Origin of the sequence: Shewanella oncorhynchi (assembly GCF_012584455.1) — a bacterium.
GTDB lineage: Bacteria > Pseudomonadota > Gammaproteobacteria > Enterobacterales > Shewanellaceae > Shewanella > Shewanella oncorhynchi.
On record NZ_JABAEB010000010.1, the window covers coordinates 57,672 to 115,143 of the forward strand.

Here is a 57,472-nt window from a genome sequence, read left to right on the forward strand (position 1 = left end):
CTTGGAATTGCATACAGGCGCAATAGGTCCATCGACTTCTAACTGATTGTCTCATAAGATACAAACTTAGCTGATTTATATGGAGGGGCCATGAGACTATGGTTGCTAGGATTCATGTTGGTATCTGGTGTCGCAACGGCGGCTCAGAGCATGTATTCGATGTTTGCGGGTGGAGACTATGTACCGCCGTTGAGCGTTATGCAGCAGATTGAAAAAGGGTTCTCCGGTGTGATTGCCGAATTTCATATGGAAGAGCAAGAGGGTGAATTAGTCTATCAATTTGAGTTGATTAATCCTTTAGCAAACTCTATAACGCGGTTTGAATATCGTGCCCGTGATGGTAAGTTACTGAAACAAAAGGCGAGTAAAGTAAGCGCCGATGATCTGGGTGAGGTTGAGGCAACGCGTATGATCGCGGCAAAAGATCAAACCTTTTCAGGTCTAATCATTAAGGCCACTAAAGATCATAAAGCCTTCTTAACCGAAGCAAAGTTAGACCACGACTTAGGTATCAGTTACTTAGAACTTAAGCTGCTAGACGATACGGGTAAGTTTAAGTTGGCCTTTGATGTCGAAAATTTACGACCGTTACCTTTACTCAAGTGGGATTGAAATATCTAAGTCAATCGAGTGCTCACACGAGTGCTTAAGATTGAGGAGCGCAACATACAGATGAAAATACTTTTAGTTGAAGATGATGCGACGACGATTGATTACATCGTCAAAGGATTTCTTGAGCAGGGCCACAATATCGAAACGGCGAGCGATGGCCATCAAGGTCTGTCACTCGCGACGAGTAGTCAGTACGATCTCGTGATCCTCGACCGCATGTTACCTCAGCTCGATGGCTTAAAATTGCTGGCCGCCTTAAGGGCAACGGGTAATCAAACACCAGTGCTGATTTTATCCGCTTTAGCGCATGTCGATGAGCGAGTAAAAGGCTTGCGGGCAGGTGGCGACGACTATATGACTAAGCCGTTTGCTTTCTCCGAGTTATTAGTCCGCGCTGAAAAACTGATGCACCGTGGCCAATCTGTGCCTGTGACAACTGATCTCGTTGTTGGTGGTTTGAAGATGGAGCTACTGACCCGTAATGTCACTTTAGACGGGCAGGAGTTGATGCTACAGCCGAAAGAGTTTCAGTTACTTAAGTATTTGATGGAACATGCTAATCAAGTTATTAGCCGCACCTTATTGTTCGAAGCAGTGTGGGATTATCACTTTGACCCGCGCACGAACGTCATCGATGTGCATATCGCAAAATTACGCCGTAAATTTGAAGAGTTAGGCCATGGCGAGCTTATCGAAACCGTGAGGGGAGCGGGTTATCGCTTACGACAAAGGCATTAAGCCTTACCAAAGCAGCGCCTGGCGCATCACAATCGTTTTTTCGACCTTAGTGATAGTGATCATCGGGGCGTTGCTATTTGCCCTCTATCGGCAGTTGATTATTGAGCAGCAGTATCAAGTGACTCAATATTTAGAGTCAGAGACCCAACGTTATCAGCAACTTGCCCTAACGGTTGATCGCCGTAGTTTTGCCGCTCAAATCCGCGCCGCCGATCCACAAACGGCCCTGATCGCTTGGCGTAACAGCTACGATATGGTCGGTGCCTTGAGCTTTATGCCCGAAGGCATGCCCATGCTGCCGCAAACGCGGGATTTTCCTATCTTAACCGGTGGCCCGGATAAGCTGCATATTCTTACTGGCGGTCTGGTGATGACCCGCTACGGCCCAGTATTGATTGCGACCCGTACCGATAACTTAGCGACGTTAATTGATAAGTTTATCAGTGCCGCTGCAACGGCTGTCATGCTTACCGTAGTGTTGACTTTAGCGCTCGGCTATCTGTTTTCTAAGGCGATTTTACGTCGATTAGTGCAATACAACCGCTTGAGTGAACAGATTGAACGCGGTCACTACGACACCCGCTTACCCTTGAGTTGGCGTCAGGATGAGTTCGATATGTTGGCGCTGCAGTTTAATAATGTGCTGGATATTCTCGAAAATAACCTGATGGCAGTGCGTGGTGCGACCGATAATATCGCCCATGATTTACGTACTCCACTGTCACATATCCGTATTGGTATTGAAGAGTTAGCGAGTAAGCCGAGCAACGAGATTAGCGAAGGTTGCGCCATTTTGACCGAGGAGCTCGATCATTGTTTAGCGACGTTTGATGCCATGTTGTCGCTCACGCGTATCGAAGAAGGTCAGCAGACACTCGATTTGCAGGAGTTAAGCCTAGCGCAACTGTGTACTGACTTATTGGATATGGCCGATGCTGTGGCTGAATCTAACGAGCAAACCTTGAGTTTATCGTTACTGACAGATCATAAGGTTTTTGGTGATAAATACTTATTATTCCAAGCTTTATATAATCTTGTCGATAATGCGATGAAGTATTCTGGCCAAGGTGCGCGGATTGAGATTATTCAGTCAGGCCCACAAATTCAGATCCGTGATAATGGCCCTGGTATTCCAGATGAGAGTAAAGAAAGAGTGTTCGAACGTTTAGTGCGCCTCGACCCTAGCCGGCATTTACAGGGCACTGGTTTAGGATTATCTATGGTCAAAGCGATTCTCTCACGGCACAATGCCAAAATTAATCTCACGGATAATCATCCAGGCTTAGTCGTCACTATTCAGTTTTAAGTCGATGATCCGCATTACAACGTCGAGTACTCCATGTATCGAATCATAGCCGATGAGGCTGATTTTATTGTTATTTCCAAATCAGCCAAAGTGCATTTCCACAGCCAGGATGGGACTGCAGGCGTGGTGGCGCAGGCTGAGCAAGATTTAGGGATTAAGCTTTTTGCTGTTCATCGACTCGATACACCCACGTCCGGTCTGTTGATTCTGGCTAAGAGCGCGGTCGCCGCCAAGCAATTTACTGAGCTGTTTACCACCCATAAAGTGCAGAAATTTTACCTCGCCCTCGCGAAAGGCAAGCCGAAGAAGAAGCAAGGCTGGGTGATTGGTGACATGGCAAAGTCGCGTCGTAGCATGTTTAAGTTACTGCGGACTAAAGAGAATCCAGCGATTACGCAGTTTTTCTCCTTGAGTGTTGGTGAGGGGTTGCGTTTATATTTGCTTAAACCCCACTCAGGTAAAACCCATCAATTAAGAGTTGCCTTGGCGAGCTTAGGTGTACCCATTTTAGGGGATGATTTATACGGCGGTGAGGCAGCTGATCGGTGTTATCTGCATGCCTATTGTCTGCATTTTCGCTATGGTGATGACGTGACAGGTTGGCATGATTACGCTTATCGGGATTTGCCGACTCAAGGTGAGCATTTTGGTGCAGAAGGTGTCACTGAGGCGCTAGTTTCATGGCGTGAGCCCGATACTTTGGCTTGGCCTGCGAAAGGAGATTAATCTTTGCAGCGTTATGTTGCGAAAGCCTAGCAAGCTTGGCAAATACGGTCTCGGCCTTCGGATTTGGCGCGGTACATGGCTTGGTCCGCTTGAATGAGTAGCTTGTCGGGCTGGCATCCTTGATAGATAGTGGCGTAACCTAAACTGGCATGGATTTTTATCGTAACACCTTGCCAGATAAATGAATTGTCCTTAAGTACTTGATGCAATTTCTCGGCAACGGCTCTGGCGGCGGGTGCATCGGTCGCGGGTAAAATCACCAGAAACTCCTCTCCACCGTGACGACATAGGGCGTCATTTTCTCGCAATACCGATCCAAACAGTCTCGCCGCCGTCAGCAGAGCGAGATCGCCCGCATCGTGCCCGTATTGATCGTTTATGTCTTTAAAATGATCAAGATCCAATAAAATCATACTGTAAGGTACTTTATCCCGCAGCCAGCGTTGATGGATATTGTTTAAAAACTTATGCATAGCACGGCGATTCCACAGGCCTGTGAGTTGGTCTCGCTCCGCTAACAGGCGGATTTTACTGACAAGCCGCGTCATGGCATTACCTATCATCACGATATTGATCAATAGGGCCAGAAAGACATAGAACCAAAGCACAGGTATGGCTTCTTGCGTGTGCATGGCGATAAACATCGGACTTTCTTCGGGAGAAAGCAGGGCGATAAAGATACGAATGATAAAAATACCCACCATGGCGACTAAAGGCATGACCATAGCGATGGCAACTCGATTTCCCGTATCGCGTTTGATGGCAAGATAGTTATCTCGAGTTAACATGGCGAAAATGAGCGCGGCGCAGGCTGAGAATGCGATGGCCAAAATGCGTTCGGAGCTGAAATTAGGTGGAACCAAGAGCATCACACCAGCGGTGAGTGCTAAAAGAATAAGATCCGATTTTACGCTGGGCTTGAGTCTAAAAAGCGCCTTCGTTCCCCAACGCGCTAGAATGAAGCCAAATAAAATCGCCATATCCGAGCAGAACCAAAAAAAGTAACTGGAGGCTTCGGTGCGTTGGCTGTTGAGTATGATGCCAAGGAGGACGAACAAGTTCGCCAGAGAAAAGCGCATACTGGCTTGAGTGGCAATTTTTAACGGTTGTGCAATGAGTCCCCATGCGATGGCAGCCGTGCTAGTAAGCAGGCAAATAAACTTGATGAGTAATAAGGCTTGGGGATCAAATATCATTCTTTTACTTCATATTTTTCTTTAACTATAGATGCTTTTAGGGATTTTCGGTTGGAGTTTAGTGGATATCTTAGTCTACTCTGGACAGATAATGGGTTGAATATCCTTTTTCATTTTAGGGAATGGTAAGGGCCTTCATTTAGGCTGCGGCTGGGATTATTTACGCCCTGCAAACTAAAAGGTTTGCAAATTCTGAGTCTTCCTGCGAAGTTAGATCTTGTTGATTTGCCTACAATCTCCGTTTTGAGGATGTTCTGTTATGGATACAAATAAACTACTTTTAGTCATTATTGCGATTTTATTGCCCCCAGTTGCTGTATTTTTGAAGGCGGGAGCGGGTAAAGATCTGCTAATAAACATCGTGTTATGTTTACTGTTCTGGTTCCCTGGTTTATTACACGCACTCTGGGTCGTGACCAAGGCATAATTTGCTTTCTTCCACACAATAAAAAAGCGCAATTTAATTGCGCTTTTTTATGTTTCAAAATGGGCCTTTCACTTAGAAAGGTAAGGTGTAGCCTATTGTTGCAGTACGTCCCATCCCTTTGAAATAACGATCATTCGTACCCATGGTTTGTGAGTAATAATTGAAATAATCCTTATTAAATAGATTTTGCAAACCTAGGCTCAGGGTGCCAGTGTAAAGCGGCATTGAGAAGGAAGCATCGACTGTCGTGTAACCATCAAACTCTGCATACTTATTGCCCGCCGCGTTTTTAAAATCGCGGTCCATGTAGTAATTGGCTTGAACGCGGGTCGACATTTCATTATCGAAGCTATGGGTCCAGAACAGGTTGATACGGTTTGGTGAAATATTTGCACCATCGAGATCGGTATCGACTTGGCTATCACCATTTGAATCGTATTCGCCCTGCTGGAAGGCGATATTCATGCCGAGATCATCATTGCTGGTAATGTAGGCGGTGACATTGGCTTCAATACCATCGATCACACTCTTTTCGCGCTTCACGTCGTAGAAACCATCACTATTTAAGGCCAAACGTGAACCAAAATCAGTGGCGGAACGATAGTAAGCTAGCTTAGCGCTTAAGTATTTACCTTGGTAATCGGCGCCGACTTCAACGTTATCTGTGACTATCGGCGTGAGTGCCAGTGAGCCATCTATGCTGGGATTGTCGCCGGGGAAGCTTTTACCATCACGCAGAATTCGGCCGATATCCGGCATGCCAAAACCTTGGTTATAGCTGGTATAAACACGAATGTCAGGAGTGATTTTATAAGAGATACCGACGTTAAATAAGGTTTCATCGAAGGTGGCTGAACCGCCCGCAATTTGCTTATTGCCTGCACCCCATAGGGTTTTGTAGTCATCTACACTTAACTCGGCATGTTCGTAACGAACACCAGTCGATAAGGTTAAATTTTCAATTAAGTCATAATCTAACTGCAAGTATGGCGCAACGTTGTCATAGGTACTTTCGGGAACCCATGAAAAGCCTGTTTTTACTAAATCTTGCTCAGTGGTGTCGCGGAAAAGGTCGACACCGTAGGCCGCATCAATTCCTGAACCTGCAATATCCTTAGCGATTAAGGCGCTTTTTAAACCCCATTTAACCGAAGAGTTACGCGATTGCTCGTAGTACAAGCTTTCACCTTTACTGCCGACACCGCATTGGATGACTTGGTCGCTGCCTTCGAAGGATGGATCGTAGAAGCTATCGAAACAGCCGCCACCATAAACCGCTTTAAAATCTTGATTAAAGAGTTGCAGGCTAAGTTGCTGGCCACCAATGTTGGCGTGGGTGTAAGTCAAACTTGTGGTGGTCACTTGGTTGTTGGCGGCTTCCCATGGCTGAGTTTCTTTAACTGCACCTGTGGGTACACCATTGGGCTTGTCACCTGCAACGGGCATCCAATCGCCATTGTTGTCTGCATTGTAATGGTTAACCATTAATTCAAGGCGTGACTCATCGAAGTTATGGCCAAGCTTGATGAAGAAGTCTTTGCTTTGACTGTCCATCGACTCGCCTTGAGTCGTGTCGACACCCACTACGTTATGATTGGCATCGTAATAGACGCCATTATTGCGGTAGCTAACCGAACCTATCATGTCGATAAATTCTGACTCGCCAGAAAACGCATAGCTAGCACCAAAGCTTAAGCCATTGGATTTCATTGAATCAGGCACTGTGACATCGAAACTAGCAACCTGTTCGCTGTCGCCTGTAGGCTTTTTAGTGATGTAGTTGATGATACCGCCCTGGGCACCGAGACCGTGCATGGCATTGGCGCCGTGAATGATTTCGATGCGCTCAATCATGGCAGGATCTATAGTTTGTCCCTCTCTACCACCACTGCGAAGTGGGTTCGATTGAGGCACGCCGTCGATCATAATCAATGGCGGACGACCACGCAGGGTTTCACCTGTGTTACTCATCTTCTGGCGGCTCGGTGAAAAGCTAGGCGCTAAGTTACCGATAATAGTCGATAAATCTTTAGTGGTGCGGAACTGTTCTTCTAATTGGGCGCGGTCGATGATAGTGACAGTATTGGGGATCGAGCTGGGGGATTTATCCATTCGACTCGCGGTGACAGTGATTTTTTCTATGTCTTTATTTTTGTTGTTTGGACTGTTGTCGGTGGCATCTTGGGCCGCAGCGGATTGGGTTAACGCTGCCAATACGGCTAAAGCAACAAACGAGGTTTTGAATGTCATATAACTTCCTGCTAAGGGCGAATGAGTTTGTTACACCGGCTCCCTTGGCATAGGTTAATATTCCATTAAATTGTATTACAAATGATAACGATTTTTATTATTCGCGATTTTAGGGGAGGAATTACAGCTTGTCTAGTCACGCCATACAGGAAATTGCATGATTTGACGACAGTATGAATAAATTGCGACACAGCACTCGGTATCGAGAGGTTTTACTGTAAAGGCCATGCATATAGTGCGAGTTCATGTCGGTAAGGCATTACCTTGTTTGGCATTTGTCTTTGATTTAGGAGACCTATGCTTTAGTCGCAGGTTTGATTATTTGATTGGATCACGCGTTTGCCTTAGTGCTTTCGATTGTCTGGCGTGTTGATGGAAGGCTATAATCGCGCCCCCTTTATACCGTATCTCGCATTGGTACTCTGATGAACCGTAAAAAGAAGATTAATCAAACCTTGAAGAGCAAGGCAAAAAAGGCCAATGCCAAACTGCAATCTAGCAATAAACCTAAATATATTGCGAAGGCAGAGAGAGAAGCATTAGCTGCGGCAGTTGAGCATGAAACCCCATCAAAAACCGCAGAACCTCAGCTTGATATTGCACTGCCAATAAGCTGATTAAAGTAAGTAGTTAAGCCTATAGTGCAGTTAAATACTCGATAGGGTTTTGATAAAAGGCCTTTTTATAACCTTGGGTTGAAGTATCCATCAGCCAAGGTTTAGGCAATAAGCTCAAAATGGAATAGTGCAAATGGGGCGGTTTACCTTGTGCATTACCCGTATCGCCGACAGTGCCCAAAGTGTCACCTTGGTAGGCAATCAATCCTGTGGCTGATTCAATTTGGGCTAAATGGGCAAAGTAATGAATTTGCCATTTAGGACCTAAACCAACCACCACATTTCCTCCTTTGAAGAAGTCACCTCGATACAAGATCAGCATAGGCGTAGGCGCAATCACTGCGGTGTTTTTGGCGGCGAAAATATCTATCCCCTTGTGAACGCCCGATGGACCCCAAGGTTCATACCAAAAGGTTTGGCTGTTCCAATCTTTACTGCTGGCACCTTTTACTGGGATCGCGGGTGACTCAGGGATCAGATAACCACCAAGTAGCAGTAACGTCAGTGCTAATCCAACATATTTCAATTTCATTTTTTATCCTGCATTAAGTGTTTGCGTACCTTAAGTTTTAATGAAACTCGCTAAATTCCCGCCAATTTTCAGGATATTGCAAGCGCTCAGTTTCTGAGAGTGATAGCCAATAGGGGCGCCAAAAATAGCTGCACCAAAAGTCGATATTACCTTGAAGACTGCCGAGGGTATCGGGATCGATATTAGGAAAGCTTTCCCATGGATTGGGCGGGGTGGATTTGAATCTGATTAATGCTTCTAGCAAGGGTTTGTCATTGGTCACTAAGGTTATGCACACACCCGCAAAATCGTCATATTGGTTCAGTAATACGCAGGTCGCTTGGGTTGGATGTTCGATAAAACCGTTAAAGTTGACCGTTTGCTCGGGCAATGTGTTAAAGCCTGCCTGGCTAAGTAAAGTGTTTAAGGCCTCTTTCCCTTGGTAAGTCAGCAAGCAATGCAATTGATAAGCAAAAATATCTGCTCTGTCCATAGGTACAACGAGTGGATAGGTTTGTATGATTGGCAAGCTGATATTGGGCATCTGGGCTTGATGAAAAACAGTGTGTAACTCAGTTTGTGGCCTAGATTGCTTGAGGCTATTACTGTTGCGCGCAAAGCGTTGTTTAATCCAAGTTAATACTGACATTATTGTTATTTCTCAGTGAACTTTACTGGTGAATGGCGTATTTGCGGATTCTGCAATCGGGGATGCCGTGATTTCCGGGGCCTGCCATCTTAACCAACCTTTTACTCGAGGCGCATCAATATACCAGAGGCCGTTTTGTTGAATTAATGCCAACCGTTCGCGTGATGGGCCAAAGGGGCCGGGATTTTGTTGGGCAATTTCAATACTGCTATCGGTAACTGAGGCAATGATTGCAACGTGACCGTAGGGGTTAAATATCCATGGAGAAAACACGAGTAGATCATCCTGCATAGGTTTGGTCTGACTCGCATTAGTGTATTGCCGCATAGCGCGTTTTTCATTCCACATGCCATCGCTTAACTTGTTATCAAAAAAGTCTCTAGCATGGCCTAAAGCGTCAGGCATTTTATGCTGGTAGCGTTGGTAAAAGTAGCGCTTAACAAATTCAACACATTGATATTGAATACCTAAGTTATAACCATCTATAGATAGGTTGCGTCCTGAATGGGTATTAACTCCTCCGTTATAATAGATATTAACCCCGTTTAGAGTGTCGATGACCTCTCCTACTTGATGGTGGGAATTAAAGTTAATCCGAGTTATCAGACTGTAGGCACAGTATACGAGCCCCATCAGTATCGCGAAAAAAGCTAATAGAATGGATAAGCGTCTAATCATCTTTAGTACGACAAGCTAAAAAGAGTTGTTGAGTAAGATACTTATCTCACTTTCGGGCTGTGTATTTTATGTTCTGAAGAATATGGGCGTCTAGGGTATGGGTTTTATATTGGCACAGGTTAATACTTTTGTGTGATCTAAGGTTATCTAAAACAAAGGCCGCATCAGCGGCCTTTGTTATTTTGGCGGTTAGAGTAAAGCGGTTGCGAGTAGATAACCGACAGCCGATGCTGTCGCTACACCGATAAAGCCTGGAATGATAAAGCTGTGGTTAATAATGAACTTACCTATTTTAGTCGTACCTGAACGGTCAAAGCCGATACAGGCCAGATCACTTGGATAGGTTGGTAGCACGAAATAACCGTAGCTTGCAGGGAGGAAGGCGATTAAGAGTTTTGGATCGACCCCTAAGGCGAGTCCCATAGGTGCGATTGCAGTGAGTGCTGCCGCTTGGCTATTTACAAGCTTAGAGATGAGAAACAGCACTAAGGCATAGGTCCAAGGCTGGCTTTGTACTACATGGGACAGGTTTTCCTGCAGTACATCCATATGGCTGATGAAGAAAGTATCACTCATCCAAGCCACACCAAATACTGAGAAAATTGCTACCATGCCCGCTTTAAAAACGGGACCGTTAGAGATGTTGGTCGGTTTGACTTTACAGGTCATCAGGATAAAAGCACCTGCAATTAACATCATCATCTGGATCACTAAGTTCATCGAGAGCAAGGTCGACTTACCTTTAACGTCAAAGGCGGGACGCAATTCACTAAATGAACCTAACAGTACCACTGCAGCGATAGCGGTGAAGAAAATCCCCGTTGCCCAGTAAGCTTCCTTCGGATATTTTTGATTTAACAGGGTTTCGCTTTTGTCATAGATAAAGGCTCTTTGGACTGGATCTTTTATGCGTTCTTGAAATTCTTCATCTTTATCTAAATCTTTACCACGACGCAGACTCCAAAGTGCAGCGGCCATGACACCGCAAAGCGATGCTGGCACTGACACCATTAAAATTTCGAGCAGATTGTAAGCGCGGCCTACACCCTGTTGTGATGCCAGAATCGACACCATAGACACCACTGCTACCGACACAGGCGAAGCGCAAATCGCCATTTGTGAGGCGACAGAGGCCACCGCCATTGGGCGCTCTGGGCGAATATTTTTCTTCAGCGCGATATCGGAAATAATCGGGAACATGGTGTAAACCACATGGCCAGTACCGCAAAGGAAGGTCAGCGTCCACGTGGTCAGTGGCGCCAGAATCGTGATGTATTGTGGATGACGGCGCAGTAAGCGCTCGGCATACTGCATCATCACATCTAATCCACCCGCGGTTTGCAATACGGCTGCACAGCCAATGACTGCAAGTATGGTTAGCATAACTTGCACTGGCGGTTGTCCCGGCGCTAAACCGAAAACAAAAATCAGTAAAAATAAGCCAATACCGCTGATGAGGCCGAGTCCCATGCCGCCGTAGCGGGTACCTAGCAGTAGGCAGCTAAGCACTACTATAAATTCCATTAAAATCATCCGATTTACCTCTGCGGAACTACCGCTTAGCTATTAGTTGAGTGATGAGTGTCTTCAGGAACATTCTGCGGAGTAAAAGTGTTTGAAAAATTGCGCTGGCGCATGGTGTAAATAAAAAATGGCATTAGTTTTTTCGGAAATTTGACCTAACGCTAGAAACACGTGGCGATAAGTTGCATTCTGGTTACGAGTTTTACGGATTGGGCTAACGCTTTGAGCTCACTCCGTTTAAAAGAACGATAACAATACTCAAGGATAAGCCCGTGAAACCTGCCACCTTTAATACCGAAGCCTTTGATGATTGGATCCGCAGCCGCTTTGTGGAACTCAATTCCGAGCTAGAACAGCTTTACTACCAACAAACAGATCGGGCCAATGTGCTCGATATCGGCGCAGAAGCTAAGTTGGCGCTGGAGAGCGAAGGGCGAGAGTTGATTAAGACCTTGCTCGATGAGGGGAATACAGATGAAGGTTTCGACAGTGCCTTCGATTTACTCGGCAATGTGGGCTTGTATATGGCGGCCTGTCGGCGCCATGAAATTACCGAGCCCTCGCGGGAAACGACATCGCCATTAGCTGAGGCTTCTGCGCTCGCCATGCATATTGGCGCTTCAATAGGCGTCACGCCGCGCTTTGCCACCGCACATTTAACCACGCACAATCGTGCCCACAATGGCATTTATAAGCGCTTTACCGATCTGAGCGCCGAAAAGCTGTTTGTGGATTACAACACTAAAGGCATTTTGGCCTATAAACGCGCCGCCGATGCGCTATTGAAGATCCAGCCTTTGGGCATTTCCCATCCCATCAGTCACGATTTACTGCGAGTCGCGAAACAAGCATTACAGGATGTGATTGAGTCGAATACCCAATTATTTAATCGATTAGATACGGACCGTTTCTTTTACTGTGTTCGCCCTTACTACAAACCTTATCGGGTGGGCTCAGTCATTTATCGCGGCGCCAATGCAGGGGATTTTGCTGGGATTAATGTGATTGATTTAACGCTAGGTCTCTGTTTTGCAAACGAAGCTTCTTATTCGCAAATGCTGGTGGACAAGTTTTTATACATGATGCCAGAGGATCAGCAGATATTGCGCGAGTGCATGCGTCGGCCGAATTTGATGGATGACTTCCTGCAGGCAAAAGACTGCTCAACCCAAGATTGGTATCAAGAAAACTTGCGACTCTTCATCGAAGTCTGCGAATTACATGGCGAGACTGCGATTCAGCACCATAATGAGTTAGTGACTAAATATATTGCTGAGCCTTCGACAAGTATGGAGCAGCAGCATTTAGCTAAAGTTACCGCCAGTGGTCCGCCACTGCATGTGCTACTCGGCTCATTGGAGCGACTCAGAGACAGACGCGCCGCCGCTCAACGCAGCGATATTCGGACTCGTTATTGTGATATTAAAAAGCTAAAAGAGAGTTTGAGATAACACTATGTTTGAAGATTTTAAAAAGGACTTTTACCTAGCAGGTCCAGGATATCTATTAAACCATTCCGTTGGCCGGCCATTAAAATCGACCGAGCAGGTCTTTAAAGAAGCCTTTTTTGCGCCTTGGCAGGAGTCGGGGCGTGAACCTTGGGGCCAGTGGTTGGGTGTGATTGATGATTTTACCTTTGCTTTATCTAAACTATTTAACGGCCACCAAAAGGATTTTTGCCCTCAGGTCAATCTTTCCAGTGCGCTGACTAAAATTGTCATGTCCCTCGACAGATTGAACCGCGAACACGCCGTTGTGTTAATGAGTGAGATTGATTTTCCCAGCATGGGTTTTGCCCTTAAAAAAGCGTTGCCTGCCAGTTGCGAAGTACGCTTTATTCCTAAAGGGCTCGATATCACCGACCCTAATGTGTGGGATGCGCATATCAGCCGCAATGTGGATCTGGTGTTTGTCAGCCATGCTTACTCGAATACGGGGCAGCAGGCGCCATTAGCCAATATTTTCACCATAGCCCGTGAGCGAGGCTGTTTGAGCTTAGTGGATGTAGCGCAATCGGCGGGGATTATTCCGCTGGATCTCGCGCGCCTACAACCCGATTTTTTAATCGGTTCGAGTGTGAAATGGCTCTGCGGTGGCCCTGGTGCTGCCTATCTTTGGGTTAATCCCGCCATATTGGATAGTTGTCAGCCTAAAGATGTGGGTTGGTTTAGCCACGAGAATCCGTTCGAATTTGATATCCATGATTTTCGTTACCAGCATTCCGCGCTGCGCTTTTGGGGAGGGACACCATCAATCGCGCCTTATGCCATTGCCACCCATAGCATTCATTATCTTGCTGGTTTAGGTACTCCGTTGCTGCGTAAATACAATCAGCAATTGATTGATGCTGTGGCGCAAGAGCTCGACCATGAGTTTGTGTCGCCGCGGGATACTGAAAAGCGCAGCGGTACGCTTATTCTGCAGTTTGGTAAACAGCAGCATCAAATGATGACGGCATTAGCGAACGCGAATATTAGTGTCGACGCCCGCAGTATGGGGATCCGGATTTCTCCGCATATTTATAACAATATGTCTGATATCAAGTTGTTACTTGATGTGATTAAAGCCAATCGCTAACTTAAATGATTTAAAATGGCTTACTAGGCTAGGTTGTACTACGTAATTACAACTAACAAGGCACAACACTCTGGGAGGAAAACCGCGACATGGTCGTTCCCGTATGCCGGCGTTAATTCACCGCCACACGGGCAACTTGAGGTTATTTATTGGGTGCGATCATGCTTAAATCTTATAGTCATAGCGGCAGACCATGGGTCGCGGGGTGTGGAGCTTGGGATCGCTGGGCGTGATCGCTAAATCTGCAGGTAGCATAACAGTATCGATGATCAACGCACTGCTCATATCAACGAGTGTCAGCGGGATGGTAAAGAGCAGCAAGGGCGGGGCCGCCAACGCGGAGATAATCATACACTCCTCGCCATTATCAACAGCCGTTTGCACACTTGAGAAAGAATGACCCCAAGTTGAACCTTCTCCCATTCTCGATGTTATCGTTGCACATCCCGTGAGAGAACAGCACATGACCAACCAAGTCAACCAACGCATAACCACTCCATTGTTTATATGTGAAAAACTGCATTGCTTCGGTATGATCTACTCACTTGATCAACTGAGAGCGTTAGTGATGTGGAACCAGATCTGGTTTCATTTGACGCCAACCTGTTCTGTTTCAACAGCTTGGCATTCTAACTATATGATTATATCTGTCAATTATTCATCAACAGAAACGAGATACAACCAAGCTCAATAACCTAGTTGTTAACGGCGACTCTTGTTTTGGATAAGTATTAAATATTGAGGTTTGTATGCCGTGCTCTTGCAGAACTCAGATAAGTTTTGAACATACTCTTTAAAATCAGTCTCCACTTCCCTCGCTGGCCATCTAGCTACTTTTATTACTTTCCTTAAAACTGCTTAAGTAAATATTCGCTTGAGGGTAGGCCGAGAGCATATTATGTTGCTGATTTAAAATGGATGACTGGATTTACTGCTTGGCGATGGCCACGCTACAAGTAGAGTCTACCGAGAGGTAACAGGATGAACAATAAAGCAGCGCCGCCGCAGTTGGCGTCGACAGAGCAAGAGACACAACCGTTGGACGACAGTCGGTATGAAGACCTGCCGCGCAGTGAGTTCCTGCAATTACCCCAAGAGGAGCAAGACTGGCTCAATAAGCTACGTCAGCAGCGGGTGCGTGAGGCGCCCACCCTTTATGAGTGGGATATTAAGGTAGCGACCGTGTATGGCACGGGGTGGCTCGTTGTCATTATTCCCTGCGGTATAATGGTGCTGATTGGCTTGGTGGCGCACTGGTATGAGTCTGACCAATGGTATGGTTTTTTTTTCATGGCACTGATTTTTGCGCCATTTATCCGCTACCTCTGGTTGGCCGACAAACAGTACCACTATCGACTCACCACCGAGGGTTTAGTGACCACCTATCATGATGCTATTCCGGATGCAGCCTACGCGGTAGTGCGGGGGCTGGCTTGGTTTGGGGTAGTGGTTTGCATCGTCGGTGTGGCCTTTTTAGGCCCAGCAGCGCTGATTGGTGCAGGCGGAATGGCTCTGGGGGGCATTTTTTTTTACTGGTTTTAAAAATGTAGAAACCACCTCAATAAGTGCTATCAAGCGTGGACATCCCCACATGATAAAAGTGACCCACAAGAGGCCATATATATCGTGTGATACAGACAGGTTTTATTTCGGATATTATTCAAATCTCGACTGTTATTGCCATCCCGAAGATATGCATAAAGTGTTGTCGCTGCTGATGAAGCAATTACCGGGGTCGAAACTCTTTTTATTGAAAAATGAACGAATAGTTGGTCTCTCTAAAGTTGGCACCCGTGACGGCGAACCAGTCCAATTGTCAGATTTTGCCCCTGAGAATACTCAGCCCAGTTAGCGTTTTTTCTCGCGCCTGTTATTGGCGCTAATTACGACCATTATCTGGATACAGGCTAACAGACCTTTAGCGGCGAGGTCGTCAAGGGTGAGAAGACATTAAGTACGAGCTGTGTGGGTAGGTTAACGATGACCATGCAGTACCGTGGGCACAGCAAAGGAATAGCTATATGAATAAGAGGGCAGCGCCGCAGTCGGCGTCGACAGAGCAAGAGACACGACCGTTGGACGACAGTCGGTATGAAGACCTGCCGCGCAGTGAGTTCCTGCAATTACCCAAAGAGGAGCAAGACCGGCTCAATAAGCTACGTCAGCAGCGGGTGCGTGAGGCGCCCACGCTTTATGAGTGGGATATTCGGGTGGCGACTGTCTATGGTCTATTTTGGTTAACCTTCCTGATCCCGTGTGGTTGCTTAGCACTTATAGGGTGCTATTTGCTATCTGGCGATACTAGCTTGGGTATAGGGTTAATTATCATGGCTTTAATTATGTGCTTATCTGCTCGTTACCTCTGGTTTGCAGACAAACAGTACCATTATCGGCTCACCACCGAGGGGTTAGTTACCACCTATCATGACGTTATTCCGGATGCAGCTTACGCGGTAGTGCGTGGGCTGGCTTGGTTTGGGGTGGTGGTTTGTATTGTCGGGGTGGCCTTTTTAGGCCCAGCAGCGATGGTTGGTGTAGGTGGAATGGCTCTGGGGGCATTTTTCTTTACTGGTTTTAAAAATGTAGAGACAACTTACGAGAGTCCTATAAAAAATGGGCATCGCCATTTGATTAAGATAACGCGGAATCGTCCATTTATTGCCTGCCAATCGGATGTACGAACAATGGGCTTACGTGCAAGTATTCGTCTTCATTGCCCATTGGATAAGATGCACATTATCTTGTCATTACTGATGACGCAGTTACCTGATTCTGAAATCCGTGTATTTAAAAATGAGCGCGTGTTAGATGGCGTACCATTTGCGTCATTTGAGTTAGGCGAACCTGCCCAACTGTCAGATTTCGCCCCTGACAATCCCCAGCCTAGTTGAATAAAGCGTGGACACTTAACAATAATGGCGCGGTAGTTAACTTCCGACTATATAGGTGGTTTTTCTGCTGCATCCATGTTTAGTTTAGATCGGTTTTTAACCATCTATCTCTATTGTTGCTGTTGCCGCGGTGTCTGGCGTGCCTTCTCTGAATGATAAAAGAGTGATTGGCGATGATGCCTATTTAGAGAACAATGCGATGATTGAATCAGAATAAAAGTTGTATATACCTTCAAAATACAAAAAGCCCCGATAGCGTTGCTATCGAGGTTTTTATATTTTCTGTATCAATTAGATAAAGCGAGCCGGTTGTATAGCGCTAGCCATTACAGGCTGTAGTACATTTCAAACTCAAGTGGGTGAGTTGTACGTGCTACGCGCTCAGCTTCTGCTGTTTTCAGTACGATATAAGATTGGATGAAATCTTCACTGAACACGCCGCCTTTAGTCAGGAACTCATGGTCAGCTTGCAGATTTTCAAGGGCGTTTTCTAATGACGTTGCCACTTGTGGGATTTCAGCCGCTTCTTCTGGAGGCAGATCGTACAGATCTTTGTCCATCGCTTCGCCTGGGTGGATCTTGTTTTGGATACCGTCAAGACCCGCCATCAGCAGCGCTGCGAAACCTAAGTATGGGTTTGCATGTGGATCTGGGAAACGTGCTTCGATACGACGGCCTTTAGGGCTTGGTACCACTGGAATACGGATTGATGCAGAGCGGTTACGGGCAGAGTAGGCCAACATAACAGGTGCTTCAAAGTGTGGCACTAAACGCTTGTAAGAGTTAGTGCTTGGGTTAGTGAAAGCGTTCAGCGCGCGAGCGTGCTTGATGATACCACCTATGTAGTACAGAGCCGTTTCACTTAAACCTGCGTATTTGTCGCCAGCGAACAAGTTAACACCGTCTTTCGCCAGAGATTGGTGAACGTGCATGCCGCTACCGTTGTCACCAACGATGGGTTTAGGCATGAAAGTCGCAGTCTTACCGTAAGCGTGAGCCATGTTGTGCACTACGTACTTCAGAATTTGGATTTCATCCGCTTTCTTAGTCAAGGTGTTGAAGCGAGTGGCGATTTCGTTTTGACCTGCAGTCGCCACTTCGTGGTGATGCGCTTCAACCACTTGGCCCATTTCTTCAAGCACTAAACACATAGCGCTACGTAGGTCTTGTGATGAGTCAACCGGTGCAACTGGGAAGTAACCGCCTTTAACAAATGGACGGTGACCTGTGTTGCCGCCTTCGTAGCTAGTGCCTGAGTTCCAAGCCGCTTCTTTAGCGTCGATCTTAACGAAACAACCTGACATGTCAGTACCGAAACGGACATCGTCAAATAAAAAGAATTCTGGTTCTGGTCCAATCAATACAGTATCAGCGATACCAGTAGAGATCAGGTAAGCTTCTGCTTTTTTAGCAATTGAGCGTGGGTCACGGTCGTAACCTGTCATGGTACCTGGTTCAAGAATGTCACAACGGATCAGCGCTGTGGTTTCTTCGGTGAAAGGATCCAGTACGAATGTCGTTGGATCTGGCATCAGTACCATGTCTGATTCGTTAATGCCCTTCCAACCTGCGATAGAAGAACCGTCAAACATTTTGCCGTCTTCGAAGAAATCAGCATCTACCTGATGAGAAGGAATAGATACGTGCTGCTCTTTACCTTTAGTGTCGGTAAAACGTAAATCAACGAACTTAACTTCTAATTCTTCAAGTTGCTTTAAAACTGATTCAACTGACATTCTCAAGCCTCCGGTAGGGTAAAGGGATGCCCCTTCTATAATCTTTTAACTCAAGTGATTTATCTTGAGCCAAACTTACGAGCTATAAAGCGATATCCATGCCAATAATTTAACTTACTGATTAACATGATTTAAAATCTTTGTTGCACTTAATTGGATTCGCGTGTGCACCATAGTGGTGCTTTTGTCTGTGGCATTTTGGTGCATTACTCCATTTTGGTGCGCACTGAATTGATTCATGCAAACCTTAAGCTGGGATGCACTGCGATAACATGCACCGCTTATATGGCACTGAGATGGCAATAACGCTTTGGCTTTCACTATCTCAGTAAGTACCGCCTCTGTGAAGCTCACACATACTTGCAGCACTGCACGAGACTATTTATCACCACCATAACCGCCGCATAATTGTCATAAAACCACGCTAGTCTGTCCAACTATGCCACGCATTATCAATCCAATAGTGGTTTATTATCATATTATTAGGAAAGAGTTCGTTCTCATGTGCGAAATGTCTTTGCTGTTCACAGGCCAAGTGAAATCAGTGATGCGTAATAAAGGTATCCCGTGACAATGAAGTGAGTCTTAATGTCATCGGATGTAAACGCCAACATGAACGTTAGATTAAGTGTGCCGCAGAATTTATTGGAGTGTGTTCACGTGGTAATTTCTCTGTATCTAAGTCGATTTTGCTGATGCTTAAATCGACATTAGCAGTGCTAACATTGAATACGAAAAATAGCAAATTCAGCTGCTTAACTCGGATTTTTCCTATGAATATGGCAATTAAACAGAGCGTTAACTCTGGCTACAGAGGATTTCATTCAGTGGATGATTGGCGGAAATTACCCAAGGATTGGCGGATTGTTTTATAAGTGTTCAAAAATAATCCTGTGCGCCAAGGCCGCTCTGGAGTAGAATGGCACGCTTTTTATTGTGGCGGATCGAGCTAGATCGCCATAACGAATTACTGAAATATCCCTATTTTTGTTTGATGGTAAGAGGTTTATCCGTGCTAGAGAATTTACGTAACATCGCCATTATTGCACACGTTGACCATGGCAAAACGACCCTGGTAGACAAGTTGCTGTCACAGTCTGGCACCCTTGCAACCCGAGGAGAAGCCACTGAGCGGGTGATGGACTCCAACGATCTTGAAAAGGAACGTGGGATCACGATTCTGGCAAAGAATACTGCCATCAAGTGGAACGACTACCGTATTAACATCGTTGATACCCCTGGCCACGCCGACTTCGGTGGTGAGGTTGAGCGTGTTCTGTCTATGGTTGACTCAGTATTATTGCTGGTTGATGCCGTTGACGGTCCAATGCCACAAACTCGCTTCGTAACGAAGAAAGCGTTTGCTCAAGGCTTAAAGCCAATCGTTGTTATCAACAAAATTGACCGTCCAGGTGCACGCCCAGATTGGGTTATTGACCAAGTATTCGACCTGTTCGATAACTTAGGTGCAACTGACGAGCAGCTAGATTTTCCAATCGTTTACGCTTCTGCGTTAAACGGTTTTGCAACTTTAGATCCGGATGTAGCGAGCGATGATATGACGCCGCTGTTCCAAACTATCGTTGAAAAAGTATCTTTCCCAGATGCTGACGCCGAAGGCGCGTTCCAGATGCAAATTTCGCAAATCGACTACAACTCATACGTGGGTGTTATCGGTATCGGCCGCATCAAGCGTGGTAGCGTTAAAACGAACCAACAAGTGACTATTATTGGCGCTGATGGCAAAACTCGTAACGGTAAAATGGGCCAAGTATTAGGTTACATGGGTCTAGACCGTACTGAAGTTGAAATTGCTAACGCTGGCGACATCGTTGCTATCACTGGTTTAGGCGAGCTGAAAATTTCTGACACTATCTGTGCCGTTGGTGCAGTAGAAGCTATGCCACCTTTGACTGTTGATGAACCTACTCTGACCATGACTTTCCAAGTTAATACTTCACCTTTTGCAGGTAAAGAAGGTAAGTATGTGACTTCACGTAACATTCTGGAGCGTCTGCAAACAGAATTAGTCCACAACGTGGCACTGCGTGTTGAAGAAACAGAAAGTCCAGATCGCTTCCGTGTATCTGGTCGTGGTGAATTGCATTTATCAATCTTGATTGAAAACATGCGTCGTGAAGGTTACGAGTTAGCCGTATCACGTCCAGAAGTTATTCTGAAAACTATCGACGGTGAACTGTGTGAACCATTTGAAACGTTGACTGTTGACGTTGAAGAAGAAGATCAAGGCACAGTAATCGAGAAATTAGGTACCCGTAAAGCTGAAATGAAAGACATGCAGCTTGATGGTAAAGGTCGTGTACGTATCGACTTCATCATCCCAAGCCGTGGTTTAATCGGTTTCCAAACTGAGTTTATGACAGCGACTTCTGGTACTGGTCTAATTTATCACTCATTCGACCATTATGGTCCGCACAAAGGTGGCGATATCGGTCAACGCGCTAACGGCGTATTGATCTCTAACGCAACGGGTAAGGCATTGACCTTCGCACTGTTCGGTCTGCAAGATCGTGGTCGTCTCTTTATCGGCCATGCCGCTGAAGTATACGAAGGCCAAGTGGTTGGTATTCACGCTCGCTCAAACGATCTGACAGTTAACTGTTTGAAAGGTAAGCAGCTGACCAACATGCGTGCTTCTGGTACTGACGAAGCCCAAGTGCTGACGACGCCAATCACAATGACACTTGAGCAAGCGCTTGAGTTCATCGATGATGATGAATTAGTTGAAGTAACGCCTAAGAACATTCGTGTTCGTAAGAGACACTTGACTGAAAACGATCGTAAGCGCTTTAACCGCGGTTAATGCCAGCCTATTAATTCAGGTGATTCGCCCTTAAGGTGAGTCAATCGGTTTAAAAAGCCCTGCATAGGAAACTGTGCAGGGCTTTTTGTTGGGATAAATTGAGTAATGGGTATTATACCAATCACATTAAATATCTAATCAGTTCAGAGCCTCACAGGCATCTCAATCCAAGGCGCATTGACGCAGAAATGGTTATTCCCTTTTAAGTCAATGCAACACGGGAGTGGGATGCCTGTGTGACTCCCGAAGGGCGGCTGATGTTCACTACATGGCAACGCGCTTTATACTGCGTTTAAGGCTTTCGACAGAGCACCACTATGCCTTCAGCCTTCGCCTTGTCTAAATCCCGCGGAATGAACAGATATTTAATACGATTGGTATTAGTAGTCCTCATCTATCACCCGTATGCAATTGCGGCCAGCGGATTTTGCGCGGTAGAGGGCGGCGTCCGCTTGGCGAACGAGTTCTAAAGCATTTTGTTTGTTAGAGGGTTGCAGATAGGCGACGCCTGCGCTCACTGTCACAATCCCAAGGTCGGTATTTGCATGCGGAATGGCAATGGCTTGGATCAGCTGATGTATATGCTGCGCTGTATCGAGTACCGTTTGTTTGTCGACATTCGGTAATAGAATGACAAATTCTTCGCCCCCGTAGCGAGCGACTAATTCGCCCGCTCTGCGACCGGACTGGGACAGTGTACTCGCTAATTGTTTAAGGCAATCGTCTCCGGCGAGGTGGCCATAGTGATCGTTAAATTGTTTAAAGTGGTCAATATCGAGCATGATGAGGGCCAGTGAGGAATTACTCCTTTGTCCTCGACTCCACTCTGTTTGTAACATCATGTCAAATAGGCGGCGATTGCCTATATTGGTTAAACCGTCGGTATTGCTGAGTATTTCAAGTTGCCTATTGGCTTCTGCCAGTTCACTGGTTCGAGCTGTGATCATGGATTCAAGTTCGACGTTACGTTCCTCTAATCGCGCGATCGGGTAAATTTCCCCTTTGTGGGCTAAGCCGTAGGGGATGGATATGCCACTGTGGACAATCATCCAGTCGTTGTTTTCTCGGTGAAATATCAACACTAGCCGTGCTGTCTCGCGGGAAAGCATAGGATTAGGGATAGGTAAGTGGATATGGAAAAAGGCAGTCACAACCACGAGGTTGTCGGCAAGATCTTGTAAAGAAAGATCTAACATTTCGATGTGGATTCGCTCAGGCACTTGTGCAAAGTCCTGACGAGTGATTCGCACCCATTCTTCCCTGCTGGTGACAAGCTGGTCACTGCTCCCTGCATAGCCGCTAAAGTTATCACTAAAGCGACGAGTTAGCCTGTCATCACGGGAGGCATACATCTCAATATATTCGTCAAATAACGAATGGATCAATTGCTGTCGGTCGGGTCGCATAGGTTAGCTCCGTTGGGGAACATAAAACTATTTTCCTAATATCCGTATAGGAATATTATCTGCGATAAAGTCTAGCTGTTGCCTGATTGTAATCAATTTTATGACGTATATATTAAAAATACTGCAGAGAGTGATGTAAGCCATTATCTGCAGTATGGTCTGTGAGACAAAATTGTTTTGCATTCACTTAATGTATCATTTAGCCCAAGTATTATTTAACACAGCCTGTTGGGATAGTTGGAATTCAAGTTTTAGTTGTTCTGCATACTTAGGAGCATCATTTTGAGTAAAATCTGCACTATCACTCTCTGATATGATTTTATCTCCCGCAATTAAAAACGAACCTGAGTTAGTAAATGCGCCTAGTAAGTCCCCTTTTACTACTATGCTGTAGGGTTTTCGGTCTCTATAAAGTGATCGTCCAACAGATGCGAACTCGTTATTAAAACCGAGTAAATCAAAAGCTGTAGGTAAAATATCTAGTTGGCTTGCAAGTATTTTATGCCGTTTAGGGGCTATGTTTTGCCCTGGACGGTAAATCCATAACGGAATATGGAATGCACTTTTTAAGCCCGGCGTTTTCGTATTGAACAAGGTATGATCTGCTAAAATCATGAAAGTCGTATTTTCGTACCAGTCCTGCTTTGAAGCTTCTGTAAAAAATGCTTTAAGAGCTTCATCTGTATATCTAACAGTGTTCAAAAAATCTGTAAATGTATCTTGGCCATACGGATAAACCTGTAAGTGCTTCGGTGTTTCTACGTATGGCATGTGGGTGGTGCCTGTAAATGAAAAACTGATAAAAGGTTTGTCACTTTTATTGGCCAGTTCGAGTGTTTTCATTAGCATTTCATAGTCCCAACCAAATTGAGCACCATCGGGATCGGGATAATCTGTGCGGGTAATGGGGATATCACTGCGACCTAAATATTGCTGAAAACCCGTATAGTTAGCGATGGAATCTAGGCGAATGGAATCGCGTTTTGAGCTTTGCAGCATTTGGGTTTGGTAGCCGTGTGATTGGGCGATATTACCGATTTTTGTGAGGCGTGATAATTCGAGACCACCACCAATATAGCCCACACTTTCTAGGGGCGGTAGGCCGAATAAGCTGGCTTGAACCCCTAAATTACTGCGCTGACCGACGGCGTAAAAATTGTCATATACTTCGGCTTTTTTAGATAATTCATCTAAAAATGGTGTGACTCTATAATCTGATCCGGATAGGCCATCGACATAGGCGTAGCTCAATGCTTCAACTAAAATAATGACTAAGTTACGACCATTGGGGCTATTTTCTGGGAATTGACTGAGAAATGGATATTGATACGCTTCAGCTTCAGTTTTGTTCAGATGGGCTGCAAGCTGTTCTGCGTTGAAATATTTGTAATCTGTGCGTTGGTAGCTCTGTGCTGTTCCTTTGGCCCCCGTGTAAATGCCATTTAATATCAAATTAGCTTGCTGCTCATTTTGGCTATCATAGGCATCGATAATCCCTAATGGCTTACCGTGTAAGTCCAATCCGCGCATGCACAGGATCAATAAGGGTAATGCGAGTAAAAATGTACCACATTGAGCTAGAAATGATTTATGCGGTTTGGTGACATAGAAAAGGGTACGCCATTTTTTTAGCCAAAAAAGGATGGCTGAAATAACTAACACTAAGCTAAATATGGTCAGAGCAAGATGATCTTTGACTAGAAACGGAATAATAAATGATGTCTCTGTCATGAGTAGAGGCAGATCATTAAATGTGTGTCTGTTTACTACCCCAAAATAGATGAAATCACCCATCAGTGCGATGGTTGATAGCATCAGCATAACTAGACCCAGTTGCAGTCCAGTTCCTTTTATCATTGAGGCAATTCGGCCCTTTGCTGGGGTTAATATGAGTAAGGTCGGCAATAGCATCACATAGCTTGCTGTCATTAGATCAAATCTAACTGAAGTGAACAGTATCGTCATGACATCGATACTTCCCGCAAAATAATCGTGATACGCAATGTAATTGGCTAAGCGGAAACAGGCGAGAATGAATAACATTGAGACATAAAGAAACAACACACTGCGAAATTGACTTAACTTCATACGATTAATTTGATCATCAGACATTGAGAAATGGCGCATAATAGCACAGCAGTCGTCACGAGTTCAAAATCAGGCAAAGCTTGTTGGTATTGCTTAGCAGGGGTTGCTGATGAGAGGTTACTGGATTGCGTTAGCTGAGTGTGTCACTAGGCGGCACGTGAGGTTTTTCTGGATAGTATTACTTGGCAGTGGCTTTATTGCTGACGCCTATCATCGCTGTGGTGCGGCCGAGGACATCGGGATACTCGATAGGACTTAGAGCCCTATCGAGTGAGCAGTCAAGCTTATGACTTAGCTTTATCTGTCAATTTTACCGCATTGACACTTTCACCTTTGAAGCTGATAGTCACATTTTTCTGAGCGACTTCATTATCTTTTAGCAAAGTCTTAGTGGTTTCTGCCAGCATTGGAGAAGCTGCATTTAACGCACTAAGATCATAGGCCCAAACTTCTAGATCCGCTTCATTATAAGTGCTAGCAGGCGCACCTAATTTTTCAGTGATTGTTTGCTTGGTTGAGCCTTCTTTAATGCCGAATGTATTTTTAATCGCTTCATTCGTTGCGCTGTCTAACGCATTGGTTGCCGTATCATTCACTGTGTCAGTGACAGATTGAGTTGCTGATTTAACGATTGAATCGAATGGGCCAGCATAAGCAAATAATGGCAGAGCAGTAAGAGCGATCAATAATGATTTTTTCACACAATAATTCCTTTGGTTAATACATTCCTTTATTAAATGCGCGCGAATTAGACCAGTAATTAGATTTTGTGTCAATTAAGCATCTGTTCTATATGATTTTATTTTAATCCTTTCATATTATTCCTACTAAGCGTGTCAACCTTTAGTTGTACCTAAAGGTTTCCATTTTGAGGTTTTCTAGTCTTATCTGCTGCTGTTTTTCAATTTCGTTAGTGTTTTATTCCATCGCAATTGGATCCCGTCATATGTGTCATTTTAGGTGTTCTAGTGATGTCGCGTGTTCTAGTGCCCAATTCTATTAATCACTTGGATCAATTCCATGCGGATGTTGTCTGGTGTTTGGCTATGCCAGAAACCTGCTAAGTAAGCGCCCAGCGGTAGGATAAATAATGCGATAAGCACTAATGCGAGCAATCCCTTATGACCGAGTCTGTGGCCGGATTTCAGCCCAAGGCCGAGGGCGGCAGATTTAGGGCAAGCCGCGACACAGCGCATGCAGGCTTGGCACTCGTCAGTGCGAACCGTGGTTTTAGTGTGCACTATGATGTTTGCTGGGCAAGCGCGGGTACACTTGTCGCATTTCATCCCTTTTGCTTCGATAAGGCAGTGCTGGGTATTGCGGCGGATTTTTAATGGGCTCGCAAAGCTTAAGATCCCAAGCATTGCACCATAGGGACACAAGTAACGGCAGAATCCCTGACGACGCCATGCAGCTAAAGCGAGGATCAGCGCAAATACCAGTAGCGTGATTAGGCTGGGTGTTAGGAAGAACAATGCCATCTTTAAGTCGGCAATCTTATGATAATTACCTTCAAGATAATGGGGGATGGATTGTGCTGGCATACCAATGACTATGTAGCAAAGTGCTAGGAGTAATAGATATTTCAACATTCGCAGTGGCCAATCTAGCCAAGAAGGTGGTGTAAGCTCTGATTTAATAAAGCGTTTTCTAAAGGAATACAGGTATTCCCCTGCCAGACCTAATGGGCAAGCCCAACCGCAAAATGCCCGCTTGCAGAGTAAACCTGTGAGTAATACCGCCGCTAGCATGACTGCTGCCGCAGGATGGGTTTGATCCCACAAATTGAGGCTGATAATGGCTTTAAGCTCAATGCCACCCGCAATCGGTAAAAAGGCATCGACTACGTCTGGGCGCATTAGCCAAGGTGTGATTCCTTGCTTAAGCAGTACGGTATTGATTGTGTATTGTATGGCAACCAGCAAGAGCGATAGCGCTAAGACATGTTGAGTCCCTTCACGAAGGGTATTGATTTTAATTTCACCCTTGAGTGCATCAGGCGCAAATTTATGCCCAAGTAGCATCAGTGGCAGTGCAATAAGAAGCCCGAGAGCCAGTGGCCAATAAAGACTCATTGCCACCGCACCGATACTGAGCAACAGTGTGGCGACCGCGCCCCATTTCTGGCCGCTCCAATAGCTGAGGGAGGCGAGATACATGAGTGCCAACATCAGCGTGAGTGATTCGATAAAAGTCATAGTGATGAATACAGCTAATAAGTTACAAGTACAGGCTCTGAGTGGTGAACTGAGGATAAGTTTTTGAGTAATAAGTGAAATTGTGCGTCAGATCTAAGATTCGCACTATCAATCAATTAAAGCGCGCCATAGCTCACAAAGCTAAGTGTTTTAGTCTTGCACAAATAAAGTATGGCTTGCAGGGACATAGGGCGAGGTCACACAAAGAATAAAAAGCCCCAGCAATTTATTTTGCTAGGGCTTAGGAGTTCAGTGGGGCATTTGGATTAATTTTTTGATTTTTCGAGTGCTTCGATAAATTTGCTCGATTCGTTAATCGAGGTGTTCATCTCTTTAATCAGGCCTGAAATATCGGTTTGCAGACTCGCAAATTCGCTTTTAATCGCACCAATGGCTTGGGCGTTCAAGTTATGCTTGAGATACAGCATATTGTCTTTCATAGCGGTGAGAATCGGCGGCATTTTCGACTCGGCACGGCGCATACTTTTAATCAATTGTTCATAGGCGCGGCGCGTTTCTTTGAGTTTAGTTTCACTGTTGCGGCGTAGGTTGGCTTTACTGATCTCGCTAATTTCATTTTGCCACTCATCGAACAGTGCTTCGGCTACATCTTCGACTTTATTGATGCGGTTGCTGACGTTGTCGGCGGCACTTTGAGCCGATTCGTATTCATCTTTGGCTCTGCTATAGGCTTTTTCTAAGTTGCCATCACTGTAATTGAGCAGCGCTTGCATTTCTTCTAGGGCTGAGCTGAACTCTTTTTGAGCATCCTGTTGGGATTTTTTCGCATCTTTAACTCTGTCGACCATAATATCGCGTTTATGGTAACCGACCTTTTCCATTGCGCCGTAGTAGGCACTCTGGCAACCACTAAGCAGGAGACTTGTGGCAATCAGCCCTGAAGCTATCAGTCTTTTCATTGGGTATTCCGTCGCTGAATGAAATTAATTAATCGGCTTTAAATCGCGCCGCATCGATAATGCTCCACAGATGAAAGATAGCACCTATTACCGCGGGCACAATCAGCCACCAGAGGGCATAACCCACCACTGTGATAATGAAAAATAACAGTGCGGCCATTATTCGGCCTTGCAATAATTGGCCTAGCCCAGGAAAAAATAGGCTAGCAATCGCGGAAATAACGTTACCTGCAGATCCTTGTTGAGACATCAATTCACTCCTTAGACTTGTAAATTAAGTGTTTATTGTACGAAGATAACGAGTCTATACCAACAGAATCAAGAGAAACCCGTGACTAAGAAGATAGAACTGGCACAAATTCGCGCCTTATTCCTCGGGATCTGGCACTTCCTGCTGCATTTGAGACGGCGTTTAGTTGAAGATCAAATCAATATCCGCGCCGGACATTTAGCCTATGTCACACTGTTGTCACTCGTGCCTATGGTGGCGGTGACTATGTCTATGCTGTCAGCTTTTCCGGTATTTAAGGGGATACGTGGACAGATAGAAGGTTTCGTTTATCAGAATTTTTTACCCGCCGCTGGCGATACTGTGCAAGTGTATATCAATGAGTTTGTGGCCAATGCCTCTAAGGGGACTGCGGTCGGGATTGCGGCCTTAGTCGTGGTTGCCATTTTGCTGATTTCTGCCATTGATAAATCGCTTAATAACATTTGGCGCACTAAAGAGAAGCGTTCAGTGGTGGTGGCTTTTTCTATGTATTGGATGGTCATCACTTTGGGCCCGGTATTGGTGGGGGCCAGTTTGGTCGCCACTTCCTACGTGGTGTCATTGAAGGTCTTTGACGGTCAGTTGTCGGGTGTGGTGCCTGTGTTTCTTGAGCGTTTACCTATGCTTTTCTCTGTGGCGGCATTTTTGTTGTTGTATATGGTGGTGCCTAATCAAAAAGTGAAGTTTTTACATGCACTATTAGGGGCGATTGTTGCCGCAATCTTGTTTGAGTTAGGTAAAAAAGCCTTTGCTTTGTATGTCACTCAGTTTCCGAGTTATGAAGCGATTTATGGTGCTTTAGCCGTGATCCCCATTATCTTTGTCTGGGTGTATTTATCGTGGATGATAGTATTACTCGGCGCGGAAATTACCGCCGCTATGCCTGAGTATTTAGATTATGAGTCGAGCTCAGATGATGACGAAACCGTTCTGAATGCTAAGCCCCTAGAAAACGCCTCCCAAGATAATTCCGCTGCGGTGTTAACTTCGGCTGAGGTGACGGCACTCAAGGCGGTGGCTAAATCTGAATGACCCCATTAGAGGATTATTAATGGCGATGACACTGAATGCCTGAATCCTTCCCATCTTTTATCCGTCGCGACTGGTTTAACGTTGGCAATGGTCAGCAATTGCATCTGGCGCAATACGGTAATCCACAAGGTATCCCACTGCTGTATTTGCACGGCGGTCCAGGAGCGGGTTGTGATATCGGTGATTTAGCTTTATTTAATGGCGATCAATATTGGATTTTGCTTTTAGATCAACGCGGTTCTGGACAATCTTTACCCTTTGGCGATTTAGCCAACAACCATCTCACTGGTTTGATTAGCGATATTGAGGCGATTCGCCTCGCATTGGGTATTGAGCGTTGGTGTTTAGCAGGTGGCTCTTTTGGGGCCACATTAGGCTTAATTTACAGCGGATTATTCCCAGAGCGGGTGATTGCACAGGTACTGTGGGCGTTATTTATTCCATCCAAAGAAGGTCTCGACTGGCTCTATGGCGCTGACGGCGCTGCAAAATTGCAACCTGCTGCTTATCGACTCTTCAATGACATTTTTCCGGTTCAGTTATCGCTGACTGAACTGCTGGATTCGTACCATCAAGGTTTGGCATCGGCAGATGAAAATGTGCGATACCATTTTGCGCGGCGTTGGGTACAGTGGGAGTTGCAGCTTGCGGGGGCGAGGTTAGTGCTACCAAGGCTGTTACCCGAATCCGTATTAGCATTAGCCAATATCGAGTTACACTTTGCTCGACATAATTACTTCAATGCCATGAATGTGTTACAGCGCGTGACGCCTAGAGTGAAGGCGCGTAGTGTGTTATTGCAAGGAATGCAGGATGCGATTTGCCCAGCGACGCTATTACGCGATTTTTTGGCTGGGTTGGAGCATGCTATTACAATTCAATCTGTTGTCGATGGCGGACATATGCTCAATAGTGAGTCTTTGTTTTTGGCGGTTACAGCAGAAATCCATGCTATGTGGTCGTGGATACATCAAAGGGAAATACAATGAAAACATTGCTCATCAGTGCCAGTTTACTCGGATTAACCGCCTGTGCCGCTACGGCGCCCTCGCAAACCAGCGCGATTGATCAAGTGGCGACTCAGGAGGTCGTGAGTGCCCCTGTCGCGCCCAAAGTTGTTGAACTCGGTGGGTTGACCAATGAAACTGCCGCTGATCGCTTGTACCAAGCGCTGATTAACGCAAATTATCTGGCCACCCAAGTTGCGCCGACTAAAGTGGCTGTGCAGTTTGGCAATAACCAATTCTTGCTTGAGCCGAGTATCAATTCGGCGGGCATTGACCGTATTTTAATGAATCGCTTCTATGCAGTGCATCCGCAATTGCAGGCCAGCCAAGAGTTGCCTGCCGTGATTGGCACCTTGAATCAGAAGCTTAATTTTGCCAAGTTTGTGTTGCTGGACCAAGGCGCAGTGATCCAAGTGCAAGGTACAGTGACCTTTGCCGACCGTATTGAAATAGAAGAGTTACGTCGTTTTATGCTGTGGACTAATGGCGGCTTAGCGCAGGTCGTACAATCTTTGCCTGATGGCGTAGAGCAATATATCCGCCCGCTCCCGCTAATGCCGCAAATGGTTCCCGTTAAGCCTTAATCTAAAAGGAAAAGTTGTGATTGCGTTAATTCAAAGAGTGAGTCGCGCCAGTGTAGTGGTTGATAACCAAACCCTAGGTGAAATCAATAAAGGCTTGTTGGTTCTGCTCGGTGTCGAGCAAGAAGATACCCGCGAGAAGATGGAAAAGTTGGCGACTAAAGTCATGAGTTATCGCGTTTTTTCCGATGAAAATGGCAAGATGAATCTCAATCTAGAACAAGTCGGTGGGTCTTTATTAGTCGTGTCACAATTTACCTTAGCCGCTGATACAGGCCGAGGCTTGAGGCCGAGTTTTTCAGGGGCGGGTACGCCGGATCAAGCCTTAGGCTTGTATGAAGAGTTTGTCGCATTCTGCCGCGCTAAGGGCGTTCACACAGAAACCGGACAGTTCGGCGCCGATATGCAAGTGTCCTTAGTCAATGATGGCCCAGTGACCTTTAATCTGCAGGTGTAGCTTCTATCGTGATGTTTATCTAGGGGTCTAGGTGATGGGGGGCTAGGCATAATCAATGTCGCTTGTACCAAGAGGGAGTATTAAGGGAATGCACATGGATCAATTACTCATTAAATTACGCCAGACTTGGCACAGTACGATCCCCGTTAGCGAGTTTATGCAGATAATGCCACTCGATTACAGCGAGGGAGAATTTCGAGTCACAGCGCCGATGACGCCCAATATTAATCTGCATCAGACAATGTTTGCGGGCAGCATTTATACCTTGATGACCTTAACAGGCTGGGGTGCAGTCTGGCTAAATCAGCAGTTGGTGGGCGTGGCGGGTGATATTGTGCTCGCCGATGCCCATATTCGTTATCTTGCTCCTGTGACTTGTGACCCTGTGGTAAAAGTACAATGGCCAGATGTGGATCTCAGTCCGTTACAAAGGGGGCGCAGAGTTAAGGTGAAGCTGGAAGTGCAATTGTATTGTATGGATTCATTGTGTGCGGTTTTTGAAGGCCTGTATGTTAGTACGTCGAAAGTATGAATGCGTCGAAAACAACTTAGTGTATCTGTACGTCGAAGGTGACGTATAACCTTTCTAAAAAATCGAAGCTAATCTCAGATTTTATCCGCTTTATTTCTTTTTTATGGGCTAATACACTAGCGTCATAGAGTTGAGATATTCCATCTGACTCTGAGTCATTTACCTATTTTCGGAGCAGATTATGTCTAAAGTCTTAATTTTAAAATCAAGCATTCTTGGCGGTTATTCACAATCTGCCGTGTTAATTGACCACTTAGCGAGCCACTGGGAAACCCAAGGTGCCGCTATTACAGTACGTGATTTAGGCGGTAAAGACGTACTGCCTATGGTAGACGGTGAAATCGCTTCTGGGTTACGCGGTGGTGCAGAATTATCCGCACGTCAGCAAGAAATGCTCGCCTTATCAGATACCTTAGTCGCTGAATTAAAAGCGAACGATACGATTGTTATCGCTGCACCTATGTACAACTTCACGATTCCGGTTCAGCTTAAAAACTGGATCGATTTTGTCGCCCGTGCCGGTGTGACTTTTACTTATACTGAAACGGGTCCAAAAGGATTAGTGGAAGGTAAACGCGCTGTGTTAGTGACGACCCGTGGCGGCGCTCACAAAGATGGCCCAACGGATCACGTTGTACCTTACTTGAAAACGGTGTTAGGCTTTATGGGTATCACCAATGTTGAAGTGGTTTACGCCGAAGCACTGAATATGGGCCCTGAAGCACACGATAAAGGCATGGGCGAAGCGAAACACAGCATAGATCAGTTGCAGGCTTAATTGTCCCATTGATTAGCTGAGTCATTTGATTTAGCTGAATAAATAATGCCAGCCTTTAATAGGCTGGCATTTTTGTATGTCCATTTCAGCTAAGCACGCTTGGCTTAAGTGGCTAGGTTTGAGCAACTAGACTCGAGCGGCTAGGTTTAAGTGGCACGCTAAGCTGTTTATTCGCAAAGGCTGCAGCCTTTGGCTAGGGTGCTTGTCTCAACATAACGCACCTTAGTGCTGGCTTGGTCGCGATTACGACTGATGCTAAAGCGTGCATGGCGCTCAGTTTCAAGCGGCTTTTCAGCAGTGTTACCCTGTGTGGCTTCAAACTGTAACGCTTTGGCATGATTTGTTTTATGCATACACCACCTCGCAGATATTTAAGTCATCACAATGTACAGACTGGCCTGATTAGCGCCGCACAACCAAGGCTTAAATTAGCTCGGCTGGCAGCAGACTAAATCTTTAAGCGAGCCACCATTTACCACACAGCTAAAGCCATTGGCCTTGAGAATGTCGCAGCCTTTTTGCGCTCGAATACCCGCGCCACAATAGAGCACGAAGGGATGTTGCTTATTGTCGACTTGGTGCAACCATTGGTCGAGCGTTGGCAATGGCACATTAATGGCTTGGGGCAAATGACCGGAGGCAAATTCCTCTGGTGAACGGACATCAATCACCCGTGCGCCTTGTTCAATCAATTGCCAACATTTTTCGCCTGAGTGGCTGCCGGATAACTTAGCCAGTAAAGATTGAAACATAGCATTGCCCCTACTATTAGAAAATTTTCAATAAGTTTATTCTAATGAATTGGCGAGTGCAAGCGCTGCAGATTATCGGCAGTGAATGGTTTTTGGCATTGCCGGCACTAGGCAAGTAGTCAGAGGCTAGACACATTAGCTCTTTGATAGTGAATGATGTCGTGGAATACCACGGCTTGCTCGTTTAGATTGCGATAGCCATGGGGTTTGTCGGCCGCAAATCGTACTGCTTCACCTTGGTTGAGTGTTTGCCACTCGCCATCGACTAGCACTTCCATAGTGCCGCTCAAGACAATGACATGCTCAGTGACACCCGTTTCATGGGGCTCAGAAAGGCGCTCATAGTTTGGCAGCAGCGTGAGTTCAAACATCTCGAAACCGAAGCGCTCTTCAAAGGGGAAGAGTGAGGCGACTAGCATGCCGTCGGTGGCGGGTTGTTGGCGTAACTCGTCGGGTTTACGGAATACTGCGCCTTGGCTCTGTGGTGTGGGTTCGAGAAAGGTCGACAGAGAGATATTGAATCCACTGGCTATTTTCCACAGCGTCGCAATGGTTGGGCTTGATTCACCGCGCTCGATTTGTCCTATCATGGCCTTACTAACGCCCGTCTCTTGGGCGGCTTTATCTAAACTCCATCCCTTTTGGTTGCGAAGTGCTTTAAGCGTGCTGGCGAGATAGCTGTTTATCGTTTGCACAATGGCCCCATCATTTTTATGAAAATTTAGTTTGTACGTTATAACGCACAGGTGTTATCTTGTCCATCTCGTACGTTATAGCGCACAAGGTAATGGCGACATCAATTGCAGAGAAAGGGAGTGGATATGTGGCGAGATGCAGGGAGTTTATCAAAAATATCAGCGGGTTTTATTGCGGTATTAGTGGGTTATAGCAGCTCGGCTGTGATCATCTTTCAAGCGGCGGAGGCTGTGGGGGCGACACCAGCACAGATCAGTTCATGGCTGTGGGCTTTAGGTGTGGGCATGGGTGTGACCAGCATAGGGTTATCGCTTTACTACAAGAATCCTATTCTAACGGCTTGGTCTACACCGGGCGCGGCGCTGATGGTGACTAGCTTAGCGGGGTTAAGCGTCAATCAAGCCATAGGCGCGTTTCTGGTGAGTTCTCTGCTAATCACACTTTGCGGGGTGGCGGGCTGGATGGATAAGCTTATCCGCATCATGCCGCAGTCGGTGGCTTCCGCCATGTTGGCGGGGATTTTACTGCAATTTGGCCTAGGGCTATTTCAGGCGATGCAAACCCAGCTGAGCCTAATATTAATCATGCTGTTGGTGTTTGTCGTCGTTAAGCCTTTTGCGCCGCGCTACATCATCTTGCTGACCTTGCTGGTGGGCATAGGCATGAGTTTTCAATTAGATTTGCTCAAGCTAGATGCAGTTCAGTTGCAACTGGCGATGCCGGTGTGGACGACACCTGAGTTTTCGTTGGCGAGTGTGATTGGCGTGGCGCTACCGCTGTTTGTAGTGACTATGGCCTCGCAAAATATGCCGGGCGTTGCTGCGCTGCACGGTAATGGTTACAGGCCACCCATTTCACCTTTGATCACGAGCACAGGATTCATCGGGGTTATTCTCGCGCCCTTTGGCGGTTTTGCCTTTAACTTATCCGCCATCACAGCGGCGATTTGTATGGGTAAAGAAGCAGATCCGAATCCCGCGACCCGTTACTGGGCGGCAGTGTGGGGCGGCGTATTTTACTTTATCACTGGGTTACTCGGTGCCACTGTGGTTGGTCTGTTTTCCGCTTTCCCGAAGGAATTAGTACTGGCCATCGCCGGATTAGCCCTGCTCGGCACTATTGCCAATAGTCTGACCGCCGCATTGGCTAAAACCGAAGAGCGTGAAGTGGCGGTGATCACTTTCTTGGTCACGGCATCGGGTTTTAGTGTGCTGGGCATCGGCAGTGCATTTTGGGGGTTGTTACTTGGGTTTATTATCCATTGGTGGAACTGGCACAGAACTGCATCAGTAGTTAAGCGAGCGAATACTTAACTGCAGCAAAGCGCCTTAGAGATGAATTTCAAAGACTAAGGCGCATGTGTTTTAGATTCTCTTCGTCATAAACACGCTATTGGGGTCGAGTTGGTAGCCGTCGAAGGGGCCACAGATTTCAAAACCAAATTTGCAGTAGAGCAGGCGGGCAGGATTGAAGAAGTTCATCGAACCTGTCTCTAGACTCAGGCGTTTGACACCAGCGCTTTTGGCATCGTTAATCAAGTGCTGCAATATCTTAGACGCTATGCCCTGTTTTTTATAGGGCGCGGCGGTGCGCATGGATTTGATCTCCGCATGCTCGGTATCTAACCATTTTAGTGCACCACAACCCGCTAAATTATTGCCATCCCAGAGGGTCCAAAAGCGAATATTGGGCTGACGCAGGCCGTCAAGATCTAATGCGTGAACGCTTTCAGGTGGTGAGGTTGCCCGCATATCGTCGAGGTGTTCTGTTAAAAGTGCTGCAATTTCAGGCCCTTTTAGATCACTAGTATAATTTTCATCGTCTTTCTCAAGATTGAAACTCTCTCTGTTGTTGCTTATCCATCATAGTGTTATCGCGTTTAGTTCTTTTTAGGGGTAAACGCTGCGGTGGATAAGCAAAGGGTAGGCCAAGAGTTTTTATCTTTAGCTAAAGCTAAACCCAGAATCAAAGTCGTGGGGGTTCACCCCACACCCGACCAAAAGGGGAAAAGCGCCTGTTCCCCTTTTGGATACCCCCCGGCGTCCCCAACGGAGTTGAAAGCCCCTTGTGCTCATTGACAAATTTGCTATCGCTTCCGAAGGATGCGTCCCTGCACCTGCGAAAGCTAGTCGGTCATCCATGACCGAACTCACGCAATTTGTCTATTCGCCCTGCGGCAACTCCGAGGTGATGGTATATTCTTTTGACTTTAGAGTTGTCTGATCGTCCTTAAAGCATAAAAGAGTAGTTGTCCTGTTTCTGCCTGTAGTAGGAGTTTTAGCCTGAATTTAGGGGCGGAGTGCAGTAAATCAACGTCATGAATTTCCCCAAATTTAGCGCGGCGAATAACTACTAATACGTTAGCAATAATTATAATTAACAGAGGTGGATATGGGGTGGAAAGGTACTGTTAGAGCAATCAATGCAGCAGCTAAAAAAGCTGAACGAAATGCTAAAAAGTCTCAGAGAGAGCTAGCACTTAGACATAAAGAATATGCAAAAATGCAAGAGTTAGAACAGGCCGCGTATGATGTAGAATTTTTTGAAAATTATATAGAAATTGTTCAATCGATGCACAAAGAGTGTGGTGATAGCATTAATTGGGAAAAAGTTGCAGTTATAGCAGAACCGAATAAACCTATTTTCATCAAAGGATTAGAGTCGGAGGCGATTAGTCAAAAAGAACAATATCAACCGAGTTTTTTTGACCGTTTATTTAAACGTATTGAAAACAAGCTGAGAGTTCTAGATGTCGCAATTGAGTCTGCTAAAAAGCAAGATCAAATTAATTTTGAGTTGTCACTTGAAAAGTGGCAGCAGAATTATAAAGAGTGGGCGGAAAGTGTTGAGCAAGCTAATTTGCTTATAGCTGGTGAGCCAGAAGCAAGAATTAACACGATCAAAGAGCTTAATCCTTTTAGCGAGTTAGACACTTTAGGTTCTAGTTTGCATTTTTCAGTATTGGAGAATTATCTTCTAACCATAAATATAAATATTCGTGGCGCAGATATTATTCCAAATGAGCAAAAATCGTTGCTTAAAAGCGGTAAGTTGTCAGTTAAGAAAATGCCTGTAGGTAAGTTCAACGAATTGTATCAGGACTATGTATGTAGTTCAGTTCTGCGCGTGGCTAGAGAAACTTTTGCAATTTTGCCTGACGAGTTTGTGTTGATTAATGCTACCGATAAGCTGTTAAACAAGGTTACTGGATATCTTGAAGAGCAAACTATATTGTCGGTGTATGTATCAAGGAGCACTTTGGATAGTTTGAATATGGATTTAATAGATCCTTCTGACAGCATGCGAAATTTTATCCATAACATGTCCTTTAAGCCTACAAAAGGCTTTGAGCCTGTTGTGCCAGTAGACGTGGTAACACTTGCGTAAATTGAATGACTAAAAGGGAACTGTTAATGTGTGGTATTGGCATTTGTTATTTTTTTAAAATCGCCATCGCTAAATGTTAGCTCTAGTCTTTGAACCTAAGGTTACGCAGATGCTCGAAAGGCAAACCATGGTGATTGGTGAGACGACCGTCCGCCCCATGGACGGGGCGGTCGAGCATCCAGGGATGGACTTGCTGCGTGTCGTCGAGCCGGTACCATGGTTGGCCTCACTCTGAACAATATCTATGTTTAACTGCCTCTTCGCCTTCCGTAACTTTCGTTTATCAACTTAGATTCCCTAAGTTTCTTTCACAGTGTTGTGAGTGAATGTCATGGCAAGCCTGTATAGGCGAATATCAGCAAATGCTAAGGACAATAGCAAATTTTCTTTTAATTTAAAAAGTGATCCAAACGGATATAAAAATGGCCGAGTATAAGCTCGGCCATGATTTGTTCTATTAAGCTTAAACGGGTAGGTTTAGTAGTATTTCTTCAAATAACTCTCGGCGTAGTTTTTGAGTTTTTTGTTTGAGCTCGTGGTTGCCATATTTTCAATCACATCGCGGTAAGCGGTATTCCCCGAACTAGCTAGCGCTTTTGCCATGTTGGCATAGGTATCGATGGCGAGTTTGTCATCGGCCATTAAGCGTGGTGTTTTTAATTCGTTACTGAGTACGGCCAGGATAAAATCATCGTACTGGCGGTCATCTATGATGCGTTTAGCCGCGAGACGCATTAATTCTAAATCATTGCTGCGTAGGGCATTGGCAAAGGCTTTATTTTGCTGACTTTGATCGGCAGTATATTGGCTTTTATCCGCAAGAATCGCATTCCATTTTTTATATATTGTTATGTTTTCTAAAGCTTGACCTGCATATTTTTTGAGTTTTTTAGGATAATCACCATTAACAATTTTGTTGATGGTTTCGCTGTACCTATCATTGCCTGAATAAGCTAAGCCTTTGACTAACCAAGCACTGTAGTCAATGGCATTTTTTTCAGTGGCTTGGGGCAAAGATGCGAGTAGCTTTGCTTCAAGCGCATCAAAAATGGCAGGATCGGATAAACCAGCGATGGTGAGTGATTCAATGGCTTCTTTTTGCTTGAATTGGTTATCACCCTTGAAAATTTCTTGATAGGTTTCAACAGTGTAATCTTGGGCAAATGTGGGTGAACTGAAAAAGCCGATGCTAAGCAAAATACCTGCAAATAGTGGTTTCATGGGTATGTCCTTATAGGGTTTGTATCTGTTGTTAATCTTTCCAGCGTTTAAAAATCAGCGAGGTATTAATGCCGCCAAAGGCGAAATTATTACTCATGACATAATCTGTATCGATTGGGCGCAGTTCGTTACGGATATAGTCCAAATCAGCGCATTGTGGGTCGATACTTTCAAGATTGAGTGTTGGCGCAAACCAGCCCGCATTCATCATCTCAATACTCACCCAAGCTTCTAACGCGCCGCATGCGCCTAAGGTGTGGCCCGTGTAGCTTTTAAGGGATGAAATCGGCATACCAGCACCAAAAACTGCATGGGTCGCGTGGCTTTCGGCGATGTCACCGCGATCCGTTGCCGTACCATGGGCGTTCACATAACCTATGGCACTAGGCTCAAGCTGCGCATCTTTGAGCGCCAATCTGATGGCTATCTCCATGGTCTGCGCATTCGGTTGGGTAACATGTTGGCCATCTGAATTCGTGCCAAAACCGACTAACTCAGCGTAAATTTTAGCGCCACGCGCCTTGGCGTGTTCTAGCTCTTCGAGTACCAGCGTACAAGCACCTTCGCCAATAACGAGGCCATCACGGCTCGCATCGAAGGGGCGTGGCGTGAGTTCGGGAGTGCTGTTTTTAGTGCTGGTGGCAAATAAGGTATCGAACACGACAGCTTCTGTGGGGCAGAGTTCTTCACCGCCGCCCGCCAACATTAAGGTTTGATGACCGTATTTGATGGCTTCATAGGCGTAACCTATGCCTTGGCTCCCCGAGGTACAGGCGCTGCTAGTGGTGTGAATTCGGCCCTTTAAACCGAAAAATACCCCCACATTTACCGCTGTGGTGTGTGCCATCATGCGGATATAGCTAGTGGCGGTGACGCCCGACATATCACCGGTTTTCAACATATCGCCAAAGGCGATGATGGCATCGGTACTGCCAGTGGACGAGCCATAGGCGATACCCATTTCACCCGAGGACACGATAGGATCGTCCAATAATCCCGCATCGATTAATGCAAGTTCACTGGCGCGGGTCGCCATGATAGAAACCCGACCCATAGAACGAATTTTCTTGCGCGAATAATGGCTTGGCACTTCAAAGTCGGTAATGGGGGCGGCTAAGCGGGTATTGAGGCCATCGTATTTATCCCATTCGCCCATAGTGACGATACAGTTTTTCTGCGCCTTAAGGCTCGCTGCTATCGTCTCCCAATCATGGCCCAGGGCGGTAATGCCGCCAATGCCAGTGATAACCACTCGTTTCCCTAAGCGGGTTTGATTTGTCGCTTCGCTCATTTAGATCATGCCTCCATTGACCGATATCACTTGGCGAGTGATATAGGCGGCATCGTCAGACATTAAAAATGCGGCTAAGGCGGCGATTTCACTGGGTTTACCCATGCGGCGCATCGGCACTAATTGCTCGACCATATCCTTAGGAATATCGGCCACCATGTCGGTTTCAATCAAGCCGGGAGCGATACAGTTGACGGTAATTTTGCGTTTTGCCAGCTCTAACGACAATGCCTTAGTCGCGCCGATAATACCCGCTTTTGAGGCGCTGTAATTGACTTGGCCACGGTTGCCCGCAATCCCAGAAACTGAGGCTAAGGTGATGATGCGACCGCCCTTGCGGCTTTGTACCATAGGCATCACACAGGGATGGATGACATTATAAAAGCCGTCCAAGTTGGTATGGATGACGCTGTCCCACTCGCTTTCTGTCATAGCAGGAAAGGCGGTGTCGCGGTTGATGCCAGCATTGAGGATCACGCCATAATAGGCACCATTGGCCTCGATGTCGGCTTCAATGGCGGCTCTGACGCTGGCGCGGTCGGCGACATCAAATTTCAGCAGGCTCACATTCACCCCAAGCGCGCGGATTTGCGCGGCAGTGTCATCGGCAGCTGTTTGGTTACTGTGGTAATGCAGGGCGATATCGAAACCCGTCGCGGCGAGTTTTAGGGCGATGGCTTTACCAATGCCGCGGCTCGAACCGGTAACTAATACTCTGTTATTCATCTGTTTTCTCCACCCCATTTTATCGTTATGTGTCGGTATGGGGTTTCATGTATTTATGGTAAAAAGGTTGCTTGTTAAGGCGCTTTAATGCTTTTTATCTACACCATAGCTTTAGTGCCCAAGGCTTCTATTTGCCGCGTCTTGATTGCCTGCAAGGTAGGCTTGTGTGTCCTGAGGCTGGAACACATTCACATTGGCTTGGGCCACTAAGCTCTTTTCTAGCTCAGTGCCGGCTTCGGGCAGCAGATAAATTTGGCAATCGAATACCGCTAATCCCGATTCCTCCTGATAGAGGCGGCTGACTTGGGTGCGATAGGTGCGCCCGAGCTCATATTGCTTGGCATACAAGGTTAATTTGCGCGATCCCAATAGAAAGCCCACGCGGATTTTATCATTGCGAAGCTTTGCCTCAACCCCAGCAAGGGCGGCAATACTTTGAGCCATATATTCGATACCCACATAATTGGGTACGGCTTGATATTTATCATCGAAATAAGGGCTCTTGGCCGTGATAGTGACTTCGGTCTCTAGGTTATCGCGCCGATAGCCAATGATTTTATCGAGCAAAATCATCGGTGCCCTATGGGGAATAAAATCGGCAATATCCTGTTCGGCAAAGGGTTGGTTAATCTTAAGTAACTGCATGGTACTAGGCCTCGTTACGGCAGAAAATCAGGCTGGCATTACTGCCGCCAAAGGCGAAGGAATTGCTCATCACATAATTAAGCGCGCCCTTAGCGGCGACTTGATGGCGCTCGACCAATGCAATGGGCGGATCCTGTGGATCGACTTGTCCGTCCCATTGATGGGGCGGCAGGGCTTGGCGGTGATTATGTGCTGAAAGTAATAAATAACAGAAGGCGGCTTCAATGGCGCCAGCGGCACCTAAGGTATGGCCGACTAAGGGCTTGGTCGAGCTACAAGGGGGCGTGTTCACGCCAAACACTTCAACTACGGCGCGGCTTTCCATCGCATCATTTTTAGGCGTGGCTGTACCGTGCAAGTTAATGTAACCAATGTCTTTTGCTGCAATGTGTGCATCTTGCAACGCCGCGTGCATGGCTTTGATCGCGCCTTCGCCTTCGGGGTGTGGCGCCGACATATGGTGGGCATCGCTCGACTCGCCAATACCCGCTAGCATGACCTCTGACTCGCCCAAAGTCAGGACGAAAAGCGCCGCGCCTTCGCCGATATTGATGCCATCACGGTTGATGCTAAAAGGATTGCAGTGGCCTTTCGAGACAGACTCTAAGGCGTGAAAACCATTGACTGTGAGTTGGCATAAACTGTCGACACCGCCGACAATCACAACATCACAGAGATTCGCCTGTAATAGGCGTTTAGCGCTGGCAAACACTTTAGCGCTGGATGAGCAGGCGGTCGAAATTGTGTAGCAAGGGCCGTCTAGCTCAAAATATTGGCGTAAAAAGTCGCTAGTGCTGCCGAGCTCCTGCTGGAAATAGTGGTAATCCGCCGGAAAGTATCCGTATTGATTGCGGTAGCTCAGCGCGGCTTCACCTTTTGAAATCCCTGACGTGCTTGTGCCTAGCACAACACCAATACGGGCATGACCAAAATCCCGTTTCGCTTGTTCAACTGTGGTCGCAATTTGCAGTGCGGCGCACAGCAGTAATTGGTTGTTACGGCAATCGAACTGAATGAGTTTTTCGGGAATGGTTGGTAGCGCTGCCGTCACGGGGGCAACTAAGGTTGGGTGCTCGAACAGGAGAGTGTCACTGCGCAGCATCGCACTGGTATCACCGGCGATCAGGCGGTCTAAAACCTGCTGGGGATCTTGCCCTAGCGGGGTACACAATCCAATCTGTGTAATAGCTACTCTGTTCATCATTGTGTGTCTTTTTACCATGGCACAGTTAAGTGCGGATGCTAACAGATTAAATAGGTTCGATTTCTAGCTCAAATTTAGCTTGTGGCATAGTTAAGCTGATGTGGGCTTGCCAAAGAGCATCGCCGATATTTTGCTGATAACGGATTTGCACCACATGGGTTTGCTGGCCGCTTTTACTGATCAAGGTATCTTGACTATAGATCTGGCGACAGGGGATTGTATTCACTCGGGTGCCTTCAAGCGTATCGCCCTGATTTCTCCCAACCGTATCGCAAAGACCTGTGACTAAATGACCACCTTCTAAATGGGCGCGAATACTCTGCTCAGGCCAATAGATCAGTTGCATCATCGCCATTAAATACTCAGCTTTAAAACTGTTCCCTAGCAGCACGCTTTGTTCACTGCTGAGTGTATTACCATCATAAACTAAGGTAAACAAAGCCTGTCCGAGTGGCGCTAAGCCAACGAGCGTCATACGCTCATCCTCTAACTCTAATTGAGTGAGCAGCTCGTGGGACTTATCACCCACTTTAATGCTGACCTTTTGGCTAAAGGACTGGGGCGAAGTTAGCTTAACTTTGCTGTCGGTTTGCGGGCTGCTTATGATTGCGGGTTTTGCCGTCGGCTTAGTCAGAGGCTTATCGGCTGCGGGGGCAAAATCATGGGGCAGTGGCGCCAAGCAATAACGCATGTCTTTAGTGAGGCCGACACAGGTTTGCCTGAACAGCAGTTCGCTACATCCCGTCAGCCCCAGACTGATGATCAGTAGCGCGGGGAACACTCGCCATTTCGCGTTAAAGTTGAGCGACATGCGGTTACGCCTCTGCAAATTCAGGAATGGCAACTTGGTTTTGGCACAATTCGACCACCATGTTCAGGCGGCGCTCCGAGTCTTTAACGAAGGGATTATTGAGGTCCCAAGCGTAGCCCGCCAGAATCGAGCAAATCATTTGCTTGATGCGTGGATTCGGTTCTTCATAGAAGATCACATCCTGAAAGCGGCCATCATACCAAGCTTGCACATAGGTGCGGAAGGTATTCACGCCCTGCATTAAAGGCGCTGAGTAATCGGCTTGCCAGTCAACCGTTTCGCCATTGAGTTGTTTAGTCACACATTTTGCCGCCATCGATGCCGATTGCATGGCGATAGTGACGCCGGAGGAAAATACCGGATCGAGAAACTCGCCCGCATTGCCCAGTAGGGCGAACTTGTCGGTCGCAAGGCGTGACACATTGGCTGAATAACCCTTGAGTGTGGCGCATTCTTGCACCACTTTCGCCTTTGCCAGTAGGGCTTTTAGTCCTGGTTCTTCATTGACTATGCTCATCAATTGTTGCTCAAGCGAACCTTGTAAACGCGCAAGTAATTGCGGTTCTGCCACTACGCCGAGTGAACAACGGCCATTGCTAAAGGGAATGAGCCAATACCAAATGTCTTTATGCTCTGGGTGGACGCTGATTAAAATCTTATTTCGATCAAAGTGAGGATCGCTGATGTTGTCTTCCACATGGGTAAAGATGGCGCTGCGCTGTGGTAGGCAAGATGGACTTTCTAAGTCGAGCAAGCGGGGTAACACACGGCCAAAACCACTGGCATCAAGCACATATTGGGCGCTGATTTGATAAAGCTCGCCCTGTTCATTGCGCACCATTAAGCATGGATTCTCGGTTAAATCTATCGCCTCGACGGTTTCGCTGTAGCGGATTTCGACCCCTTGGCTTTGGGCGGTATCGGCTAACAGTTTATCAAAACTGGCGCGCTGCACTTGGAATGTGGTGCCAGGCCCGGGGGTAAATTTATCGGTAAAGTCGAAGGTAGTGTAAGTGCCATTGCGACGAAAGGCGGCGCCATTTTTATGCTGGAATCCGGCGGCATTGAGTGCGTCTAACATGCCGGCTTCTTCGATGAATTGCATGCAGCAGGGCAGTAAACTTTCACCGATGGAAAAACGGGGGAAATGTTGTTTTTCTAACACCAGCACGCGCTTACCTTGTTGGTGTAGCAAGCTGGCGGCGATGGCGCCTGAAGGTCCTGCGCCGATAATAGCCACATCGACGGCAAGTGAATTTGGCATAGCCGATAAATCGTGAGCGGGTGTAGGCATGTAAAGTACGTTCCTTGTCGTTATCAGGACTTTTTAGTCGTTAAAATAAGTGGCGAAAGTAAAAAGGTTAAACCTATACCTAGCGACAGGGTTAAACCAAAATAATGAATCGCTTGGGTCTGGCTAAAGGCGAGTAAACCAAAGGCTAATAGGGTCGAGCAGGCGGACATAAATACCGCCATCATCACTGCCTTGCCGTGGTTTTGAGCAGAGGCAAAGAACAAGCTGTAGTCTATTCCAATCCCGAAAACTAAAATGAGCGCGAGTGCATGGAACAGACTCAGCGGCGAGCCTGTTAAGCCTAAGGTTGCAAGCGTTAGCAAGGCCGCAAGGGCTGGAACGGCAACGACAACCGCGGCTTTTTTAATGCCAAAATTCAGGCTAAACAACAAGAGTGCGATACCGAGTGCGAGCGCTAATAGCTTTAGGGTTAACAGTCGGTAATGGCCCATGACGGCGGAGATATCCGCGACTTTATCGATAAGTTGTACGCTTTCATCATGGGCAAAGCGCGCCTTGAGCGCGTCGATCTGTTTAATGCCGCCAAGCAAGACAATGGCACCATACTCAGCACTCGCGCCACCATCATTTAGCGCTTCATAGTCGGTGGTCTTGCCATTTGGTGCTAGCCACAGCGGTGCGAGTTGCTTGCCTGCCTCTAGCGTAAAGAAATCCGCTGGGGCGATATATTGGTCTTTAGCCGCTAAGTAGCTTGCTTGCAGCTCTGGCTTTAAGTTCTCATCCAACCCAAGGCCTGTTAGTACAGTATCTATCTGAGTTTGATAGATTTCACCCTGTAAGCGATAAGCCGTGTCTTGCCTTTGATGGCTGGGCAGATACCGGCTGAGGCTGACGTAGTTGCCTAACTCTTGGTTCGCAATAGCGGCATCGAGCAGTGGCGACACTAGCTCAAGCTGTTGCAGCAGTGCTTCTTCACTCGCGGCGCGTACCAGTAAGAATTGATTATCTGTGCCGCCACTGAGTAGCTGCCTGAGCTTATTTTCAGGTTCAGTCACGCTCGCGGGGCTTTGCTGTAAATGGCGAATATCGTCATCGACGGTTAACTTGGTTACGCCAACCAGACACCACACCACTATCACTAAAGCAAACATGCCCATGCCTAAAGGCGTGGTCAATCTGTTGGATAATTGAGTGAGGTTGGCAAGGTATTTCCCCGCTAACGCTAATGGGCGGGAGCCCGATGGCAAACGACTTCCCGCTAACAGTGGGTAGGCGAGAATGAGGGTGAGATAGGCCCCGAGCAGCCCCGCGGCGCAGAAAATCGCCACTTGCTGCATCCCAGGAAACGGCGCTAAACCTATGCCCACATAAGCTAAGGCACTGGTGATAAAGGCAAGTGTCACAGTGGGGAATATATGCGCGACCGTCGCCTTTGCGTTGCGATCGGTATCGCTTAAGCGCTCGCAGTAAAAATGAAAGCTGTAGTCGATGGCAATGCCAATCAAGCTAGTACCAAACACTAAGGTGAGTAAATGCAGTTCGCCAAACACGCTTAAGGTAAAAGTCACGGCCAGCAACAGCCCGCTGGAAATGGTAACGATGGCCAACAGTAGCGGCATCACAGAACGAAACGCCAGCCAGACTAAAGCTATTACCCCAAGTAAGGATGCAAGACCAAGGATCGAGATTTCACTCTTAGCCGTTTGTGTCGCCGCAATCGCGTGAAACAGGGCGCCAGCTTTGAGCACGGTAATATCTGGGTAGTTTTTTTCAACCGCATCCAACCCTAGGGTTAATGCCGTCATCTGCGCTAATTGCGCATTGGGATTAAAGGCACTTTCTTGGCCCTTTGCTATAACAACCGCAGCGACATTATCGCCTTGATTAGCCAGCAGAATACCTTGGCTGGCTCTGACTTTTGAACTTGGCGTGAGGGCGAGTAAATTGGCGGGGAATAACAGTAGTGGATCTTGGGCGAGCAAGTTGCTATTGGCGTAACTAAAGGCGTTGTAAAGCTGCGCTGTGGCCGCTTCAATCAGATTTCCAATGTCTTTCGTTGCTAACGCCTCAGCTTGTGGTGCTGTCAGTAATTTAAATCTGTGGGGGAAATAGAATTGCCCTAGGGCTTCGCCGAGCTGCATATCTGCGCTGCGGATATCTGTGAGTGCAGCATTTTTGCCAGTAGCAATAAGGTCAGCTGCAAGCTTTCGCATCAACAGCTTAGCCGCAGCGATGGCCGTGGTTTCATCCTTGGCGACGAGCGCAATATAGACTTGGTCGGCGAGCGTGGCTTCAACTTGGTTAAGGGCGCGTTCTGTGAGTTTGTCCTGCTGTAAATGGGGCAGCATGGCGAGAATATCGCTCTGCACCCTTGCGCCGTTTTGCCAAAGTTGCAACGTCCATAGACTAGCAGACAGCATCAATAGCAACCAAATGGCGAGGCGCCATTTAGGGGATGATTGTATTAGCGCTTGATTGGCGCGCGCGGTGAAATTGGCGGCCATGGTTAAGGTTTATTCGCCTCTATCGCCACAGCATACTGCGTCAATTCGGTTTCGCTGAGTTTACCTTGGGAAAGCGCACTAAAGTCGATGCGGGTCATATCCTGTGGGCTCACATTCGGCGCCGCGCTCAGCAGCACTAAGGATTGCAACATATCACTCCCCTCTAACACCATATTGGTGATGGCTTTTTTCATTAAGGGATCTTTGGGCGTTAGGCCCAATTGCCATTGGCCGTCTGTGCTCAACCTCTCTGGGCTTAACTTGTCTGTAATGAGGAAGTGCAGTTCAAAGTTTTCACTTAAACCGGAAATATCACCGCCGAGCATAGCGCGCACTAGGCTGGGTAATAAATCGCCCATAGCGGCGGCGCTCGCCGAGGCATCGGCTTTGCTGACTTGGACTCGACCTTGGCTATCGCGCTGAATAAGCTGCTTATCTTTTAAAATCAGCAGGGATTCGAAGGGCTTTATCTGCTGCCAAATCAGTCCTTGGGTCTGATCGAAGATAAACTGACCTTGGCTGATTAACGGCTTTTTGAGCACCTTTAGTTGCCGAGATTGCACAAACTGGCCTCGCACCGTTTTGCCCAAGTTAAGCTTTTGGCTCAGGGCGACAAGCTGCGCGGTATCCGCACTTTGGCTAAAGAGTGTTTGATAAGCGCCGGGCTCTGCTAAGGTTTCTGCCTTGAGTGGCAGGGTTATCAAAGCACAAGCCAAGCCGCAAGCAAGGCAGAGGAGTAATGCACACTTTGCCAGCACAGGATTCTTCGTCAGCGCAGAGCTCTTGGCGAGTACTGATTTCATTAGTCTTCAACCTTAGCGAGCAGGGTGGCTATTTTGTCACGGAACACCTCTGGGGTAACAAAGCACAATTCTTGGGTGCTCATATCGACCGCCGCTTGAATGGTATAACCCTTAGTGATGCGCGCACCGGTTTCGACATCGCGAATTTGATAATTGATTTTTAAGCGGTTTTCCCACTCGACTAACTCGGCGCGCACTGTGATTTTTTGCTCGAAGGTGCTGGCTTTGACGTATTTAATCTGTAAATCGATAATAGGCCACGCATAGTTAGATGCTTGCATTTGGCGGTAGTTATAGCCCAGCTCATCGAGCAGTTTGCAGCGAGCAACCTCGAAATAACGCAGGTAATTGCCATGCCAAGTGATCCCCATGGAATCCACATCGTGGAAGGGGATTTGCATTTCCATATCGATAGTGAGCAATGATTTCATCGGCACACTTCCCATTCACCCGCTTGGATTTTAGCTATGGTTTGGCGCAGCACGGCTTCAAGCGGTCGGTCTTCGATTAAGGTCTCAAAATCACCGCGCACTTGGGCTAGGGTTTTCGCCAATGAAGGGGTGAGCGAGGCTTCGTCCAGTTCATTTTGGGCGATACGTAAACCAATACCTTGGGTCATGGCGAGCAGGGCTGCCGCCGCGACTTGTTCGGTCAATTGCAGCACGCGCATACAGTCGCGGGCGGCAATGGTGCCCATGCTCACCTTGTCTTGGTTGTGGCATTCGGTCGAGCGCGAGAACACGCTGGCGGGCATAGTGTGCTTGAGCGCTTCTGCTGTCCACGCCGATACCCCAATTTGCACCGCTTTAAAGCCATGATTAATCGCGCGGCGCGGGCCGGTTGAGCCGGATAAGTTAGCGGGTAAGCCATTATTAAACTTAGGGTCCATTACCAGTGCCATTTGGCGATCGATAAGATCGGCTAAGTTAGCCACAGTATTTTTCAGCGAATCCATCGCAAAGGCGATATGGCCGCCGTAAAAATGGCCACCGTGGAGAATATGCTCGCCTTCGCCGTCGACAATCGGGTTGTCGTTGGCGCTGTTGACTTCGGTTTCGATAAACTGACGCATAAACGGCAGCGCATCCTGCAACACGCCGATAATGTGCGGTGCGCAGCGGATGGAATATCTGTCCTGCAGCCTGTCCGAATTGCGCGGATGTTCGTGGTGATTTAAATCTTCCCGTATCCAAGTGGCGATTTGGTTTTGCCCCGGATGCGGTTTAGCGGCAAATAAGATTTCATCAAAATGGTTCGAGTTGCCCTTCAGCGTTAACGAAGCCATAGCGGTAATGCGGCTACTTAATCGGGCAAGATATTGGGCGCGATCGAAGGCTAAACAGGCCAAGGCCGTCATCACAGCCGTGCCGTTCATCAGGGCTAAGCCTTCTTTTGGGCGCAGTACGTGCGGGATGATGTTGAGCTTAGCGTAGACATCTTGAGTCGCTTGGCGTTCACCTTGATAGATTACTTCGCGCTCACCGACTAACACGGCGGCTAAATATGACAGCGGCGTTAAATCACCACTGGCACCGACCGAACCTTCCTCTGGGATTACAGGGACTATGTTGAGATTGAGCAAAGTTTCGATGCGCTTTAATAGCTCATAGGTCACACCAGATTTGCCAATGGCTAAGGAGTTTAAACGGCAAGCCATCACAGCGCGGGCCTGCATTGTGCTTAAGGTCTCGCCTAAACCGCAGCCGTGGAAGCGGGTTAAATGCAGTGGCAATTCGTGGACCAGATCTAAGCTCACATTGACTGTGCAAGAGTCGCCATAACCAGTTGTTACGCCATAGACCACGCCTTCTTCGTGCAGCAGGCTATCGATAAAGCGCGCACCTTTTTGGATATATTCTTGATAATCCGCATCATCACAGAGCTTGACTGGTGCGCCCTTGGCGACGGCAACCACTTGTTCTAAGGTAAGAAATTGACGGCCGAACTCAACAGTCTTTAAGTCTGATTGATTCTTCGAGTCGGCGGCTTGGGTGTGGCTCATGAATGACTTGTCCTGTCTGTCTTACGATCCTGCTCTGGGATCTGCGGTGATGTTGATTCTGTTGTTGGTACAGCATCGGCTTGTACTGAATTGGCTGATACGCGTTCTAACTCGCTGTCTTTACGCCAAAAATCGAAGAAGTTAAACCATTGCAAAGGCTCGCGTCTGGCAAAGTATTCTAAGCGTTCGCTGTAGCGATTTACCGCCTGCTGTAATCTGTCCATTCTGCCCGCTCGCGGGCCTTTTAGTGTTTCGGCGAAGCGCTCTAAATGCACCCGATAACGGCCCTGTTCCCGCAGGCAAAACATTAAAAATACAGGGTAATCGAGTAAACCTGCCAAAATAAACGGCCCTTGGGGAAACGCTGCGTCTTGCCCCATAAAGGGCGCATACATGACGCGACCTTGGGTATTCGGCGAGGTTCTATCGCCCGCGATCACCACCAGTTCACCGGCTTCTATCTTTTGCTGCAACAGTATAGACGTCGCGGGGTTAAGCTCGGTCACTTGAATAAGATTAAGCGTGCTATCTGGATTTAACTGTTTGAGTACCTTATTGAAATTTTCCGCATGGCTCGTTAACACCATGACATTCACTTTGACTTTGCGCTGGTGGATCGAAATGGCGCGGCAGAGTTCTAAATTGCCAAGGTGCGACACCAATAACACGGCGCCTTTACCGCTTTCGAGTTGGTCGGCCAGCACTTGGCGATCGGGGAAATCCACTTGGCTCAATTGGATGCGATCGCACCATGCATCGATTCTATCGAGTGCGGCATTTCCAAAGGCTAAAAAGTGATTCAGGCTATCGCGCCAGCCTATGGGCTGATTGAGCTTAGGATGTTGCGGCTCAAGCATTTGCACGCGGCGCAGGAAATCTAACGAGGCTTCGCGGGTGACTTTGCCCGTGAGAAAGAAATAGCAAATCACCGGATACATAATGGCGCGGCACAACCAATGGCCGCCAATACGATAGCTCTCGGCGAGGAGTTTGATGCCCCAGTAACTGCCGCGCTCCTTCATGCCCGACCAATGGGTGGCTGAAGTCGATGATGTTGCTGACGAGCAATGGGAGTTTTGCGCGGCTTGTCGCTGTGATTTACGCTTCAATAGCCAAGGCAGGCGTTTGAGCATGCCGAAAAACAACTTGGTATGCAGTTTAGTGATGCGCACATTGTCGGCCACACCTTGAAAGTGACTAACACCACCTTCGGGATAAATCACCTTAGTCGGCTGGAATAAAATTTCCACCCCTTGCCAGTAGAGTTTAACCAGGATTTCGATATCAAAATCCATTCGCTCCGTTAATGCTTGCTGGCACAGTAATCGCTCTGTGGCGGCGAGGGGATAAACGCGAAAGCCACACATAGAATCTTGAATATCAAAGCTTAAGGTTTCGACCCACACCCAAAAATGGGTGAGATAACGGCCATAAAGCCTGCCCTTAGGCACGGATTCATCGTACTCGGGTTTGCCTGAAATCAGTGCATCGGGTTTAGCCTGCGCCCTTGCTACCATAGCTGGAATATCGGCCAGATTGTGTTGACCATCGGCATCGACCTGCAGTGCATGACTAAAGCCATCGCGGTAGGCTCGGCGTAGGCCCGTCATCACAGCTGCGCCTTTACCACGGTTGTAAGGATGCAGCAGCAAAGTCACCCAAGGATAGGTTTTAGCTAAGGATTGCAGTAGATAACGGGTTTCGTCATTGCTGCCATCATCAATCAAATAACAGGGCAGATTAAATTGGGCGAGTTCGGCCAAGGTCTGGGCAATTGCGGCACTGTGATTGTAATTGGGGATCACTAAGGCGAGCTTAATGGGCGCCGACTCAACTAAGTCGCTGGGAGGTGTTAGCACTGGCTCGCCCCATCGCTGCTGTTAACTGGCGAGATATCGAAGGCGATACGACCTGACGCGTAGCGGTTTTCACCATCGCTATAGGCGAAGGTGAGTTTCCCCTTAGCCACATTGTTGCTAATGCTCAAAGTGACTTCTTGCCCCGGCAGTATGAGTTGCTGAAACTTAAGCACTTCTAAGTTGGCTACGGCTTCGCAATAGCCGAAATATTGGCAGCCTAAACGCACCGCCCAATCTAATTGCGTCACGCCTGGCAGTACGGCTTGCTCGGGAAAATGTCCCTTAAAAGATTCAAGGTCGGCCGCCACTAACAGACGTAATTCAATGTTATCCATGCCGATATTGGAATGCAGGATCGGCGGTAAACTCGATTTAATCATGGTCAAATAACTCGACTAACTGGGCAGTGACACGCTTACCCTGAGTGTTAAGCGGCAAAATATCGGGATAACGCCAGCGGCGAGGCAGCGTGACTCGCTCAAATTGCGTCAGTAAATGTGCTTTTAACGCATTGTTGATACTGAGTTTTCCCTGCTCTTGATGCACACTGCGGCCAAGTGCGGAGAGGGTCACTACCGCGCCCAGTTGGGATTTAAACTGCGGCAATACGACAAGTGCCGCTTGCTCAACATAGGCGTGACTGCCTAACAGCGTTTCCATTTGCGCCAGTGACAGGCGTTTCTCTTCAATCTTAACGATGCGATCGAGTCGGCCCTTGAGTCTAAACTGGCCATTTTCGGTCGGTTCGATTTTATCTTCGCAGCGCAACCATTCATCGTCGGCCAAATAGGGCGATTTAAGTAGCAAGGCTCCGTCGTTAGGATCTTGATCTATCGATATTCTGTCAAACACTTGCCAAGGTTCATCGGCCTCATGCTGACGGCGATAGGCGATGCCGCCCGTTTCTGTGCTACCAAAAATTTCGATGGGCAGATGGCCATAGCATTGGCTGATCCCTTGAGCTGCCGCAAAACTTAAGGGCCCGCCAGAGCTAAACACTAAGCTCGGTGAGCGCAGTTGCCGTTCGTGCTCTAAGGCCTTAGGTAAACGCGATAACTGGGCAGGGCTACTGATCAAACACAGGTTTGGCAGTAAGGCGGTGTAATAGCTTAAGGTTTCTGGATATTCAATCTGCTCGCTTAAAAACGGCCGACTGGCGGCGAGTGGCCACAAAATCTTGAATAACAGGCCATAGATATGCTGGTGGGAAACCGTTGAAACCACACTGCAATGGGGTAAATGTTCGGCAAAGGTATGTTCGAGCACTGAGACTTCAACGTCTAATTGCTGAAGTGTTTTACGGATCGCCTTAGGTTCGCCACTGCTGCCGGAGGTAAATAGCACAAGTTCACCGATAGCCTCGCTCGCCGGCCAAGGCTTGCTCGGCAGGCTCAGCTCTTTTCTCAGTAGAATAAAGGCCTGACTTTCACACAATGGCTTGTCCGACAATATGCCTTCAAACTGGTGGGTTAACTCGCTCAGCGTGCCCGTTTGGGTGTTGGCTGGTAAGATAATTTCCTTGCCGGCTAACAGCGCCGCACACAAACCCACAGCAAACAGATCGCTGGTATCACTCGCGAGCAGCCATTTTTTCTCTGGCGCGGCCAGTAGTTGCTCGTAAAAATACGCCACCTGATTGGTAAATAATGCACCTGTGACTATGTCGTGGTGATTAAAGCTGATCAGTTGTTGGGCAAAGGGCCCTTGGGTTAACCAGTTTTTGAGTAGCTGTGTCATGTTTTCTTCAACCAAAAGCTGCGATATAACCACTCCCCACCGAGGAGCAGTCCCATGAGTACGTATGCAATCAAACCGTTATACAAGGTCCAGGTTGCTAAGCTAGTAAAGCCAGCGGTGTAAGCCGCCATAGTGCCATTGAAGATAAATAAGCCGCACCAAAGTAGAGTGACTTTTTTAAGATACCCAGTGGCTTCTTCCGGTAAATCGGGTTCTTTCAAACGGGCTAAACGTTCGATCATGCTAGGGCCAGTGTGCAGTGAATAACTGAACAGCGCCAGCATAGTGAGATTTATCACTACTGGGTAATACAGCAGCCAGTCACTGCGCTTGGCAAGATAACTGCCTGCCGTGAGCACAATCCCCACCAATAGTGGTAAAACTAATGTCTTAACCTTTTGCTTTTGTAGCATTAGCCGCACTATCAGCAATAAACACAGCACGAGCGCTATGGTGCCAGCAGGCAAGTAACTGAGCCCTAAATACACGGCAACGGGGTAGGCCAGCAAAGTTAGGGCGGTTAAGACCTGTAGCAAGGCTCGCATTAGGTTTTAACTAAACCTTCGATAGCATTAATCACATCATTGATTGTGCGAACTGATTTAAATTCATCGGGTTGGATCTTTTTACCTGTCAGTTGCTGCAGCTTTATCACTAAGTCGACTGCATCAATACTGTCGAGATCGAGCTCTTCATACAGGTTGGCCTCAGGCGTAATCGCCTCGGCATCAATTTCGAATTCGTCCACTAAAATAGTGGTCAGCATAGCGAGGATTTGTTCACGATTTTGCATATTCCTCTCCTATGGACGCTGTGATTCGATAAAGCGAGCTAAGCTGGCAACACTGTGGAAATGGGCCTTAGTGGCATCCGAATTGGCTTCGATTTTGACATCAAATTTTTTCTTGATGGCTAAGCCGAGCTCGAGGGCGTCGATAGAATCTAAGCCTAAACCTTCGCCAAATAGCGGCGCATCGGTTTCAATATCATCAATGCTGACGTCTTCTAGATCGAGACAGTCGATGATTAACTGCTTTATTTCATTGTTTAAGTTCATAATTATTTTCGAGTTGTTGTTTATAGTAATGTTCAAGATCCCGCGTCAGCTGCCGGGCCATTTTTGCATGCTCACCTAAAGCCGCTTGGTACTTCTGGTAAGAAACGATTGTGCCGATTTCAACGGCCATTCCCATGGTTTGCCTTGGGATTTCATACCAAGGTTGCTCCTTTGTCAAACCACGCACATTGGTACGTAGCACCACAGGTAAAATATCCGCTTCGGCCCTTAAGGCGATATTGGCAGCGCCGCGGGCAAAGTGGTTAATGGTCGCACCGACCACCGTACGCGTGCCCTCGGGGAAGATAATTAAATTGGTGCCTCTTGCGAGCACTTCGCGGCAATCCTCTAGCATGAGTTCGGCGCCGCGATTGGGAATATAACCCGCGCAGGACACCACACCACGCAAAAATGGATTACGCCACAAAGCTTGTTTGACTATGCAGCCCGCATTGGGCATGAGACTTATCAATACCACCACATCCACTAAACTGGGGTGGTTGGCAATGACGATAACGCCTTTGGCATCATGTAATTTTTGGGCATCGTGGCTGCTGACCTTAATCACACCAGCCCAAGTGAGCATGGCGACAAAGCCTTTGAACATTAAATGCACGGCCTTTTGTACCCGAATAATCCGCGCCTCTGGTGTGCCTGGCCAAAAACGCAGTAGCGGCAGAATGGTCAAGGAGCTTAATAAGCCGCCTAAGCCAAAGGCGATATAACAACTCACGCCACCTAGCCAACGTGGCACATAATTCAGCCCTTTGCGGCGAGTTTCCGGCAAGGTATAAGCGGCATTGAGCATTGAATCTTGATGATCCTTAGCGGCGTCATGGCTGTGGGCTGCATCAAACATGCTCAAGTCTCCAATGCCATTGGGATAAGCAGCCTGAAATATTTTGCGCCGTTGCTAGGGCGTGGATAAATGCACCATAGGTCAGCGGATTTAAAGCTGTTGCCTTAGAAATGTGGCTCACCGTGAGCTTGGCCGAAGCGGGTGTATCGAAGGGCGCGAGTTGTAGGCCTAGGGCCAAAGGTAATTCAAATTCTTGGGTAAACTCATCGTACACAGGAGGCACTGGATCATCACCGAAGACCAATAACAATGGTTCTGGCGATTGATGTAATTGGGCGAAGGCTTCGACCATAGCTTGGGACAGGGTTTCTGTGCCCGCCGCAACTGAGGTTGAAGGCGCGGTATTGGCCGCCACTATGCCAAAAATGCCGCTGGCGGTGTTGTGCACTGACTGACTAAAACCTAAGGGCGATAAGGGTTGTTTGGCGATAATGTCTTCGAGTAGGCCAATGGTGCGCTGCAACTCTCCATGGCGCGAGGCAAAAATAGAGCGACAATTTGCAGGCATTTCGCACTGAAAACTCACCTCTAACATCATCTTAGTCAAGCGACTAAAACGGCGGCGCTGCATAGCGGGAATTTGTTTGAGTGCGGGAGCGGTGGTATCCGACTGTGGTGGCGTATCGAGATTGAGCTCAGCCGAACTCTCGCACCAAGTTTGCCAACTTTGATGGTGCTGATATTGGGGGGCCCAAGCGCCCCAAGAGAGAATGCTGAATGTTAGTTGCACTACTTTGCCTCGACACTAAATTTAAGCTGTCTTAGTTATCCCTAACTAAGTTAGAACATTAATGGATTGTCATACCATAGTGAGGAGTATACGCGTTAGAAGAATGACGCTCGAAATGCCCTCTACAGCGTGGTTATTCTACACTATGCCCCTTCTTTTTATGAAGCCATTTGCATTGTGCGGGTTAACGGAATGGGATCAAGTGCTGTGATTTGCAGCGCTTATTTGACATTGAATAACAAATATCGCAGTGGCTATCTGATTTCGCAGACACTTTAACTTACAGGTTAAAATGAAAAAAGGCGCACTGAGCGCCTTTTGGCATGAGCTTGATAACCTATTGCGACAATTGACTCTCGATTTTACGCAGCGCTACTTTCAACTTGCGAGTATTTTCTGGACCCATACGGATCAACAGTTTTTGTGCACTGGGTAGTGCCTCTAAGTTAGGGTCAACGAATTGATAGTTAACGCTAATTGAATTCAGCTCAATCGGATCTTCAATAATAGGTGCTGCGAGTAACATTTTAATCGCTTGCAGCATTCTGTCGTTAAATTTGGCGTTGCTGTAGCCGAGTTCGGTAAAGGCTTCCTCTAGGAGCGGCGTCAGTTGCTTGTAAGTTGTGATTAAGCTCTGTTCGTCCATTTTGGCAATCGAGTCAACATAGGCATCGTATCTGTGGAAACCCTCAGGATTTAAATACACTTTGTTGGTGATTTCTGAGACTGAGAACAGCTTCTCTGGTCCTTTAAGTGGGCTAACTTTACGGGTTAATTCACCCTGAGCTAGGTTATCCACGAATACCACAAATTGGCGGACGAGATCTTGCTGCACTAACGAAGAACTCAGCACATTGTTATTGATCATGGCGAGAGCTTTTTGTTGCACAAATGCATCACTTTCAGCCAGCACAGGCACAGGTTCTACGACAACTTCAGGCTCTGCCACTGCAGTGGTTTCAGTGCTATTAGTGTTCGTTTCTGTAACGGCAGGCGTCGTCTCAGTGGTTTCAGGCTCTGGCTCACTTTCGAGCGTCATAGGTTCAGATGGCGGTGTTTCAGGCAATACAATAGGGGCGTTAGGAATGAGTTTAGGTGAGTCAGAATCACCGCTGTAGTAATAATATCCTCCGGCAGAAAGTAGCACGACGAGCACTATCGCAAAAAGCGCAAAGCGATTGCTGCTAGAAGAAGTCTCTTGAGGTGTTATTCTATCATCTTGATTAACTTGCATTTTACATCCTTCGCTTGAGTGTCAAGGTAACTTGGTGAATACATGCAGCTAACATTAAAGTGCAAGAGCGGGCTATTTGAAGGCCGCAGGTTCATTTTGCAAGTTTCCATGCGCTTGTCTATAGCGCTTAGCTGAACATAAACAATTTATTTCGAGTAAAGGCTGAT

The 57,472-nt window shown here is 47.0% G+C and carries 57 protein-coding genes; 19 read left to right on the plus strand and 38 right to left on the minus strand.

What is annotated here, in order from left to right; translation table 11 throughout:
• Window positions 1-90 precede the first annotated feature (90 nt).
• Genes HGO26_RS16010 through HGO26_RS16025 form a run of 4 tightly spaced genes read left to right on the plus strand, consistent with a single transcriptional unit; the run spans window position 91 to window position 3,382 of the window.
• A complete protein-coding gene (locus HGO26_RS16010; RefSeq protein WP_131524044.1) occupies window positions 91-612 on the plus strand; it encodes a tudor domain-containing protein in 522 nt (173 codons plus the stop codon).
• A gap of 60 nt (window positions 613-672) precedes the next feature.
• Window positions 673-1,350, plus strand: a complete 678-nt coding sequence (locus tag HGO26_RS16015; RefSeq protein WP_006079763.1) for a response regulator transcription factor — start codon at window positions 673-675, stop codon at window positions 1,348-1,350.
• 49 nt (window positions 1,351-1,399) lie between these two features.
• The gene (locus HGO26_RS16020) at window positions 1,400-2,656 is read left to right on the plus strand and encodes a sensor histidine kinase (protein ID WP_105251097.1); all 1,257 of its coding nucleotides are present in this window, start codon (window positions 1,400-1,402) and stop codon (window positions 2,654-2,656) included.
• Between the two features lie 33 nt (window positions 2,657-2,689).
• Window positions 2,690-3,382: a TIGR01621 family pseudouridine synthase gene (locus HGO26_RS16025; RefSeq protein ID WP_168826439.1), complete on the plus strand. Its 693-nt coding sequence runs from the start codon at window positions 2,690-2,692 to the stop codon at window positions 3,380-3,382.
• 26 nt (window positions 3,383-3,408) lie between these two features.
• Here HGO26_RS16025 and HGO26_RS16030 read toward each other — a convergent pair whose 3' ends face one another.
• Entirely contained in the window at window positions 3,409-4,578 is a 1,170-nt protein-coding gene (locus HGO26_RS16030; RefSeq protein WP_168826441.1) for a GGDEF domain-containing protein, read from the minus strand.
• Window positions 4,579-4,837: 259 nt separating this feature from the next.
• On the opposite strand from HGO26_RS16030, the gene HGO26_RS16035 reads away from it, so the two are divergent.
• Window positions 4,838-5,005: a YqaE/Pmp3 family membrane protein gene (locus tag HGO26_RS16035; RefSeq protein WP_006079767.1), complete on the plus strand. Its 168-nt coding sequence runs from the start codon at window positions 4,838-4,840 to the stop codon at window positions 5,003-5,005.
• 72 nt (window positions 5,006-5,077) lie between these two features.
• Here HGO26_RS16035 and HGO26_RS16040 read toward each other — a convergent pair whose 3' ends face one another.
• Window positions 5,078-7,255 (minus strand): TonB-dependent receptor, encoded by a 2,178-nt coding sequence (locus HGO26_RS16040; protein WP_168826443.1) that lies wholly within the window; start codon window positions 7,253-7,255, stop codon window positions 5,078-5,080.
• A gap of 425 nt (window positions 7,256-7,680) precedes the next feature.
• Between HGO26_RS16040 and HGO26_RS16045 the strand changes: the two genes are divergently transcribed.
• Window positions 7,681-7,872, plus strand: a complete 192-nt coding sequence (locus HGO26_RS16045) for a DUF2986 domain-containing protein (RefSeq protein ID WP_113941341.1) — start codon at window positions 7,681-7,683, stop codon at window positions 7,870-7,872.
• 19 nt (window positions 7,873-7,891) lie between these two features.
• Here HGO26_RS16045 and HGO26_RS16050 read toward each other — a convergent pair whose 3' ends face one another.
• The 4 genes from HGO26_RS16050 to HGO26_RS16065 all read right to left on the minus strand — a co-directional run bounded on the left by HGO26_RS16050 (window position 7,892) and on the right by HGO26_RS16065 (window position 11,243).
• Window positions 7,892-8,404, minus strand: a complete 513-nt coding sequence (locus HGO26_RS16050; RefSeq protein ID WP_168826445.1) for a M23 family metallopeptidase — start codon at window positions 8,402-8,404, stop codon at window positions 7,892-7,894.
• 37 nt (window positions 8,405-8,441) lie between these two features.
• On the minus strand, window positions 8,442-9,032 hold the full coding sequence (locus HGO26_RS16055) for a hypothetical protein (protein ID WP_168826447.1): 591 nt from the start codon (window positions 9,030-9,032) through the stop codon (window positions 8,442-8,444).
• Between the two features lie 12 nt (window positions 9,033-9,044).
• Entirely contained in the window at window positions 9,045-9,710 is a 666-nt protein-coding gene (locus HGO26_RS16060) for a CHAP domain-containing protein (protein WP_105251109.1), read from the minus strand.
• A 189-nt stretch (window positions 9,711-9,899) separates the two neighbouring features.
• Window positions 9,900-11,243, minus strand: a complete 1,344-nt coding sequence (locus HGO26_RS16065) for an anaerobic C4-dicarboxylate transporter (protein ID WP_105251110.1) — start codon at window positions 11,241-11,243, stop codon at window positions 9,900-9,902.
• Window positions 11,244-11,506: 263 nt separating this feature from the next.
• On the opposite strand from HGO26_RS16065, the gene HGO26_RS16070 reads away from it, so the two are divergent.
• A complete protein-coding gene (locus HGO26_RS16070; RefSeq protein WP_105251111.1) occupies window positions 11,507-12,685 on the plus strand; it encodes a PrnB family protein in 1,179 nt (392 codons plus the stop codon).
• A gap of 4 nt (window positions 12,686-12,689) precedes the next feature.
• Window positions 12,690-13,811, plus strand: a complete 1,122-nt coding sequence (locus HGO26_RS16075) for an aminotransferase class V-fold PLP-dependent enzyme (protein WP_168826449.1) — start codon at window positions 12,690-12,692, stop codon at window positions 13,809-13,811.
• A gap of 165 nt (window positions 13,812-13,976) precedes the next feature.
• On the opposite strand, the gene HGO26_RS22380 is transcribed toward HGO26_RS16075, so the two are convergent.
• Window positions 13,977-14,300, minus strand: coding sequence for a YceK/YidQ family lipoprotein (locus tag HGO26_RS22380; protein ID WP_168826451.1), 324 nt, complete (start codon window positions 14,298-14,300; stop codon window positions 13,977-13,979).
• Window positions 14,301-14,849: 549 nt separating this feature from the next.
• On the opposite strand from HGO26_RS22380, the gene HGO26_RS22385 reads away from it, so the two are divergent.
• Both HGO26_RS22385 and HGO26_RS16090 read left to right on the plus strand, forming a co-directional pair.
• Window positions 14,850-15,353 carry a hypothetical protein gene (locus HGO26_RS22385; RefSeq protein WP_247651571.1) on the plus strand — a complete coding sequence of 168 codons (504 nt, stop codon included), beginning with the start codon at window positions 14,850-14,852 and terminating at the stop codon, window positions 15,351-15,353.
• A gap of 479 nt (window positions 15,354-15,832) precedes the next feature.
• Window positions 15,833-16,702 (plus strand): hypothetical protein, encoded by an 870-nt coding sequence (locus HGO26_RS16090; protein WP_168826453.1) that lies wholly within the window; start codon window positions 15,833-15,835, stop codon window positions 16,700-16,702.
• 326 nt (window positions 16,703-17,028) lie between these two features.
• Here the strand turns inward: HGO26_RS16090 and glnA are convergent, their stop codons facing one another.
• The gene (gene glnA / locus HGO26_RS16095) at window positions 17,029-18,438 is read right to left on the minus strand and encodes a glutamate--ammonia ligase (protein ID WP_113941334.1); all 1,410 of its coding nucleotides are present in this window, start codon (window positions 18,436-18,438) and stop codon (window positions 17,029-17,031) included.
• Window positions 18,439-19,450: 1,012 nt separating this feature from the next.
• On the opposite strand from glnA, the gene typA reads away from it, so the two are divergent.
• Window positions 19,451-21,262 (plus strand): translational GTPase TypA, encoded by a 1,812-nt coding sequence (gene typA / locus HGO26_RS16100; protein ID WP_105251119.1) that lies wholly within the window; start codon window positions 19,451-19,453, stop codon window positions 21,260-21,262.
• Between the two features lie 380 nt (window positions 21,263-21,642).
• On the opposite strand, the gene HGO26_RS16105 is transcribed toward typA, so the two are convergent.
• From HGO26_RS16105 to HGO26_RS16130, 6 genes are all read right to left on the minus strand, one after another.
• Complete coding sequence (locus HGO26_RS16105; RefSeq protein WP_168826463.1) at window positions 21,643-22,668, minus strand: GGDEF domain-containing protein; 1,026 nt, start codon at window positions 22,666-22,668, stop codon at window positions 21,643-21,645.
• Between the two features lie 195 nt (window positions 22,669-22,863).
• Entirely contained in the window at window positions 22,864-24,579 is a 1,716-nt protein-coding gene (locus HGO26_RS16110) for an LTA synthase family protein (RefSeq protein ID WP_247651575.1), read from the minus strand.
• Between the two features lie 461 nt (window positions 24,580-25,040).
• A complete protein-coding gene (locus HGO26_RS16115; RefSeq protein ID WP_168826466.1) occupies window positions 25,041-25,457 on the minus strand; it encodes a hypothetical protein in 417 nt (138 codons plus the stop codon).
• 282 nt (window positions 25,458-25,739) lie between these two features.
• A complete protein-coding gene (locus HGO26_RS16120) occupies window positions 25,740-26,954 on the minus strand; it encodes a 4Fe-4S binding protein (protein ID WP_168826468.1) in 1,215 nt (404 codons plus the stop codon).
• Window positions 26,955-27,220: 266 nt separating this feature from the next.
• Complete coding sequence (locus tag HGO26_RS16125) at window positions 27,221-27,874, minus strand: DUF2959 domain-containing protein (RefSeq protein ID WP_168826470.1); 654 nt, start codon at window positions 27,872-27,874, stop codon at window positions 27,221-27,223.
• A 28-nt stretch (window positions 27,875-27,902) separates the two neighbouring features.
• The gene (locus HGO26_RS16130) at window positions 27,903-28,124 is read right to left on the minus strand and encodes a hypothetical protein (RefSeq protein ID WP_006079786.1); all 222 of its coding nucleotides are present in this window, start codon (window positions 28,122-28,124) and stop codon (window positions 27,903-27,905) included.
• A gap of 81 nt (window positions 28,125-28,205) precedes the next feature.
• On the opposite strand from HGO26_RS16130, the gene HGO26_RS16135 reads away from it, so the two are divergent.
• The 6 genes from HGO26_RS16135 (at window position 28,206) to azoR (ending at window position 32,532) form a co-directional block, all read left to right on the plus strand.
• A complete protein-coding gene (locus HGO26_RS16135; RefSeq protein ID WP_105251125.1) occupies window positions 28,206-29,177 on the plus strand; it encodes a virulence factor BrkB family protein in 972 nt (323 codons plus the stop codon).
• Window positions 29,178-29,212: 35 nt separating this feature from the next.
• A complete protein-coding gene (locus HGO26_RS16140) occupies window positions 29,213-30,166 on the plus strand; it encodes an alpha/beta fold hydrolase (RefSeq protein WP_168826472.1) in 954 nt (317 codons plus the stop codon).
• Window positions 30,163-30,768: a hypothetical protein gene (locus HGO26_RS16145; protein WP_168826474.1), complete on the plus strand. Its 606-nt coding sequence runs from the start codon at window positions 30,163-30,165 to the stop codon at window positions 30,766-30,768. The genes HGO26_RS16140 and HGO26_RS16145 overlap by 4 nt, the downstream gene beginning before the upstream one ends.
• Window positions 30,769-30,784: 16 nt before the next feature.
• Window positions 30,785-31,222 (plus strand): D-aminoacyl-tRNA deacylase, encoded by a 438-nt coding sequence (dtd, locus tag HGO26_RS16150; RefSeq protein WP_113941328.1) that lies wholly within the window; start codon window positions 30,785-30,787, stop codon window positions 31,220-31,222.
• 94 nt (window positions 31,223-31,316) lie between these two features.
• Complete coding sequence (locus HGO26_RS16155) at window positions 31,317-31,754, plus strand: thioesterase domain-containing protein (RefSeq protein WP_168826476.1); 438 nt, start codon at window positions 31,317-31,319, stop codon at window positions 31,752-31,754.
• A 181-nt stretch (window positions 31,755-31,935) separates the two neighbouring features.
• Window positions 31,936-32,532 (plus strand): FMN-dependent NADH-azoreductase, encoded by a 597-nt coding sequence (azoR, locus tag HGO26_RS16160; protein WP_168826478.1) that lies wholly within the window; start codon window positions 31,936-31,938, stop codon window positions 32,530-32,532.
• A 167-nt stretch (window positions 32,533-32,699) separates the two neighbouring features.
• Here the strand turns inward: azoR and HGO26_RS16165 are convergent, their stop codons facing one another.
• The 3 genes from HGO26_RS16165 to HGO26_RS16175 all read right to left on the minus strand — a co-directional run bounded on the left by HGO26_RS16165 (window position 32,700) and on the right by HGO26_RS16175 (window position 33,979).
• On the minus strand, window positions 32,700-32,885 hold the full coding sequence (locus tag HGO26_RS16165) for a hypothetical protein (RefSeq protein WP_168826480.1): 186 nt from the start codon (window positions 32,883-32,885) through the stop codon (window positions 32,700-32,702).
• A 75-nt stretch (window positions 32,886-32,960) separates the two neighbouring features.
• On the minus strand, window positions 32,961-33,284 hold the full coding sequence (locus HGO26_RS16170; protein WP_105251132.1) for a rhodanese-like domain-containing protein: 324 nt from the start codon (window positions 33,282-33,284) through the stop codon (window positions 32,961-32,963).
• 119 nt (window positions 33,285-33,403) lie between these two features.
• Window positions 33,404-33,979 carry a helix-turn-helix domain-containing protein gene (locus HGO26_RS16175; protein ID WP_168826482.1) on the minus strand — a complete coding sequence of 192 codons (576 nt, stop codon included), beginning with the start codon at window positions 33,977-33,979 and terminating at the stop codon, window positions 33,404-33,406.
• A 126-nt stretch (window positions 33,980-34,105) separates the two neighbouring features.
• Here HGO26_RS16175 and HGO26_RS16180 point away from each other — a divergent pair, with 126 nt between their 5' ends.
• Window positions 34,106-35,293, plus strand: coding sequence for a benzoate/H(+) symporter BenE family transporter (locus HGO26_RS16180; protein ID WP_168826484.1), 1,188 nt, complete (start codon window positions 34,106-34,108; stop codon window positions 35,291-35,293).
• Window positions 35,294-35,344: 51 nt separating this feature from the next.
• On the opposite strand, the gene HGO26_RS16185 is transcribed toward HGO26_RS16180, so the two are convergent.
• Complete coding sequence (locus HGO26_RS16185; protein WP_247651572.1) at window positions 35,345-35,731, minus strand: GNAT family N-acetyltransferase; 387 nt, start codon at window positions 35,729-35,731, stop codon at window positions 35,345-35,347.
• Window positions 35,732-36,371: 640 nt separating this feature from the next.
• On the opposite strand from HGO26_RS16185, the gene HGO26_RS16190 reads away from it, so the two are divergent.
• Complete coding sequence (locus HGO26_RS16190) at window positions 36,372-37,367, plus strand: hypothetical protein (protein ID WP_168826486.1); 996 nt, start codon at window positions 36,372-36,374, stop codon at window positions 37,365-37,367.
• A 477-nt stretch (window positions 37,368-37,844) separates the two neighbouring features.
• Here the strand turns inward: HGO26_RS16190 and HGO26_RS16195 are convergent, their stop codons facing one another.
• The 20 genes from HGO26_RS16195 to HGO26_RS16290 form a co-directional block, all read right to left on the minus strand.
• Window positions 37,845-38,588: a hypothetical protein gene (locus HGO26_RS16195; RefSeq protein ID WP_168826488.1), complete on the minus strand. Its 744-nt coding sequence runs from the start codon at window positions 38,586-38,588 to the stop codon at window positions 37,845-37,847.
• 31 nt (window positions 38,589-38,619) lie between these two features.
• Window positions 38,620-39,879, minus strand: a complete 1,260-nt coding sequence (locus HGO26_RS16200) for a beta-ketoacyl-ACP synthase (protein WP_168826490.1) — start codon at window positions 39,877-39,879, stop codon at window positions 38,620-38,622.
• A complete protein-coding gene (locus HGO26_RS16205) occupies window positions 39,880-40,605 on the minus strand; it encodes a 3-ketoacyl-ACP reductase FabG2 (RefSeq protein WP_168826492.1) in 726 nt (241 codons plus the stop codon).
• Between the two features lie 111 nt (window positions 40,606-40,716).
• The gene (locus HGO26_RS16210) at window positions 40,717-41,250 is read right to left on the minus strand and encodes a hotdog family protein (RefSeq protein WP_168826494.1); all 534 of its coding nucleotides are present in this window, start codon (window positions 41,248-41,250) and stop codon (window positions 40,717-40,719) included.
• 4 nt (window positions 41,251-41,254) lie between these two features.
• Window positions 41,255-42,454 (minus strand): beta-ketoacyl-[acyl-carrier-protein] synthase family protein, encoded by a 1,200-nt coding sequence (locus HGO26_RS16215; protein ID WP_168826496.1) that lies wholly within the window; start codon window positions 42,452-42,454, stop codon window positions 41,255-41,257.
• A gap of 46 nt (window positions 42,455-42,500) precedes the next feature.
• Entirely contained in the window at window positions 42,501-43,265 is a 765-nt protein-coding gene (locus tag HGO26_RS16220; RefSeq protein WP_168826499.1) for a DUF3261 domain-containing protein, read from the minus strand.
• 4 nt (window positions 43,266-43,269) lie between these two features.
• Window positions 43,270-44,559 (minus strand): NAD(P)/FAD-dependent oxidoreductase, encoded by a 1,290-nt coding sequence (locus HGO26_RS16225; RefSeq protein ID WP_168826501.1) that lies wholly within the window; start codon window positions 44,557-44,559, stop codon window positions 43,270-43,272.
• 23 nt (window positions 44,560-44,582) lie between these two features.
• A complete protein-coding gene (locus HGO26_RS16230) occupies window positions 44,583-47,024 on the minus strand; it encodes an MMPL family transporter (RefSeq protein WP_168826503.1) in 2,442 nt (813 codons plus the stop codon).
• A 2-nt stretch (window positions 47,025-47,026) separates the two neighbouring features.
• Entirely contained in the window at window positions 47,027-47,827 is an 801-nt protein-coding gene (locus HGO26_RS16235; RefSeq protein WP_168826505.1) for an outer membrane lipoprotein carrier protein LolA, read from the minus strand.
• Window positions 47,827-48,258: an acyl-CoA thioesterase gene (locus HGO26_RS16240; RefSeq protein ID WP_168826507.1), complete on the minus strand. Its 432-nt coding sequence runs from the start codon at window positions 48,256-48,258 to the stop codon at window positions 47,827-47,829. The genes HGO26_RS16235 and HGO26_RS16240 overlap by 1 nt, the downstream gene beginning before the upstream one ends.
• Window positions 48,255-49,829, minus strand: a complete 1,575-nt coding sequence (locus HGO26_RS16245) for an HAL/PAL/TAL family ammonia-lyase (protein WP_168826509.1) — start codon at window positions 49,827-49,829, stop codon at window positions 48,255-48,257. Before HGO26_RS16245 ends, HGO26_RS16240 begins: the two co-directional genes overlap by 4 nt.
• Window positions 49,826-51,688: an LpxL/LpxP family acyltransferase gene (locus tag HGO26_RS16250; protein WP_168826511.1), complete on the minus strand. Its 1,863-nt coding sequence runs from the start codon at window positions 51,686-51,688 to the stop codon at window positions 49,826-49,828. The genes HGO26_RS16245 and HGO26_RS16250 overlap by 4 nt, the downstream gene beginning before the upstream one ends.
• Complete coding sequence (locus tag HGO26_RS16255) at window positions 51,682-52,068, minus strand: ApeI family dehydratase (protein WP_168826513.1); 387 nt, start codon at window positions 52,066-52,068, stop codon at window positions 51,682-51,684. Before HGO26_RS16255 ends, HGO26_RS16250 begins: the two co-directional genes overlap by 7 nt.
• On the minus strand, window positions 52,061-53,425 hold the full coding sequence (locus HGO26_RS16260) for an AMP-binding protein (RefSeq protein WP_168826515.1): 1,365 nt from the start codon (window positions 53,423-53,425) through the stop codon (window positions 52,061-52,063). Before HGO26_RS16260 ends, HGO26_RS16255 begins: the two co-directional genes overlap by 8 nt.
• The gene (locus tag HGO26_RS16265) at window positions 53,422-53,970 is read right to left on the minus strand and encodes a COG4648 family protein (protein ID WP_131523999.1); all 549 of its coding nucleotides are present in this window, start codon (window positions 53,968-53,970) and stop codon (window positions 53,422-53,424) included. Before HGO26_RS16265 ends, HGO26_RS16260 begins: the two co-directional genes overlap by 4 nt.
• The gene (locus tag HGO26_RS16270) at window positions 53,970-54,218 is read right to left on the minus strand and encodes an acyl carrier protein (RefSeq protein WP_011787696.1); all 249 of its coding nucleotides are present in this window, start codon (window positions 54,216-54,218) and stop codon (window positions 53,970-53,972) included. Before HGO26_RS16270 ends, HGO26_RS16265 begins: the two co-directional genes overlap by 1 nt.
• Window positions 54,219-54,227: 9 nt before the next feature.
• Window positions 54,228-54,482 carry a phosphopantetheine-binding protein gene (locus HGO26_RS16275; protein WP_011787697.1) on the minus strand — a complete coding sequence of 85 codons (255 nt, stop codon included), beginning with the start codon at window positions 54,480-54,482 and terminating at the stop codon, window positions 54,228-54,230.
• Complete coding sequence (locus tag HGO26_RS16280) at window positions 54,466-55,341, minus strand: lysophospholipid acyltransferase family protein (RefSeq protein WP_011918527.1); 876 nt, start codon at window positions 55,339-55,341, stop codon at window positions 54,466-54,468. The genes HGO26_RS16275 and HGO26_RS16280 overlap by 17 nt, the downstream gene beginning before the upstream one ends.
• Window positions 55,334-56,071, minus strand: a complete 738-nt coding sequence (locus tag HGO26_RS16285; protein WP_168826517.1) for a beta-ketoacyl synthase chain length factor — start codon at window positions 56,069-56,071, stop codon at window positions 55,334-55,336. The genes HGO26_RS16280 and HGO26_RS16285 overlap by 8 nt, the downstream gene beginning before the upstream one ends.
• Window positions 56,072-56,408: 337 nt before the next feature.
• A complete protein-coding gene (locus HGO26_RS16290; RefSeq protein ID WP_168826519.1) occupies window positions 56,409-57,305 on the minus strand; it encodes a DUF3014 domain-containing protein in 897 nt (298 codons plus the stop codon).
• Window positions 57,306-57,472 lie beyond the last annotated feature (167 nt).

What these genes read in the sequence shown, in the direction of transcription:
- glnA (WP_113941334.1), bottom strand. Translation starts at nt 18,438, where the DNA reads ATGTCAGTTGAATCAGTTTTAAAGCAACTTGAAGAATTAGAAGTTAAG.
- HGO26_RS16215 (WP_168826496.1), bottom strand. Translation starts at nt 42,454, where the DNA reads ATGATGAACAGAGTAGCTATTACACAGATTGGATTGTGTACCCCGCTA.
- HGO26_RS16075 (WP_168826449.1), top strand. Translation starts at nt 12,690, where the DNA reads ATGTTTGAAGATTTTAAAAAGGACTTTTACCTAGCAGGTCCAGGATAT.
- HGO26_RS16195 (WP_168826488.1), bottom strand. Translation starts at nt 38,588, where the DNA reads ATGAAACCACTATTTGCAGGTATTTTGCTTAGCATCGGCTTTTTCAGT.
- HGO26_RS16015 (WP_006079763.1), top strand. Translation starts at nt 673, where the DNA reads ATGAAAATACTTTTAGTTGAAGATGATGCGACGACGATTGATTACATC.
- HGO26_RS16205 (WP_168826492.1), bottom strand. Translation starts at nt 40,605, where the DNA reads ATGAATAACAGAGTATTAGTTACCGGTTCGAGCCGCGGCATTGGTAAA.
- HGO26_RS16035 (WP_006079767.1), top strand. Translation starts at nt 4,838, where the DNA reads ATGGATACAAATAAACTACTTTTAGTCATTATTGCGATTTTATTGCCC.
- HGO26_RS16240 (WP_168826507.1), bottom strand. Translation starts at nt 48,258, where the DNA reads ATGAAATCATTGCTCACTATCGATATGGAAATGCAAATCCCCTTCCAC.
- HGO26_RS16180 (WP_168826484.1), top strand. Translation starts at nt 34,106, where the DNA reads ATGTGGCGAGATGCAGGGAGTTTATCAAAAATATCAGCGGGTTTTATT.
- HGO26_RS16040 (WP_168826443.1), bottom strand. Translation starts at nt 7,255, where the DNA reads ATGACATTCAAAACCTCGTTTGTTGCTTTAGCCGTATTGGCAGCGTTA.
- HGO26_RS16130 (WP_006079786.1), bottom strand. Translation starts at nt 28,124, where the DNA reads ATGTCTCAACAAGGATCTGCAGGTAACGTTATTTCCGCGATTGCTAGC.
- HGO26_RS16270 (WP_011787696.1), bottom strand. Translation starts at nt 54,218, where the DNA reads ATGCAAAATCGTGAACAAATCCTCGCTATGCTGACCACTATTTTAGTG.
- HGO26_RS16190 (WP_168826486.1), top strand. Translation starts at nt 36,372, where the DNA reads ATGGGGTGGAAAGGTACTGTTAGAGCAATCAATGCAGCAGCTAAAAAA.
- HGO26_RS16260 (WP_168826515.1), bottom strand. Translation starts at nt 53,425, where the DNA reads ATGACACAGCTACTCAAAAACTGGTTAACCCAAGGGCCCTTTGCCCAA.
- HGO26_RS16025 (WP_168826439.1), top strand. Translation starts at nt 2,690, where the DNA reads ATGTATCGAATCATAGCCGATGAGGCTGATTTTATTGTTATTTCCAAA.
- HGO26_RS16220 (WP_168826499.1), bottom strand. Translation starts at nt 43,265, where the DNA reads ATGTCGCTCAACTTTAACGCGAAATGGCGAGTGTTCCCCGCGCTACTG.
- HGO26_RS16165 (WP_168826480.1), bottom strand. Translation starts at nt 32,885, where the DNA reads ATGCATAAAACAAATCATGCCAAAGCGTTACAGTTTGAAGCCACACAG.
- HGO26_RS16120 (WP_168826468.1), bottom strand. Translation starts at nt 26,954, where the DNA reads ATGACTTTTATCGAATCACTCACGCTGATGTTGGCACTCATGTATCTC.
- HGO26_RS16280 (WP_011918527.1), bottom strand. Translation starts at nt 55,341, where the DNA reads ATGTTTGATGCAGCCCACAGCCATGACGCCGCTAAGGATCATCAAGAT.
- HGO26_RS16210 (WP_168826494.1), bottom strand. Translation starts at nt 41,250, where the DNA reads ATGCAGTTACTTAAGATTAACCAACCCTTTGCCGAACAGGATATTGCC.
- HGO26_RS16140 (WP_168826472.1), top strand. Translation starts at nt 29,213, where the DNA reads ATGCCTGAATCCTTCCCATCTTTTATCCGTCGCGACTGGTTTAACGTT.
- azoR (WP_168826478.1), top strand. Translation starts at nt 31,936, where the DNA reads ATGTCTAAAGTCTTAATTTTAAAATCAAGCATTCTTGGCGGTTATTCA.
- HGO26_RS22380 (WP_168826451.1), bottom strand. Translation starts at nt 14,300, where the DNA reads ATGCGTTGGTTGACTTGGTTGGTCATGTGCTGTTCTCTCACGGGATGT.
- HGO26_RS16030 (WP_168826441.1), bottom strand. Translation starts at nt 4,578, where the DNA reads ATGATATTTGATCCCCAAGCCTTATTACTCATCAAGTTTATTTGCCTG.
- HGO26_RS16265 (WP_131523999.1), bottom strand. Translation starts at nt 53,970, where the DNA reads ATGCGAGCCTTGCTACAGGTCTTAACCGCCCTAACTTTGCTGGCCTAC.
- HGO26_RS16045 (WP_113941341.1), top strand. Translation starts at nt 7,681, where the DNA reads ATGAACCGTAAAAAGAAGATTAATCAAACCTTGAAGAGCAAGGCAAAA.
- HGO26_RS16145 (WP_168826474.1), top strand. Translation starts at nt 30,163, where the DNA reads ATGAAAACATTGCTCATCAGTGCCAGTTTACTCGGATTAACCGCCTGT.
- HGO26_RS16090 (WP_168826453.1), top strand. Translation starts at nt 15,833, where the DNA reads ATGAATAAGAGGGCAGCGCCGCAGTCGGCGTCGACAGAGCAAGAGACA.
- HGO26_RS16185 (WP_247651572.1), bottom strand. Translation starts at nt 35,731, where the DNA reads ATGCGGGCAACCTCACCACCTGAAAGCGTTCACGCATTAGATCTTGAC.
- HGO26_RS16225 (WP_168826501.1), bottom strand. Translation starts at nt 44,559, where the DNA reads ATGCCTACACCCGCTCACGATTTATCGGCTATGCCAAATTCACTTGCC.
- HGO26_RS16275 (WP_011787697.1), bottom strand. Translation starts at nt 54,482, where the DNA reads ATGAACTTAAACAATGAAATAAAGCAGTTAATCATCGACTGTCTCGAT.
- HGO26_RS16255 (WP_168826513.1), bottom strand. Translation starts at nt 52,068, where the DNA reads ATGATTAAATCGAGTTTACCGCCGATCCTGCATTCCAATATCGGCATG.
- HGO26_RS16230 (WP_168826503.1), bottom strand. Translation starts at nt 47,024, where the DNA reads ATGGCCGCCAATTTCACCGCGCGCGCCAATCAAGCGCTAATACAATCA.
- HGO26_RS16110 (WP_247651575.1), bottom strand. Translation starts at nt 24,579, where the DNA reads ATGCTATTGCCGACCTTACTCATATTAACCCCAGCAAAGGGCCGAATT.
- HGO26_RS16065 (WP_105251110.1), bottom strand. Translation starts at nt 11,243, where the DNA reads ATGATTTTAATGGAATTTATAGTAGTGCTTAGCTGCCTACTGCTAGGT.
- HGO26_RS16200 (WP_168826490.1), bottom strand. Translation starts at nt 39,879, where the DNA reads ATGAGCGAAGCGACAAATCAAACCCGCTTAGGGAAACGAGTGGTTATC.
- HGO26_RS16125 (WP_168826470.1), bottom strand. Translation starts at nt 27,874, where the DNA reads ATGAAAAGACTGATAGCTTCAGGGCTGATTGCCACAAGTCTCCTGCTT.
- HGO26_RS16055 (WP_168826447.1), bottom strand. Translation starts at nt 9,032, where the DNA reads ATGTCAGTATTAACTTGGATTAAACAACGCTTTGCGCGCAACAGTAAT.
- HGO26_RS16155 (WP_168826476.1), top strand. Translation starts at nt 31,317, where the DNA reads ATGGATCAATTACTCATTAAATTACGCCAGACTTGGCACAGTACGATC.
- HGO26_RS16010 (WP_131524044.1), top strand. Translation starts at nt 91, where the DNA reads ATGAGACTATGGTTGCTAGGATTCATGTTGGTATCTGGTGTCGCAACG.
- HGO26_RS16060 (WP_105251109.1), bottom strand. Translation starts at nt 9,710, where the DNA reads ATGATTAGACGCTTATCCATTCTATTAGCTTTTTTCGCGATACTGATG.
- HGO26_RS16245 (WP_168826509.1), bottom strand. Translation starts at nt 49,829, where the DNA reads ATGAGCCACACCCAAGCCGCCGACTCGAAGAATCAATCAGACTTAAAG.
- HGO26_RS16290 (WP_168826519.1), bottom strand. Translation starts at nt 57,305, where the DNA reads ATGCAAGTTAATCAAGATGATAGAATAACACCTCAAGAGACTTCTTCT.
- HGO26_RS16050 (WP_168826445.1), bottom strand. Translation starts at nt 8,404, where the DNA reads ATGAAATTGAAATATGTTGGATTAGCACTGACGTTACTGCTACTTGGT.
- HGO26_RS16170 (WP_105251132.1), bottom strand. Translation starts at nt 33,284, where the DNA reads ATGTTTCAATCTTTACTGGCTAAGTTATCCGGCAGCCACTCAGGCGAA.
- HGO26_RS16105 (WP_168826463.1), bottom strand. Translation starts at nt 22,668, where the DNA reads ATGCGACCCGACCGACAGCAATTGATCCATTCGTTATTTGACGAATAT.
- HGO26_RS16235 (WP_168826505.1), bottom strand. Translation starts at nt 47,827, where the DNA reads ATGAAATCAGTACTCGCCAAGAGCTCTGCGCTGACGAAGAATCCTGTG.